The 57,671-nt window shown below is 54.9% G+C and carries 56 protein-coding genes, 1 tRNA gene and 1 pseudogene (1 of these 58 running past the window's edge); 36 read left to right on the top strand and 22 right to left on the bottom strand.

Translation table 11 applies throughout. The features are described from left to right. From APU02_RS14310 to APU02_RS14195, 24 genes are all read left to right on the top strand, one after another. A protein-coding gene (locus APU02_RS14310; protein ID WP_060570371.1) for a DMSO/selenate family reductase complex A subunit crosses the window boundary here: on the top strand, positions 1–2,033 show its 3' portion. Its footprint begins 400 nt before the window's first position; only the last 2,033 of its 2,433 coding nucleotides appear in the window; its start codon lies beyond the left edge, outside the window; it ends in the stop codon at positions 2,031–2,033. Positions 2,034–2,046: 13 nt separating this feature from the next. Continuing rightward, positions 2,047–2,673 carry a DMSO/selenate family reductase complex B subunit gene (locus tag APU02_RS14305; RefSeq protein WP_042291014.1) on the top strand — a complete coding sequence of 209 codons (627 nt, stop codon included), beginning with the start codon at positions 2,047–2,049 and terminating at the stop codon, positions 2,671–2,673. Further along, positions 2,666–3,436 carry a DmsC/YnfH family molybdoenzyme membrane anchor subunit gene (locus APU02_RS14300; RefSeq protein ID WP_042291011.1) on the top strand — a complete coding sequence of 257 codons (771 nt, stop codon included), beginning with the start codon at positions 2,666–2,668 and terminating at the stop codon, positions 3,434–3,436. The genes APU02_RS14305 and APU02_RS14300 overlap by 8 nt, the downstream gene beginning before the upstream one ends. A 90-nt stretch (positions 3,437–3,526) precedes the next feature. Beyond that, positions 3,527–4,123, top strand: coding sequence for a molecular chaperone (locus tag APU02_RS14295; RefSeq protein ID WP_042291009.1), 597 nt, complete (start codon positions 3,527–3,529; stop codon positions 4,121–4,123). Between the two features lie 29 nt (positions 4,124–4,152). Beyond that, positions 4,153–4,656 (top strand): ferredoxin-type protein NapF, encoded by a 504-nt coding sequence (gene napF, locus APU02_RS14290; RefSeq protein WP_239692872.1) that lies wholly within the window; start codon positions 4,153–4,155, stop codon positions 4,654–4,656. A 453-nt stretch (positions 4,657–5,109) separates the two neighbouring features. Next, entirely contained in the window at positions 5,110–5,640 is a 531-nt protein-coding gene (locus APU02_RS14285; RefSeq protein WP_060570369.1) for a fimbrial protein, read from the top strand. A gap of 75 nt (positions 5,641–5,715) precedes the next feature. Next, on the top strand, positions 5,716–6,264 hold the full coding sequence (locus tag APU02_RS14280; protein ID WP_060570368.1) for a fimbrial protein: 549 nt from the start codon (positions 5,716–5,718) through the stop codon (positions 6,262–6,264). A gap of 63 nt (positions 6,265–6,327) precedes the next feature. After that, positions 6,328–8,802 carry a fimbria/pilus outer membrane usher protein gene (locus APU02_RS14275; protein ID WP_060570448.1) on the top strand — a complete coding sequence of 825 codons (2,475 nt, stop codon included), beginning with the start codon at positions 6,328–6,330 and terminating at the stop codon, positions 8,800–8,802. A 43-nt stretch (positions 8,803–8,845) separates the two neighbouring features. Further along, entirely contained in the window at positions 8,846–9,589 is a 744-nt protein-coding gene (locus APU02_RS14270; RefSeq protein ID WP_060570367.1) for a molecular chaperone, read from the top strand. Positions 9,590–9,607: 18 nt separating this feature from the next. Beyond that, entirely contained in the window at positions 9,608–10,231 is a 624-nt protein-coding gene (locus tag APU02_RS14265; RefSeq protein ID WP_060570366.1) for a fimbrial protein, read from the top strand. Between the two features lie 62 nt (positions 10,232–10,293). Further along, positions 10,294–11,292 carry a fimbrial protein gene (locus APU02_RS14260; RefSeq protein WP_229264118.1) on the top strand — a complete coding sequence of 333 codons (999 nt, stop codon included), beginning with the start codon at positions 10,294–10,296 and terminating at the stop codon, positions 11,290–11,292. 9 nt (positions 11,293–11,301) lie between these two features. After that, on the top strand, positions 11,302–11,850 hold the full coding sequence (locus APU02_RS14255) for a fimbrial protein (protein WP_060570364.1): 549 nt from the start codon (positions 11,302–11,304) through the stop codon (positions 11,848–11,850). Between the two features lie 22 nt (positions 11,851–11,872). Continuing rightward, positions 11,873–12,532: a transcriptional regulator gene (locus tag APU02_RS14250; RefSeq protein ID WP_060570363.1), complete on the top strand. Its 660-nt coding sequence runs from the start codon at positions 11,873–11,875 to the stop codon at positions 12,530–12,532. A gap of 88 nt (positions 12,533–12,620) precedes the next feature. Beyond that, positions 12,621–12,821 (top strand): DUF4762 family protein, encoded by a 201-nt coding sequence (locus tag APU02_RS14245; RefSeq protein ID WP_060570362.1) that lies wholly within the window; start codon positions 12,621–12,623, stop codon positions 12,819–12,821. A gap of 60 nt (positions 12,822–12,881) precedes the next feature. Continuing rightward, complete coding sequence (locus APU02_RS14240) at positions 12,882–13,553, top strand: DsbA family protein (RefSeq protein WP_060570361.1); 672 nt, start codon at positions 12,882–12,884, stop codon at positions 13,551–13,553. Between the two features lie 5 nt (positions 13,554–13,558). Further along, positions 13,559–14,509: a hypothetical protein gene (locus APU02_RS14235; RefSeq protein ID WP_060570360.1), complete on the top strand. Its 951-nt coding sequence runs from the start codon at positions 13,559–13,561 to the stop codon at positions 14,507–14,509. Positions 14,510–14,517: 8 nt separating this feature from the next. After that, on the top strand, positions 14,518–16,626 hold the full coding sequence (locus APU02_RS14230; protein ID WP_060570359.1) for an ATP-binding cassette domain-containing protein: 2,109 nt from the start codon (positions 14,518–14,520) through the stop codon (positions 16,624–16,626). After that, the gene (locus tag APU02_RS14225) at positions 16,623–17,774 is read left to right on the top strand and encodes an efflux RND transporter periplasmic adaptor subunit (RefSeq protein ID WP_060570358.1); all 1,152 of its coding nucleotides are present in this window, start codon (positions 16,623–16,625) and stop codon (positions 17,772–17,774) included. Before APU02_RS14230 ends, APU02_RS14225 begins: the two co-directional genes overlap by 4 nt. A 3-nt stretch (positions 17,775–17,777) precedes the next feature. Next, positions 17,778–19,709 (top strand): MacB family efflux pump subunit, encoded by a 1,932-nt coding sequence (locus APU02_RS14220; protein ID WP_042290981.1) that lies wholly within the window; start codon positions 17,778–17,780, stop codon positions 19,707–19,709. A gap of 2 nt (positions 19,710–19,711) precedes the next feature. Further along, positions 19,712–21,136, top strand: coding sequence for a TolC family protein (locus APU02_RS14215; RefSeq protein WP_343285965.1), 1,425 nt, complete (start codon positions 19,712–19,714; stop codon positions 21,134–21,136). After that, positions 21,123–22,376, top strand: a complete 1,254-nt coding sequence (locus tag APU02_RS14210) for a beta-ketoacyl-[acyl-carrier-protein] synthase family protein (protein WP_060570357.1) — start codon at positions 21,123–21,125, stop codon at positions 22,374–22,376. The genes APU02_RS14215 and APU02_RS14210 overlap by 14 nt, the downstream gene beginning before the upstream one ends. Further along, a complete protein-coding gene (locus APU02_RS14205) occupies positions 22,373–23,161 on the top strand; it encodes a hypothetical protein (RefSeq protein WP_060570356.1) in 789 nt (262 codons plus the stop codon). Before APU02_RS14210 ends, APU02_RS14205 begins: the two co-directional genes overlap by 4 nt. A gap of 1 nt (position 23,162) precedes the next feature. Next, positions 23,163–23,414 (top strand): acyl carrier protein, encoded by a 252-nt coding sequence (locus APU02_RS14200; protein ID WP_042290976.1) that lies wholly within the window; start codon positions 23,163–23,165, stop codon positions 23,412–23,414. Position 23,415: 1 nt separating this feature from the next. Beyond that, a complete protein-coding gene (locus APU02_RS14195) occupies positions 23,416–24,153 on the top strand; it encodes an SDR family oxidoreductase (protein WP_042290974.1) in 738 nt (245 codons plus the stop codon). Positions 24,154–24,189: 36 nt separating this feature from the next. Here the strand turns inward: APU02_RS14195 and APU02_RS14190 are convergent, their stop codons facing one another. Genes APU02_RS14190 through APU02_RS14180 form a run of 3 tightly spaced genes read right to left on the bottom strand, consistent with a single transcriptional unit; the run spans position 24,190 to position 26,602 of the window. Beyond that, positions 24,190–25,362, bottom strand: coding sequence for an HD domain-containing protein (locus APU02_RS14190; protein WP_042290973.1), 1,173 nt, complete (start codon positions 25,360–25,362; stop codon positions 24,190–24,192). Between the two features lie 51 nt (positions 25,363–25,413). Continuing rightward, complete coding sequence (locus APU02_RS14185; protein ID WP_060570355.1) at positions 25,414–25,881, bottom strand: FidL-like protein; 468 nt, start codon at positions 25,879–25,881, stop codon at positions 25,414–25,416. Then, entirely contained in the window at positions 25,874–26,602 is a 729-nt protein-coding gene (locus APU02_RS14180) for a helix-turn-helix domain-containing protein (protein ID WP_042290970.1), read from the bottom strand. Before APU02_RS14180 ends, APU02_RS14185 begins: the two co-directional genes overlap by 8 nt. A gap of 171 nt (positions 26,603–26,773) precedes the next feature. On the opposite strand from APU02_RS14180, the gene APU02_RS14175 reads away from it, so the two are divergent. After that, a complete protein-coding gene (locus APU02_RS14175) occupies positions 26,774–27,166 on the top strand; it encodes a FaeA/PapI family transcriptional regulator (protein ID WP_042290968.1) in 393 nt (130 codons plus the stop codon). A 581-nt stretch (positions 27,167–27,747) separates the two neighbouring features. Here APU02_RS14175 and APU02_RS14170 read toward each other — a convergent pair. The 7 genes and pseudogenes from APU02_RS14170 to aspA form a co-directional block, all read right to left on the bottom strand. Then, positions 27,748–27,823, bottom strand: a tRNA-Phe gene (locus tag APU02_RS14170). A 115-nt stretch (positions 27,824–27,938) separates the two neighbouring features. Next, positions 27,939–28,976: pseudogene (locus APU02_RS14165) on the bottom strand (DUF1176 domain-containing protein); the annotation flags it as partial. A 208-nt stretch (positions 28,977–29,184) separates the two neighbouring features. Further along, positions 29,185–29,760 (bottom strand): transcriptional regulator, encoded by a 576-nt coding sequence (locus tag APU02_RS14160; protein ID WP_042289679.1) that lies wholly within the window; start codon positions 29,758–29,760, stop codon positions 29,185–29,187. A gap of 36 nt (positions 29,761–29,796) precedes the next feature. Beyond that, positions 29,797–31,509 (bottom strand): protein-disulfide reductase DsbD, encoded by a 1,713-nt coding sequence (locus tag APU02_RS14155; RefSeq protein ID WP_060570354.1) that lies wholly within the window; start codon positions 31,507–31,509, stop codon positions 29,797–29,799. Next, positions 31,485–31,832 (bottom strand): divalent cation tolerance protein CutA, encoded by a 348-nt coding sequence (gene cutA / locus APU02_RS14150; protein ID WP_060570353.1) that lies wholly within the window; start codon positions 31,830–31,832, stop codon positions 31,485–31,487. The genes APU02_RS14155 and cutA overlap by 25 nt, the downstream gene beginning before the upstream one ends. Before the next feature lie 118 nt (positions 31,833–31,950). Then, positions 31,951–33,252: an anaerobic C4-dicarboxylate transporter DcuA gene (gene dcuA, locus APU02_RS14145; protein WP_042289670.1), complete on the bottom strand. Its 1,302-nt coding sequence runs from the start codon at positions 33,250–33,252 to the stop codon at positions 31,951–31,953. A gap of 114 nt (positions 33,253–33,366) precedes the next feature. Then, positions 33,367–34,803, bottom strand: coding sequence for an aspartate ammonia-lyase (gene aspA / locus APU02_RS14140; RefSeq protein ID WP_042289667.1), 1,437 nt, complete (start codon positions 34,801–34,803; stop codon positions 33,367–33,369). A gap of 339 nt (positions 34,804–35,142) precedes the next feature. On the opposite strand from aspA, the gene APU02_RS14130 reads away from it, so the two are divergent. Then, positions 35,143–35,619 (top strand): FxsA family protein, encoded by a 477-nt coding sequence (locus tag APU02_RS14130; RefSeq protein WP_042289660.1) that lies wholly within the window; start codon positions 35,143–35,145, stop codon positions 35,617–35,619. A gap of 54 nt (positions 35,620–35,673) precedes the next feature. On the opposite strand, the gene yjeH is transcribed toward APU02_RS14130, so the two are convergent. Beyond that, on the bottom strand, positions 35,674–36,924 hold the full coding sequence (gene yjeH / locus APU02_RS14125) for an L-methionine/branched-chain amino acid transporter (RefSeq protein ID WP_060570352.1): 1,251 nt from the start codon (positions 36,922–36,924) through the stop codon (positions 35,674–35,676). A gap of 272 nt (positions 36,925–37,196) precedes the next feature. Between yjeH and APU02_RS14120 the strand changes: the two genes are divergently transcribed. The 3 genes from APU02_RS14120 (at position 37,197) to APU02_RS14110 (ending at position 39,789) form a co-directional block, all read left to right on the top strand. After that, the gene (locus tag APU02_RS14120) at positions 37,197–37,490 is read left to right on the top strand and encodes a co-chaperone GroES (RefSeq protein WP_000027827.1); all 294 of its coding nucleotides are present in this window, start codon (positions 37,197–37,199) and stop codon (positions 37,488–37,490) included. A 39-nt stretch (positions 37,491–37,529) separates the two neighbouring features. Beyond that, a complete protein-coding gene (gene groL / locus APU02_RS14115; RefSeq protein WP_042289655.1) occupies positions 37,530–39,176 on the top strand; it encodes a chaperonin GroEL in 1,647 nt (548 codons plus the stop codon). Between the two features lie 259 nt (positions 39,177–39,435). Further along, positions 39,436–39,789: a DUF4156 domain-containing protein gene (locus APU02_RS14110; RefSeq protein WP_042289653.1), complete on the top strand. Its 354-nt coding sequence runs from the start codon at positions 39,436–39,438 to the stop codon at positions 39,787–39,789. 80 nt (positions 39,790–39,869) lie between these two features. Here the strand turns inward: APU02_RS14110 and yjeJ are convergent, their stop codons facing one another. Together yjeJ and epmB are read right to left on the bottom strand one after the other, a co-directional pair. After that, positions 39,870–40,733 carry a YjeJ family protein gene (yjeJ, locus tag APU02_RS14105; RefSeq protein WP_060570351.1) on the bottom strand — a complete coding sequence of 288 codons (864 nt, stop codon included), beginning with the start codon at positions 40,731–40,733 and terminating at the stop codon, positions 39,870–39,872. 161 nt (positions 40,734–40,894) lie between these two features. Beyond that, positions 40,895–41,923, bottom strand: coding sequence for an EF-P beta-lysylation protein EpmB (gene epmB / locus APU02_RS14100; protein WP_060570350.1), 1,029 nt, complete (start codon positions 41,921–41,923; stop codon positions 40,895–40,897). Between the two features lie 41 nt (positions 41,924–41,964). On the opposite strand from epmB, the gene efp reads away from it, so the two are divergent. The 3 genes from efp (at position 41,965) to ecnB (ending at position 43,003) form a co-directional block, all read left to right on the top strand. Continuing rightward, positions 41,965–42,531 (top strand): elongation factor P, encoded by a 567-nt coding sequence (efp, locus tag APU02_RS14095; RefSeq protein WP_042289645.1) that lies wholly within the window; start codon positions 41,965–41,967, stop codon positions 42,529–42,531. Positions 42,532–42,614: 83 nt separating this feature from the next. Further along, a complete protein-coding gene (locus APU02_RS14090) occupies positions 42,615–42,749 on the top strand; it encodes an entericidin A/B family lipoprotein (protein WP_060570444.1) in 135 nt (44 codons plus the stop codon). A 107-nt stretch (positions 42,750–42,856) separates the two neighbouring features. Continuing rightward, positions 42,857–43,003 carry a lipoprotein toxin entericidin B gene (ecnB, locus tag APU02_RS14085; protein ID WP_042289642.1) on the top strand — a complete coding sequence of 49 codons (147 nt, stop codon included), beginning with the start codon at positions 42,857–42,859 and terminating at the stop codon, positions 43,001–43,003. A 33-nt stretch (positions 43,004–43,036) separates the two neighbouring features. On the opposite strand, the gene APU02_RS14080 is transcribed toward ecnB, so the two are convergent. Continuing rightward, a complete protein-coding gene (locus APU02_RS14080) occupies positions 43,037–43,624 on the bottom strand; it encodes a LuxR C-terminal-related transcriptional regulator (protein ID WP_060570349.1) in 588 nt (195 codons plus the stop codon). 255 nt (positions 43,625–43,879) lie between these two features. Between APU02_RS14080 and sugE the strand changes: the two genes are divergently transcribed. Next, positions 43,880–44,197 (top strand): quaternary ammonium compound efflux SMR transporter SugE, encoded by a 318-nt coding sequence (sugE, locus tag APU02_RS14075; RefSeq protein ID WP_042289637.1) that lies wholly within the window; start codon positions 43,880–43,882, stop codon positions 44,195–44,197. Here the strand turns inward: sugE and APU02_RS14070 are convergent. The 5 genes from APU02_RS14070 to frdA form a co-directional block, all read right to left on the bottom strand. Then, the gene (locus APU02_RS14070; protein WP_042289635.1) at positions 44,194–44,727 is read right to left on the bottom strand and encodes a lipocalin family protein; all 534 of its coding nucleotides are present in this window, start codon (positions 44,725–44,727) and stop codon (positions 44,194–44,196) included. The two genes, sugE and APU02_RS14070, sit on opposite strands and share 4 nt — an antisense overlap. 107 nt (positions 44,728–44,834) lie before the next feature. Further along, positions 44,835–45,194 carry a fumarate reductase subunit FrdD gene (frdD, locus tag APU02_RS14065; protein WP_042289633.1) on the bottom strand — a complete coding sequence of 120 codons (360 nt, stop codon included), beginning with the start codon at positions 45,192–45,194 and terminating at the stop codon, positions 44,835–44,837. Positions 45,195–45,204: 10 nt separating this feature from the next. After that, positions 45,205–45,600, bottom strand: coding sequence for a fumarate reductase subunit FrdC (gene frdC / locus APU02_RS14060; protein WP_042289631.1), 396 nt, complete (start codon positions 45,598–45,600; stop codon positions 45,205–45,207). A gap of 10 nt (positions 45,601–45,610) precedes the next feature. Further along, positions 45,611–46,345: a fumarate reductase iron-sulfur protein gene (frdB, locus tag APU02_RS14055; RefSeq protein WP_042289627.1), complete on the bottom strand. Its 735-nt coding sequence runs from the start codon at positions 46,343–46,345 to the stop codon at positions 45,611–45,613. After that, positions 46,345–48,129, bottom strand: coding sequence for a fumarate reductase (quinol) flavoprotein subunit (gene frdA / locus APU02_RS14050; protein ID WP_042289775.1), 1,785 nt, complete (start codon positions 48,127–48,129; stop codon positions 46,345–46,347). Before frdA ends, frdB begins: the two co-directional genes overlap by 1 nt. Before the next feature lie 324 nt (positions 48,130–48,453). Here frdA and epmA point away from each other — a divergent pair, with 324 nt between their 5' ends. Both epmA and yjeM read left to right on the top strand, forming a co-directional pair. Beyond that, on the top strand, positions 48,454–49,431 hold the full coding sequence (gene epmA, locus APU02_RS14045; protein WP_060570348.1) for an elongation factor P--(R)-beta-lysine ligase: 978 nt from the start codon (positions 48,454–48,456) through the stop codon (positions 49,429–49,431). A gap of 212 nt (positions 49,432–49,643) precedes the next feature. Next, positions 49,644–51,146, top strand: a complete 1,503-nt coding sequence (yjeM, locus tag APU02_RS14040) for a glutamate/gamma-aminobutyrate family transporter YjeM (protein WP_060570347.1) — start codon at positions 49,644–49,646, stop codon at positions 51,144–51,146. A gap of 54 nt (positions 51,147–51,200) precedes the next feature. Here the strand turns inward: yjeM and mscM are convergent, their stop codons facing one another. The 3 genes from mscM to rsgA form a co-directional block, all read right to left on the bottom strand. Beyond that, positions 51,201–54,527: a miniconductance mechanosensitive channel MscM gene (gene mscM / locus APU02_RS14035; RefSeq protein WP_060570346.1), complete on the bottom strand. Its 3,327-nt coding sequence runs from the start codon at positions 54,525–54,527 to the stop codon at positions 51,201–51,203. Between the two features lie 67 nt (positions 54,528–54,594). Next, a complete protein-coding gene (gene asd / locus APU02_RS14030) occupies positions 54,595–55,566 on the bottom strand; it encodes an archaetidylserine decarboxylase (protein WP_042289619.1) in 972 nt (323 codons plus the stop codon). Between the two features lie 91 nt (positions 55,567–55,657). After that, positions 55,658–56,710: a small ribosomal subunit biogenesis GTPase RsgA gene (gene rsgA, locus APU02_RS14025; protein ID WP_072197124.1), complete on the bottom strand. Its 1,053-nt coding sequence runs from the start codon at positions 56,708–56,710 to the stop codon at positions 55,658–55,660. 107 nt (positions 56,711–56,817) lie between these two features. Here rsgA and orn point away from each other — a divergent pair, with 107 nt between their 5' ends. Further along, positions 56,818–57,363 carry an oligoribonuclease gene (orn, locus tag APU02_RS14020; RefSeq protein ID WP_042289614.1) on the top strand — a complete coding sequence of 182 codons (546 nt, stop codon included), beginning with the start codon at positions 56,818–56,820 and terminating at the stop codon, positions 57,361–57,363. Positions 57,364–57,671 lie beyond the last annotated feature (308 nt).

Here is a 57,671-nt window from a genome sequence, read left to right as displayed (position 1 = left end):
AATTCAAACGTATTTCCTGGGACGAAGCGACCGCCTTTATCGCTGCGGAAATGAAGCGCGTGACGGAGAAATATGGCCGCGAAGCGATTTACTATAACTATCAGTCCGGCGCGTACTATCACACCCAGGGATCGCCAGCCTGGAAGCGTCTGCTTAACCTTACCGGCGGCTATCTGAACTATCACAACACCTACTCCACCGCGCAAATCGCCACTGCGACGCCTTACACCCACGGCACCTACGTGGGCAGCCACTTCACCCAAATAGCCCATTCCGATCTGGTGGTGCTGTTTGGCCTTAACCTGTCTGAAACGCGTATGTCCGGCGGCGGGCAGGTGGAAGAACTGCGTCGCGCGCTGGAGACCTCTAAAGCGCGAGTAGTCATTATCGATCCTCGCTATACCGACTCAGTGGTGACGGAACATGCGGAATGGCTGCCGATTCGCCCGACCACCGATGCCGCGCTGGTGGCCGGTATCGCCCATACACTGATTAGCGAGCAGCTTATTGACGAAGCACAGGTCAATAAATACTGCGTCGGCTATGACAGCAGTACGCTACCGGAAGGCGCGGCGCCGAATGCCAGCTATAAAGATTACGTGCTGGGCACTGGCGATGATGGGATAGCGAAAACGCCAGAGTGGGCGGCGGATATCACCGGTATTCCGGCGGCGCGCATCCGCCAACTGGCGCGGGATATCGCCTCGGCGCGCGCCTGCTACATTTGTCAGGGTTGGGGACCGCAGCGTCACGCCAATGGCGAACAGACCGTGCGCGCGATCCAGACGCTGCCCGCGTTAACCGGCCATTTCGGCCTGCCAGGCACCAATAATGGTAACTGGCCATACGGTACACCGTACGGCGTACCGCTGTTGCCAATTCTGACCAACCCGGTAAAAACCTCCATTCCCTGTTATCTGTGGACCGACGCCATTCAAAGTCCGGAGAAAATGACTGCCACCACGATGGGGGTGAAAAACGCCGAGCGGCTAAAAACCGGTATCAAATTATTCTTTAATCAGGCCGGTAATACCCTGCTGAATCAGCACGGTGAAACCAACCGTACGCGTAAAATCCTCGCTGACGAAACGCTGTGCGAAACCATTATCGTCATTGAAAACCATATGACGCCGAGCGCGAAGTACGCCGATATCCTGCTCCCGGAAACCAGCTATCTGGAAGCGGAAGATCTGGTTGACAGTTCTTACGCGGCAGGGTCGCACAACTATATGATCGCCCTCCAAAAAACGGTGACCCCGATGTGGGAAGTGCGCAGCACCTATGACATCTGCGCCGATATTGCCGGACACCTGGGGCTGCGCGAGGAATATACCGAAGGGCGAACCCAGGCGCAGTGGGCGGAAATGCATTATCAGCAGATCCGCGAAAAGCGTCCGTATCTGCCGGAGTGGTCGGTGGCGAAAGAGATGGGCGTGATCGATCAGCGCGTCGCGACAGAAAAACAAAGCCTGGCGTTTGCCGACTTCCGCGCCGATGCCGAGGCGAACCCGCTGACCACACCATCCGGGAAGATCGAGATTTATTCTCAGGCGCTGGCGGATCTGGAGAAAGCCTGGACACTACCGGAAGGCGATCGTATTCCGGCGATTCCGGAGTTCTGCGTGGTAAAAGAGTCGCACCTGAACAAGGCGTTGACGGCAAAATACCCGCTCCAGTTGAGCGGCTTCCATACCAAAGGCCATACCCACTCTACCTATACCAACGTGCTGATGCTGCATGAAGCGGTTCCGGACGAAGTGTGGATCAACCCGATCGACGCTAACGCGCGTCAGCTTAAGTCCGGCGACCTGGTGCATGTGTTTAACGATCGCGGGACCGTGGCGATCCCTTGCAAGGTAACGCAGCGCATTCTGCCGGGCGTAGTGGCGATGCCGCAGGGCGCGTGGACCCGGCTGGACAGCAATGGCGTGGACGTTGGCGGATGCATCAACACTCTGACCAGCCATTTGCCGTCGCCGCTGGCGAAAGGGAATCCACAGCATACCAACCTGGTCGATATCAAACGCGCTTAAGGAGTGAACCACAATGAAACAGTATGGCTTTTACGTTGACTCCTCGCGCTGCTCCGGCTGTAAAACCTGCCAGGTCAGCTGCAAGGATAACAAAGATCTGGACGTCGGCCCGAAATTCCGTCGCGTGTATGAATACGGCGGCGGCAGTTGGGTGAAAGAGGGCGAGAGCTGGCACAACGACACCTTTACCTATTATCTCTCTATTGCCTGCAACCATTGCGACGAGCCGGTGTGCGTCTCTGGTTGTCCGACCGGGGCGATGCACAAGCGTGAAGAGGACGGTCTGGTGCTGGTGGATGATAGCGTCTGCGTGGGCTGCCGATATTGCGAAATGCGTTGCCCGTACGGCGCGCCGCAGTTCGATGCGCAGGCGAAAGTCATGCGCAAGTGCGACGGCTGTCTCGACCGCCTGGAGCGTAATCTGCGCCCGATCTGTGTGGAGTCCTGCCCGCAGCGCGCGCTGGATTTTGGTCCGATCGACGAGCTGCGCGCGAAATATGGCAGTGAAAACGAAATCGCGCCGCTGCCGTCCGCGTCGTTTACCCATCCTAACCTGATTATTAAGCCGCACCCGAAGGCGCGCGCGTCGGGGGACAAGGAAGGGGCAATTGTGAACATGGGGGAGGTGCGCCATGCATGAGTTACCGCTGGTCTTTTTTACCGTCTTTACCCAAAGCGCGGTTGGGGCGTTTATTCTGCTGTTGATCGGCGGCACGCTCGGGCAGATTGACGCCCGACGAATGGCGGTGGGGCTGTTTTCCGTCATGTGTCTGTTTGGTGTTGGCGTCCTGCTGGGGATCTTCCATGTCGGCCAGCCGCTGCGCGCGCTGAATATGCTGTTGCGCGTCGGGCATTCGCCTATGAGCAATGAAATCGTGCTGTCGGCGGTGTTTGCTACGCTGGGCGGGCTGGGGTCCCTCGGGCTTCTGCTCAACCGTGGCGCCGCGCTGTGTAAGGGGCTGGTGTGGCTGGCGGCGATCGTCGGCGTGGTCTTTATTCTGGCGATTCCGCAGATCTACCAGTTGCCAACGGTAGTGACGTGGCGTTCCTCTTATACCACCGTGATGATGGTGCTGACGCCGCTCATTGGCGGCGGTATTCTCGCCGGGCTGTTTGGTTTGCGCCTGGGACTGTTGATCAGCGTGCTGGCGATCCTCGTCAGCTTCTGTCTGCGTCCTGGCTATATGTCGACGCTTATGAGCGCTGACGGCGCCCTGACCGCGGCGCAAGCCAGTTGGTTCACCGCGCAGGCGGTGCTGCTGGCGGCGGGTATCGTGGGCGTGGTTGTCTGGTCGCGACTGAAAACGAACGTAGCGGTGCTCGCGGCGACGGCGCTGGTGGTGATCGCCGCGGAGTTAGTTGGCCGTATCGCGTTCTACAATCTCTGGACGCTGCCGATGTAACCCTACCTGTCAGGCCTGCGGCGCTAACCTGTGGGCCTGACAAGCGTAGCGCCAACAGGCAATACTCAGGCATTTTTCAGGAGCTTTACTATGCCAACCCGTGCCGTATTACCGCGTATCCTCGGCGCACTGTTTTACTGGTCGCCGGAAAAGCCAGACGTCAAGGCGCTTATCGACTGTCTGCCGACGCTGCCGGAGCTGTATCCGTGGCGCGATCTGACGCCGATCTCACGTTTATGCGCCGACTGGCCGCAGCCCGACGCGGACGCGCTGGCCTGGCAGTTTTCGGTCCTGTTTGAAGGGCAGGGCGACATGCCTGTACCGCCCTGGGGATCGGTCTGGCTGGAGCGGGATAACCTGCTGATGGGCGACACAACCGCAGAATACCGTGCGTTTTTACAGTCTCACGGTATGGCCTTTGACGCCCGCCATACCGAACCGGAAGATCAGTTCGGACTGATGCTGCTGGCCTACAGCGCGCTGCTTGAGCAGGGGAATGACGCCGCCGCGAATACGCTGCTGGAAACACATTTACTGCCGTGGGGGTATCGCTATCTCGCGCTGCTGCATGCCAACGCGATCAGTCCGTTCTATTCCCGTCTTGCTGCGGTGGCGGAATGTTATCTGCGGGACGTTGAACAGCAGCAGGCGTTGCAACCGCCAGCGAAACGGCTTTATTTCGGATGAATAAATCGGAGAAATATTATCAGGAACTGATGACTCACCGGCACGTGAGCCGCCGGGGGCTGTTTCGCGCCTTCGTCAGCGCGGCAAAACATACCGCGCCCGAAAATGCCTCTTTTCACCTTTCCCACCCTCTGCCGCCGGGCGCGTTGCCAGACGCGCTTTTTAGCGTGCAATGTACCCGCTGTCATCACTGTATTGATGCCTGCCCGATGGGCATTCTGTCGCCGCACGACGATGGCTTCCCACAGCTGGCAATTGACTACGCCAGCTGCGACGGCTGCGGGTTGTGCATCGCCGCCTGCGCCTCCGGCGCGCTGCGTCCACAAATGCGTCCGGACACTGGTTTGCGTCCCGTGTTTCACGACGCCTGCGTAAACCCGGCGCGCGCCTGTAATCAGTGTGTGGAGGCGTGCCCGGAACAGGCCTGCGCTATCAGCGCCAGCGGTGTCCCCACGGTGGATGCCGAACGCTGTAACGGCTGCGGAGAATGCCGTGTGCAGTGCGGTTACGATGCCGTTAGGCTGGAGCGGTAGGGGTTGAAATAAGCGAGGATGTTCCTGAATTAAACGTTATTCATCGCGTTTCCGCTTATTCACGAGTGTTGTTAGAAAAATTATTTCTGCCGTTTATATGAATTATCCTAAGTCTTTTTTTTATGTCTTAGGAATATTCCCGCCTCAATTCCTCATGTGTTTAGGATTAATCACACAGCTTCGCGAGATATAACATCCTGTTTTTTGTTTTTGCGAGTTATCAATGCGTATCTTTTCCATAGCAAATGTAGTGCTTTGTGGTGAATTTTTGATTTGATATCATTTTGCACAGTTCGAAGGAATGGCGGTAATTAAGATTGAATAATTTCAACTTTAATTATTACCAGAACATTTCCGGAACAAAACCAAGAGTTGTTTTCTACAGAGCGAAATATCGATCGCGACGTGATGACTCTTTATTTCTCAGGATATTGGTACAAACAGGATATTGTTATGAAACTGAATAAAGTTGCTATGGCTGTTGCTTTCACTGCTGCTCTGGGCTCTATGTCGGTATTAGCTGACACGACGAATGGCCAGATCGAATTTCAGGGTGAACTGGTGAATACCGCCTGCGGTCTGGCGCCAGGTTCCAGCCCGGTTGTTGTTGATTTTGGTCAGATCCCTGTTTCTGCACTGGCAAACGGTGCGCGCGCCGGTAACGTGCATCAGAACATCGAACTGCAGCACTGCGACACCACCGTCGCTTCTACCGCTGAAGTGTCTTACAACCCGACCAGCGTGAACCCGACTGATGCCACTCTCGCAGCCTTCACTTCCGGCACCGCGTCTGGCGCAGGTATCGGCCTGCGCGACAGCGCCAGCCAGGACGTGGTCTGGGGCCAGGCGACTACCCCGGTTCAGCTGGTTAACGGCACCAATACCATTCCGTTTGTGGCTTATGTGAAAGCAGAAAGCGCGAGCGCGACCGTGGCGGCTGGTTCCTTCCAGTCAACGGTTAACTTCGAGATTGCTTACCAGTAATCCATTTGCAGGTCTGAGTGCGGGAGCGATTCCCGCACTTATTTCAGCGCGTTATTCGTACCAGGGAGGGACAACATGAAATCAGGCAACGCAAGCGTTATTTCGCTGTATTTGTGTGCTCTGGTGGCATCGGCTTCTGCTTCAGGTGCAACCGTGACGCCGGGAAAATTAGCCATGAGCGGTGAGCTCATTGAAGCCGCTTGCAGTCTGGACCCGACAAGCCGCGATGTGGAAGTCGAATTTGGCAATGTGTCTGCCAGCCAGATTAACCGCAATGATGAAGGCAATATTACGCGGCCATTTCGGGTACGCCTTACCGGTTGCTCGATTGTAAAAAGAGGCAATGACGGTTCGCTGTATCCTTATGCCTCAGTCACTTTTATTGGCAGCGCGGCGGCATCCGATCCGACTACATTATTAATTAGCGGCAAGGCGGACGGTTTTGGCATTCAGCTGCGTGACAGCCACGGTGAAATATTAACGCTTGGGCAGCCTTCCCGGGGATATGAACTGAGCGACAGTGATAACGATTTAAAATTTACCGCATCACTGGTGCCGGTAGAGAAATATATAAAGGCGGGTGAATTTACAGCCGTTGCGCAATTTTTTATGGATTACAACTAACAAAATAACAATAACGTAGCGGGAAGCAGGACGTTTTTTACGGATTTATTCGGGATGAAAATCATGTCGGTAAAATTAAAAACAAAGATAACGATAATAGCCCTTCATGTGATGAGCTGCTGCTATGCGGCACCGGTGTGGGCGGAAGAAAGCGTTGAATTTAATACCGATGTCCTGGATGCTGCAGATCGTACGCGTATCGATCTGTCGCGCTTTGCGACGGACAACTACGTTACCCCTGGCGACTACCTGTTAGATATTCGTATCAATGGCCAGCCGGTGGGGCAGGAGAAGATTCGTTATATTGATGCTCCCGAAGGCAAACGCACGCTGCCGTGCATTAATGGCGACCTGCTGGACAAACTGGCGCTGAAAGAAGACGCGCGTATGCAGGTTACTCAGGTGTATGAAAACTGCTATTCACTGCAAAGCCTGCCGGGGGCGAAATTAAGCAACTATGCCGGCGTACTGGAGATCACAGTGCCGCAGGCGTGGATGAAATATAACGATCCTGACTGGACGCCTCCCGAACGCTGGGATCAGGGCATCGCCGGGCTGATTTTCGACTACAGCCTCAACGGGCAGATTACCCGCCAGTTCAACGATCATGAAAACTACAGTTCGCTTTCCGGCTACGGCCAGGCGGGCGCCAATATTGGCGGCTGGCGTCTGCGCGGCGAGTATCAGACCAGCTACTACAGCCAGAACCATCAGTTCGATTTCGACTGGAATCAGATTTACGCATACCGTCCGTTACCGATGATGGCGGCAAAGCTGACGCTCGGTGAGATCTACCTGAATTCGCAGGTATTTGACACGGTGCGTTTCACCGGGATCAACCTCGCCAGCGATGAGCGGATGTTGCCGCCAGCGCTACAGGGCTATGCCCCCGAAATTCACGGTATCGCCCGTACGAACGCCAAAGTCACCGTCAGCCAGAGCGGGCGCGTTATCTATGAAACCACCGTACCCGCCGGTCCGTTTAATATTCAGGATCTGCGCAGTTCGGTGCGCGGTACGCTCGATGTGCGCGTGGAAGAACAGGACGGATCGGTTTCTACCTTCCAGGTGAACACCGCCAATATTCCGTACCTAACGCGTCCGGGCTATGTACGCTACAACATTTCGGGCGGTACGCCGTCGCGCTACAACCATAAGCTTCAGGGGCCAACCTTCCTCTCCGGCGATTTCTCCTGGGGGGTCAGCAACGCGTGGTCGCTGTACGGCGGCCTGCAATCCTCCGGTGAAGAATACACCGCCGCCTCGCTGGGTATTGGCCGCGACCTCAACCTTTTCGGCGCGATATCGGTCGATGCCACCGAGTCCTGGAGCCGCAAGCCGGACGGCGAACGGCTCAAAGGGACTTCTTATAAGCTCAGCTACGCGAAAACGTTTGATGAGTACCACAGCTCCATCACTTTCGCGGGCTACCGCTTCTCGCAGGAAGATTTCCGCTCAATGGCGCAATACCTCGATGAGCGCTACGAAGGCTATGACCACCTGGGCCGCGAAAAAGAACTTTATACCATTACCGGGAATAAAACGTTCTGGGCTGACGAACCGGGCAAAGCGACCACGGTCTTCCTGACCTGGACGCATCAGAACTACTGGGATAAGCGCAGCCAGGACCGTTACGGCATGTCGGTGGGACGCTCTTTCCGTATTGGAAACATTAACGGTATTACCGCCAATCTCTCTGCTTATCGTACGGACTATAAAGGGCGTAAAGATGACTCTATCTCATTTTCCCTGTCAGTACCGGTGGGCGACAACCGATGGGCGGGGCTGGATGTGCAGACCAACAACGGCAAAACCAGCCCGATGGCCTCCTATTCCGACAACAGCGACTTCAACAATCTGTGGCGTATTCGCGCAGGCGCCAGCCAGCAAGGCAACGCCAGCGTTGACGGTTATTACAACCATCGCTCGCAGGTGGCGGAAATTAATACCAACGCCAGCTATCGCCAGAATGAATACATGGCGCTGAGCACCACGTTACGTGGCGGCTTTACGGCGACCCGACACGGCGCGGCGATGCATAACAGCGGCGCGACGCTGAACACCGCGCGGGTGATGGTCGACACCAACGGTATTGGCGGCGTCCCGCTCAACGGCGAGAAGTCGCGCACCAATCGCTTTGGTATCGCCGTGGTGCCGGACGTGGTGAGTTACAACAGCTTCGACACCCGCGTGGATGTGGATGCAATGGCCAGCGATATCGAACCGTCGAAAGCCATCAGCACCACGACGCTTACCGAAGGGGCGATTGGTTATCAGGCCTTCGGCATGGCGAAAGGGATGAAGATGATGGGCACGCTGCGCCTCGCGGATAACAGCGTCCCGCCGTTCGGCGCGGAAGTGTATAACGCCGACGGCGTCAGCGTCGCGATGGTGCTGGAAGACGGCAAAGCCTGGCTTGCCGGGGTCAATGCCAACGAAACACTGAACGTGATGTGGGGCGGCAAAAAGCAGTGCCAGATCACGATACCGCCGGGAGCGGCAGAGGGACGTGCGGACGCGCTATTGCCGTGCCGCTAACGCCGGAATGAACGAGCTATCTCACTGTAATAAAAGGCCAAAAATGAGCAAAAAAAGACATAACGGATACCTGCTGGCGGCGTTAGCGCTGTGCACAGTCGGCGGCTATGCGCAGGCAGGCGTCTCGCTGGATCGGACCCGCGTGATTATTACGGAGAAAGATGCGTCATCAAGCGCCAATCTGAGCAACACCAGCCCGGACGTCCCGTTCCTCGCCCAGTCATGGGTGGAAGATGAGAAGGGGAACAAGATCACGTCGCCGCTGCTGGTGTTACCTCCGCTACAGCGGATTAACGGTGGGCAGAAAGGGATCGCGCGCGTGACCAAAACCGACGGTATCGAAAAGCTGCCGAAGGACAGAGAGAGCCTGTTCTATCTCAACGTCCGGGAGATCCCGCCGAAGCCGGACAAACCGAACACGCTACAGCTGGCGATGCAGTCGCGCATCAAGCTGTTTTACCGCCCGGCGGCGGTGATCCCGAAGTCAAAAAGTGAAGTCTGGCAGGATCAGGTGGTGTTCCATAAGAACGGCAGCAAGATGACGGCCGAGAACCCGACGCCTTACTACATCACCATTCTTGGCTTGTCGAAAGGCGCCGGACAGAAGATCACCAAATTCCCGGGGATCATGGTCGCGCCGAAATCAAGCAAGCAGTTTGATGTGACAGACGCAAGCGTCAATCAGTTCTCAATGATGTTTGTGAATGACTATGGCGGTCACCCGGAACTGAAATTCCGTTGCGATGGCAACACCTGTAAAGCGTTGCCGCCTGCTCAACAGGGTTAATCAAGAAGGAACCTGACAATGCAAAATCCTTTTCCATGTATTGCCCTCCTGGCGATGGGCGTGACGTTTTCCAGTTCGGCGGACGTACCGGTACAGCCGCAGCACAATGCGCTGGAGCAGGTCGGCGAAGATAGCGGCATTGTCCGGTTTCACGGCTCGGTGTATGCCTCTCCCTGCGTGTTTATGACACAGGGACGTATCCAGGACGTCGAACTGGGTGACATTAGCGCCCAGCGTTTTCATCAGGCGGGCGATCGCAGCCAGCCGGTGCGCTTCAAGCTGTATCTGAAAGATTGCCTGAAAGGGGCGTCGCAGGCGCGGGGAAGCCTGGCTTCCCGTACCACCGGCGAAGACTGGCGCGCGTATAGCACTGGCGAGCAGGCCGTGCAAATGACGTTTGTCGGCGAGGCGGATATCAACAATACGCAACTGCTGCGCACGACCGGTACCACCCGCGGCGCGGGTGTTCGCCTGCTGGATAAAAGCGGCAATGCGCTGGACGTCGGGCAGACCCATGCCCCCTGGCTGATTAAAAACGGCGACAGCGAGCTGAGCTTTATGGCGGCGCTGGAGTCTACCGGCACCCACGTCAGCGCCGGTGAGTTTAGTAGCCTGGTGCGCCTGAAGATGGAGTATCTGTAATGAATGTATCAGGCCTGTTGCGCCGCAAAGCGTCGGCTGTACTGGTGGCTTGCGCACTCGGGATGCCGGGAGCCGCATGGTCGGCGGTGGATGGCGAAATTGAGCCGGTCGGCGGCACTTATGACTATATGGTCAACATTAACAATACGAACATTACCAATAATCAGCCAGGGTCAACCTATACGGATACGTTTGACCTGGCCGGGATGTTCCAGGGCCGCGCTTACTGTTCTGTGCCGATGACGAATCAGGCGGTGTACTACACGGCGCAGGCGACGTTAACCCAGCAGGGGAGCAACCCGGATTATCTGAAGCTCAATGACTATATGGACGTCAAAATTGAGATCTATATCGGCGGAACGGTGCGGGACTATAAAGTGGTTCCGTTTACAGGTCTGTCCAACGGGATTGAGCAAAACTATTGCAACGTGCCGAGTACGATTCTGGATAACGAGTTTGCTTCCGGGGCTAAGGGAAGGGTGACCTTTATGATCACCAAACCCATTATCAACGGCGTGAACTTACAGGGGTCCGAAATCGCTAAGCTGTTTGGGCGTCTCGGGCCAGGGGCCATCGGCGGCACGCCGTTATCGCGCATTACCATCGCCTCCGGGGTGATCACTGTACCGGATAAGTGCGTGGTGAACCAGGGGACGCCGATTGTCGTTGATTTCGGCACGATTCCGGGCACCGGCAGCGCGCTGGACGGCAATAATTTCAGCCAGCACGTGCCGATTCACGTGAAGTGCGAAGGCGGCAGCTTTTCCCAGGGGGCGCTGAATATCAAGCTTGGTATCCAGCAGCCTAACCCGGCCTTCACGGACGGCTCGTACCTGAGCACGCAGGGCACCGGCGGCGTCGATCGTTCGATGCTGGGTATTGCGCTACGCGACGCTCAGCGCAATCTCATTAAGCCGAACACCTTTTATAACGTGCCCGGATTTGCGAATAACGAGGGCGACTGGAATCTGGTTGCCGCACCGATCGCCCAAAGCGCGACGTCGACAGTTCCGGAAGGCGAATTTCACGCGTCGGCCACGGTCGTGGCTGAATTCCAGTAAGGAGGGAATATGCAGCGCATTATGATGATCCTCGCCTGTTTCGTGACGACGCTTATCACCCCCTCCGCATGGGCGCTGGGGCAGCTGATCGGCGGCGATTTGAGCTTTAAGGGTGTGGTGATGGCCTATCCGTGCAGCATCGCGCCTGAGTCAGAGCGGGTGCCGGTCGACTTTGGCAACATATCAACCAAGTCTTTGTACATTAACGGCAAAACGGTCCCCGTGCCCTTCACCATCAAGCTTCAGGGCTGTACCCCGAGCGTTTTTAACAGCGTAACGGTGACGTTCAGCGGGACGGCTAACCCTAATCTCGCGGATCGGTTGGCGATCAGCGCCACCGCGCCAGGTAACGCAAGCGGCGTGGGTATTGGTCTGCTGGAGGCCGACGACACCCCGGTACAGCTGAACGCCGCCACGACTCCGGTGGCCATTAACGACACGATTTTACGGCTGAACTTTCAGGCGTTCGTTGAAGCGGAGCCAGATGCCTTAGCAAACGGAACCCTTACCACCGGGCCATTTACCGCGACGGCGAATTACACATTGAGCTATCAGTAGCGCGTCAACAGGGATTTGAGGCATGGTGTATCAGTGTTTTCTTTATGATAAGAATTTCTTTTATTCGCAAGGCTTAAAAACGGTAATTGCCCGTTTAGTCGGCGAGCAGGCTGAGACGCAATATTCCTTAACCGATGATTACGCCCAGCTGATTTCTGTGCTCCAGACAAAAGTCGATGATCATCATCGACTGCTGATTCTTTGCGATCTTGACAGTTTGCCGCAAGAGCGTTTTCGCGCGCTGCAACTGATGAAAGATTTTTATCAGCAGGAAGATAAAAGTCTGGTGATTTTATTGAGCGAGCATAATTTGCCGCTGTTTTTTGCGCTCTATACCATATTGCCGAGTGCGCACTGGTTATTGAAAAGTGAAAATATCGACAATATCGGTCCCTTTTTTCAGGATCTGTTTGATAAAGGTCATCGGGGATGCTGCTTTAGCCACTCGCTGGTGAACTACACACGGCAAAAACTGCACAACAGGGAAGAAGATTACACCATTTCCGGTAATGAGTGGTGGCTAATGGAAGAAATATTCAAAGGGAAATCATTGTCGCAGATTTCCGATGAAGTGAACGTGGACGTGCGTCGCCTGAGTTATATCAAGCGCCATTTAATGAAGCGGCTGAATATCCGCAACAATATTGCCCTGTTCGCGGCGTTTAAGGGAATTATGCCCTGAGCGTGTGGAAAATTTTTGGCGAACGCTTTCGCCGAATTCCCGGTGCAAATGAATGCACCTTATTAAACCTTAATGAAGGAAAACAGAAATGAAAACATTAACTGCGATCGAAGCTGCAATGGTTGTGGGCGGAACCTGCAAAACCTGCGAAACAACCTATCAGAACGTGACTATCGGTGGCGTAACCTCCTGTAAGGAACTGACGACCTGCACCGACAAACACGGCAGCACCACAACCATGAAAGATGCTGACTCCAGCAAATGTGGCGGTATCCCGAACCGTTTCTAATCGGGCTCAGCCTGGGGGAGGACATGCCCCCAGGCTTTTCTTTTCCGTGGCGAGAATGTTATGGCGACGCATTTTAAACGTATTACCCTTATTGGTTATTCACTGTTTCTCATCGTGATCTCTTCGCTGATGACGGTGCTTTGTTATCATATTTTTGTTTTCAAAACATTTTCAGCGGATGATTCTCAAACGCAGGCGTTTCGTGAAGTCAGCGTTGAGCAGGTGGCGAGCAGCCCGATAAAAGAAGAACGCAGTATTATTGAAGTTATGTCCTACGGTTGCCATTACTGTGCGGCAAATGAAGATAACCTCGCTGAATTTAGCCGGTCGTTACCGCCCGGCAGCACATTTACCTCTATTCACATCGCCGGTGATAATAACGGTCTGGCGGCGTACGCGCCGTTATTTGCCACGCTGGAAGTTATGGGCATTGAAAAGCAGGTGCGCGACAGCGCTTATAATGCGGTGATAACGCGTGGTGTCGATCTGGCGGATAACAATGCGCTGCAAGGCTGGCTGGTAAAAAATAATATCGATACGACGAAATTCAATACAGTCCGTCAGAGCGAGGCTGTAAAAAAACGCCTCAGCGAAATGGCGGCAATTACCGAACATTATGCGATTAACGCCACGCCAATATTTATTATCAATAAACGTTATGTGGTGGCGCAGGATCGGGAGTTTCCGCAATTTGCCCAGCGGATGCAGCAGTTGCTTAAAGAGGATAAATAGTCTCCGTGGTCAGGTTTTTTATTATCTGGAGCGTCTTTAGCATCCGCAACCGTCTGGGACAAGTGCGTCGCCTGCGCCGGGAACTGTCCCGGGCGGCGATGTTTGCGCTGCGGAAAATTCTGCGCTACGGATACCTCCCCGCGGTGCTGGCAGTGGCGAGAGGGCTTTGCGCCCTGCGTCTGGCGGGACGCTCGTTTCGCTGTCAACACGCGGTGGCCAATGAAAACGCACGCTGTCTGACAGGGTATTCGGGGCGCGTGGACGCCGTATGGATAGCTGTCCGCCGTCGTTTGCTGGAAGAAGCCGCTACCTGGGGGCAGAGTCCGGCGCTGCTGCGACAGATTCGCGCCTGCGCGGCGCAGCTCGACGCCGTGGTCGCGCCGCTGCATCAACAAAACACGCCTTATATTCTGGCGCCGCTGCATACGGTCTCGGACGTGCTGGCGGCGATGGTTGGCGCCTGCGTCACGCCGGGAAGCGCCAGTGTGGTGGTCTCTGCAAGCGCGGAACTCTATAACGCCCAGACCCGCGCGCTGGGGGGCGTCGCGCTTTCGTACTGCTCAATTCACCAGGAAAACAAAGCGCTGGCAGGCGATCTGATGACGCTCATTACGGATGTCGCCTGCGGTCGGCAAAACATGATCATATTTCCCGATATCTCGCCCGACTATACCTTGCAGGCCGAAGGTGCGCTGGCGGCGAAATTGCCGTGCCGTTTATTTGACCGCAGCGCGAAGCTGCACAACGGCGTGGTTCGTCTTTCCGCGGTGATCAAGGCCCAGGTGGTGTTTTACCACCTGAGTTACGACAACGGCCTGCGTATCCACATTCATCCTCCGGTCGCCAGCCGCGACGTCGCGCAGACGCTGCCGGGAATTATTGAGTCCACCCTGCGCGACTATCCGCAGGAGTGGCTGCTCTGGCACAGCCATTCTCTCTATTTTATTAATCACTAATTATAAAAATGAAAACCACCATCCCGAATCAGATCTTTCAGGAAGAAACCAACGAATGCGGCCTGGCGTGCGTGGCGATGCTGGCGCAGACGCAGGGGAAAACCGTTTCGCTGGAGACGTTGCGCGACATTTTTCCGGCGTCCGATCACGGCACGTCGCTGGATACGCTGATGACAATTCTGGCGCGGCTGGGCATTGCCACCACGCCGGTCCTGTTTGAGCATCACGAACTGAATGACCTGCCGCTGCCGGCTATTCTGCACTACGGCGCTAGCCATTACGTTCTGCTGGCCTGGCGTAAGGGGAATCAGGTGTGCGTGATGAACCCGGCGATTGGCGAGCAGTGGTTGCCGTTTTCCGCGCTGAAGCAGGAGATCAGCGGCTATGCGTTGATTGTCGAACCGGATCGACCGCTGGAGGCCGATCCTGACCTGTCGTTACCGGATGAGACGCAGACTGCGCCACGCGCCATGAGTATGCAGGAAACCGCGGCGGTGCCGGGGATTTACCGGCTGATGTTATTGACCTTCTTGGTTTCCCTCACTCTGTTCCTGATGCCGACAATGGTCAGCAACGCCATTAATCAGGCGTTTTCCAGCGTCGGGAACAGCGATTTTCCCTACGGCTGGTTTATCCTGGCGTTTATGGTTTCCTCGCTGATGGCGCTGGGCGTACGGGTGATTAGCGAGCGTTTCATTAAACGCTTTGTGTTGATCCACAGCGGGGTCGGATTTTCCCGTCTGCTCAGCAATCCGCTGCGCTTCTTTGAAAAACGCGCGCCGGGGGAGATCTTCAGCCGCTTCACCGCCTGGCAGGTGGGTCTGCTGCAAAAGATTGAACTGGATAACGGTCTGCGTTCCGACTGGGTGATTTGCGTTATTGCGCTGGCGGTGATGTTCTGGATCGCCCCGGTACTGGCGGCGATCTCGGCGGTGGGGGTGACGGTGATGGGGATCATCAGCGTCTGGGCGGTGATCCGCGACCGCTGGTTCACACAGCAGTTGCAGCTTAAAAGCGCCACCCTGAACGACTTCTTTATGGAGACTATCCAGGGCATTTTGACCGTCAAAACCGCCGGGCTGGAAGGCCAGCGGCAAGGGCAGTTTGCAGCATTCAGCCGCGATCTTTTTTCCTGCCTGCAGCGCCAGAAAGTCTATCAGCAGGTTAAAGAGGGGTTGTATCAGCTGACCGGCAGTCTGGAAATGGTGGTGTTTATGCTGGTGGTGCTGCCGATGGTACACAGCAAACTCATCTCGCTGGGCGACTTTTTTGCCTACAGCTTTCTGCGCCAGATCTTTACCTCTTACGTGACGCGGATTTTCTACGGCATTATTCAAAAAACCCAGCTCAACGTTATTGATACCCGCGCCCATAGCCTGTTTGCCCGCAGAGACGAAGCCGAGCCCGTGCCGTTGACCCCGGCGCTGCCGTCAGGCGCGGTGCCCACGCTTCACTTTGATGCTCTGCGCTACGATTACGATCCGGCGAGGCCGATTCTGAACGGAGTATCGTTCACCCTGAACGCCGGAGAGCAGATGGCGATCGTCGGCGAGTCCGGGGCCGGAAAGAGTACCCTGTTGCGGCTGATCGCCGGACTGCTGGCACCTCAGGCGGGCGGCTGTTATGCCGGCGAAACGCGCCTGTCTCCGGAATTGCTCACGCGGCTTGTCTGTCTGCAAAGCCAGGAGGACATCCTGTTTAACGCCTCGGTGCGGGAAAACATCACTTTGTTTGACGCACAGTACCGTGAACGCGACCGCGGACGCATTGAGGCGCTGCTTGATTCCCTCGCGCTGGGTGACGTGGTGCGCGGGCTGCCAGGCGGTGTTGACGCCCTGATTCGGGAAAGCCACGCGGCGCTTTCTCTTGGGCAACGTCAGCGCTTGTTGCTGGCGCGGGCGCTGTACAGTACGCGTCCGGTGTTGCTGCTCGACGAACCGACCGCGAATCTTGACGACGACACGGCGGCGACCGTGATGGAGACGCTCCGCCGTCACTGTCACGAAACCGGTAAATCATTGATTGTTGTAACCCACAGCGAACAGGTACTGTCGCATTTTCCGCGCGTTTATCAGCTTATTGCAGGCCAGTTGCGCCCTCTGGAGGCCGATCTATGACGCGTAAAACCCGCTGGATGTTGGCTGCTTTCGGACTGGCGTTTGTCGTCGCCAGCAGCGTGGCGTGGACGACGCTGGCCTCTGACTCTCCCGATGAACACCTGGCGCTGGAAACCATTGGTACAGGGGATATCGAAAAAGTCGTGCTGGTCACCGGCGTCCTGAAACCGGCGGTGCAGGTCAACGTTGGGGCGCAGGTCAACGGACAGCTTCGCAAGCTGTACGTGCGTCAGGGCGACAAGGTAAAAAAAGGGCAACTGCTGGCGGAGATCGACCCGACCATTCAGGAGTCTGATCTTAACAACGCCCACGCGCAGCTTGCCAGCGCCAAAGCGCAAAAGCTGTCGGCGCAGGCGACCCTGTTACGTTATCGCCAGGAGCTTAACCGTCAGCGGATGATGATGCGCGACGGCTCTGGCGTGCGCAGTGAATTTGAGCAGGCGCAGGCGCAGTACGACGCGCAGGTGCAGCAGATCGCTGTGAGCGATGCGCAGATTGTACAGGCGGAGATGGCGGTGAAATCCGCGCAGGCTAACCTGAGCTATACCCGCATCGTCGCCCCGATCGACGGCGAAGTATTGGGGATTGTGACCCGGGAAGGGCAGACCATCGTCTCCTCGCAAACCGCGCCGACCATCCTGGTGCTGGCGAATCTCGACACCATGCAGGTGCAAACGCGGATTTCAGAGGCGGACGTGCAGAAGATCCGCCCCGGTCAGCCGCTGCGTTTCTACGTCATTGCCAACCCGGAAAAACGCTATAGCAGCACGATGGGCTTTGTTCAGCCCGCGCCGCAGGAGGCGCTGGAGGCGTCCGGGGAAAACAGAATGGGCGGCAATCAGCAGGCGATGGCGGTCTACTACACCGGAACGTTTGAAGTGCCTAACGCGGAGCGCGAGCTCAAAACGTCAATGACGGCGCAGGTGTTTATCCAGATTGCGAAAGCCAAAAACGTTCTGCGCGTACCGGTCGCCGCGCTGGGACAGGCACAGGACACCGAGCGTTACGCCATTACCACTTATGAGAATGGCAAAACGCGCACCCGCATCATCCGTATCGGCATTAATGACAGGCAGTATGCTGAAGTGCTGGAGGGGTTAACGGCGGGTGAACAGGTGGTGCTGGCGCAGGATGCAGGGCGGGGATAGCGGATGGAGCCGATTATCGTTTTACGTCAGGTTTGCCGCGCGTTTAACGCCGGAACGCAGGTGCTTCCGGTTCTTAGCGATATTTCACTGACCCTTCACGCCGGCGAGATGGTGGCGATTGTCGGGGCGTCCGGGTCGGGGAAATCCACGCTAATGAACATTATTGGCTGCCTCGACAAACCCACGTCCGGTGAAGTGCTGATTAACGGCACGCCGGTGCATGAGGCCGACGAACTGCGCCTGGCAGACCTTCGCAGCCGCTATCTGGGCTTTATTTTTCAACGCTACCACCTGATGCCGTATCTGACCGCAGAAGAAAACATCGCGATTCCTGCGCTTTATACCGCCATGCCGGAGCCAGAGCGTAAAGCCCGTATACAGCGACTGGCGCGCCAGCTCGGTCTGGAGAACCGCCTGCAACATCGGCCTGCTCAGCTTTCCGGCGGTCAGCAGCAGCGTGTGAGCGTCTGCAGGGCGCTGATTAACGGCGCCCATATCATTCTGGCCGATGAGCCGACTGGCGCCCTCGACAGCGTGAGCGGTAAGGCGTTGATGGATGTACTGCATCAGCTGCATACCGCCGGGCACACGGTGATTATCGTGACCCATGACCGCGACGTGGCCCGTCAGGCGCAGCGCATTATTGAAATCAGCGACGGGCGGATCATCAGCGATGAACAGCATGTCGCTGTCAGGCAGGCTTCGGCGTTACCGGATCAGGACAACGGACGCGCGTCGTTAGGGCGCAGCCTGCATGAGTCGGTACGCATGGCGTGGCGATCGTTGCTTGGGCACCGGATGCGGGCCTTTCTCTCAATGCTCGGGATTATCATCGGTATTGCGTCAGTCGTGTCGTCGATGGCCGTTGGCGAAGGGGCGCGTCAGGCGATCATGAGCGAAATCGGCAAACTGGGAAGCACCACGCTGGAGATCCGTCCTGGAACGGGATGGGGCAGCAAACGACCGGATATGGAACGCGCGCTGTCGCTGGACGATGTGCGGAGTTTACAAGCGCTGCCGTGGATTATGGGCGTCTCGCCAGTGGTGAGCAGCACCACGCTCGCGGTCCGCAAGGGGCTGGATTCTTCGCTGATGCTTTCCGGCGTGTCGCAGGACTTCTTCTCGCTGCAGGGATTGCGCTTCGTCGAGGGAAATGGCTTTACCGCGCGTGACGTCGCCGAAGGCGAACCGGTGCTCATCCTTGATGAAACCGGACGCGATACGCTGTTTCCCGGCGGTGAAAACGCCCTCGGCGAGATCGTGCAAATTGCCGGTGCGCCGTGGCGGGTCATTGGTGTTGCCACGCGCCCTGGTCCGAAAGTGGTTGGCGGCTTTATGGCGGCCTGGGCGCCGCATACGGCCTTACAGCAGCGACTAACCGGCGAGAAACCGCTGGAGTCGTTGATCGCGCGTTTTCAGCCGACGCTGGAACCGCATGACGCGGCGCAGCGCGCGGAACGGCATCTGCTGCGTGAGCATGGCAGAAAAGACTTCTTTATCCAGACCGACGATCAGCTGGCAAACGCCCTGCAAAAAACCTCCGACTCTATGTCGCTGTTGATCACCGCAATCGCCGCTATTTCGCTGTTGGTGGGCGGCGTGGGGGTGATGAACATCATGTTGGTTTCGGTGACCGAGCGTACCCATGAGATCGGTATTCGCCTGTCCGTGGGCGCAAGGCCGTCAGACATTATGAATCAGTTTCTGATCGAGGCGGTGATGATCTGCGCTCTCGGCGGCCTGCTCGGGGTTATGGGCTCGTGGGTGGCAGGACATATCTTCGCTGTCGCCACCGACGCCTTCACGATGGTCTTTACCGCCTTTCCGGTGCTGATGGCGTGTGGGTTTTCCGCGCTTATAGGCCTGACGTTTGGCTATTTCCCGGCGCGCAGAGCGGCTCGCCTTAACCCGACAGAGGCGCTGGCACGCGAATGACGATGAAGCTATTACCACCACGTAGTACGTCGCCATCCGGCAAAAAATTGCGCTGGGGCGCGGTTTTTCTGACAGCGCTACTGCTTTCCGGCTGTGGGAAACTGACCCGCAGCGACTACCAGCGTCCGCTGCTCTCAATGCCCCGGCAATGGCAAGTGGCGCCGGATACAGTAGCGGTTTTTGGCTGGCAGCGTTTTGGCGACCCACGCCTGACGCGGGTTATCGGGCAGGTACTCGTAAGCAATAACGATCTTGCGGCTGCCGCGATCGCCCTCCAACAGGCGCGCGTGGCTGCAGGGTTGACCAATACCAACCTCACTCCAGACGTCACGGTGAGCGGTTCCGCCAGCAACAGCAAAAATGTGCGGCGCGGTAGCGCGTCGCAGGAGAGTTACAGCAGCGGGATCACTATTGGCTATGAGGTGGATTTATGGGGAAAGCTGGCCCGTATCCGTGAACAGAGCGAATGGGAGGCGGTGGCAAGCGAACAGGATTATCACGCGACGATGCTTTCCACCCAAGGGACGGCCGCCCAGCTTTATTGGCGTATCGCGCTGTATAACCAGCAGATCCGCAACCAGCGCGCAGCATTGACCATTTCTCAGCAGACCTTACAGCAGGTGACGTCGTGGTTTCAGGCCGGGAAAGTGGGACAGCTTGACGTCCTGCAAGCGCAGCAGGCGCTGCTGGAGCGGCAAAACCAACTGCGTACGCTGGAGCAACAGCGCAGCAGCGCGCGTAATGCGCTGGCGCTGCTGCTTAACAGACCGGCGGAACAGCACGCTGACGAGTCGCCTGCGTTGGATGTCAATCAACAGGTGCCGGTTGCGCAAAAAACGCCGCTGTATGTTATCGCTCAGCGTCCGGATATTCAGGCGGCGGAGTCCCGTCTGCGTGCGGCGCTTGCCGGATACGACGCCTCGCGGCTGCGTTTTTACCCTTCGCTCTCCCTTGACGCCTCGTTGAATGCCGGCAGTCAGGTCTTTAACCAGTGGTTCAGCGATCCGATTCGCACCGTGGGCGGCGCGTTGGCCCTGCCGTTTATCCAGTGGAACACCCAGCGCCTTACCGTGCGGCAGGCGGATTTAGCGGTTAAACAGGCGGCGATTACCTTTCGCTCCACTGCCTATGCCGCGCTCGCCGAGGTGGATGAGGCAATGGAAAACCGGCTGAGCGCGAGCGAGCAGCGCGCAAGGCTGCATCAGTCGCTGGCGTTGAGCCAGCAGCGCTTAACGCTGACGGAAAGCCGTTATCGCGCAGGGGCCGTGGACTTTCAGACGCTGCTCAATGCGCAGGACGACATCTTGACGTTAGAGAACGCCCTTGCACAAACCCAATACGACTACCTCTACGCCACGCTGCAGCTCTGGCTGGCGCAAGGGGGTGGCGAAACGCAATACAGGATGATGGAACATGAAGCTGAATAATGACTTTAAGCGGGTTGTCGTTACCGGGTATGGCGCCGTGACCCCGCTTGGCGCAACGGCAGAGGAAAGCTGGCAGGCAATCATGGACAAACGACATGGCTATCGCTACGTCGACAAAACCGCCTTGAATATCAACACCCATTTTCTCGGGCTGGTGGATAACGAGCCGAGTCTGATGGGGGTGCCTGCCGCCATCCGGCGTCGGCTGCCGCGGTTTGCCCGCCTGACCGTTGGCGCGGCGCGTCAGGCGATGAGCATGGCCTTCGGCGATAAGCCGCCCCAGGAATTCTATAACCCGCTGGACTGCGGCGTGATTATGGGCACCGGCTGGGCAGGGCTGGATGAAAGTTACGATGCGCAGAGCGAATTTGCCGCGACGGGCGTCGCCTCGCCGTTCAACTGTTTTTACGCCATGCCAAGCGTGACGACTGCCGCATGCAGTCAGTTCTGGGGGCTGAACGGCTATCAGAATACGGTGATTGCCGCCTGCGCGACGGGTACGATTGCTATTGGCGACGCGTATGAGGTGATTCGCAGCGGCAGGGCGCAGATGATGCTGGCTGGCGCGGGCGAGTCGCTCACCAGTCACTGTGCGGTGTGGAACATTGACGTGCTGGGGGCGCTCAGCAAGGAGCCGTCGGACCCGCAGCGGGCAAGCTGTCCTTTCAGCGCCCATCGCAGCGGGTTTGTGCTTTCTGAAGGGGCGGCGGTGCTGTGTCTGGAGGAACGCGAAGGGGCGCTGGCGCGTGGGGCGACGATCCTCGGCGAAATCACCGGCTACGCCAACTTCTCGGACGCCTGGGATTTCACCTCGCCGGCGGAAGACTGTCTGGCCCGCGTGCAAACCATCACCCATGCCCTGCAGCAGGCTGGGCTGGAGCCTGAACAACTGGACTACATTAATGCGCATGGGACCTCAACGCCGCTGAACGACATTAACGAAACCCAGTCGCTCAAAATGGCGTTGGGCGACGCGGCTTACGCAATCCCGGTCTCCAGCACCAAATCCTATTCCGGACACTTAATCTCCGCAGCAGGGACATTCGAAAGTATCGTCTGCTTACAGGCTATCGCCCACGGCGTGATGCCCGCGACGGCCAACTTCCAACAGGCTGATGAACGCTGCGATCTGGATTATGTGATCGAGGGTCACCGCGCGGGCGACATTCGCCGCACGCTGAATCTGAGCTTTGGCTTTGGCGGAGCGAATGCGGCGCTGATCCTGGAGAAACACGCATGATGCCCCTGCATTATGGTCATCAGGACGCCAGCCGCTGGGCGGCGTTTTCCGGTGATTACAACCCGGTGCATTTTGACGAAGCGTGGGTGAAAGCACGCGGGGGACACGCGCTTAGTGTTCACGGGATGCGCGCGTTACTCGACGTGAAGCGTTTTATCAGCCCACCCGCCGACAGCGCGCCGTTTCTGAAATGCACCGTACGTCTGCGCAGACCACTGTGGCGGGATACGGCGTACTCTCTGATGCGTGAAGCGAGCGAGCGCGTCGTGGTGTCGGTGAAAGAGCGCGCGGGGGGAGAAACCTGTCTGTCCTGTCAGCTTACGCCGGAACAGGGCTTTCCGCGCGACGACGGCCTGAGCCAGCGAGTGCTGGAATCCGCCACGCTTGCCGGGCTGCATCAGTCATTTCAGCCGCTACTGCCCGACGCCCAGCAGTGGCATTTCCTGGACGCGCTGCTGTTCCGCCATCTGCTACAGGACGATGCGCTGCTACATCAACCCTCTGTCGCCGCGATGTTGCCGGACTGCCCTTCTCTGGAGGCGCTTTTTAACCGTTTCCCGGTCATGCAGACCCATCAGGAGGTCATTTTCGACAGTCTGCTTCTTGAGCCGTGGCGGGCGAATGCGTTACCGCCGCGGCTGTTGATCGACACGCTCCCTGCGCTGGCCGTCGGCGACCTCGCTACGGGCGCGGTGGTGCGGATCGCGGCGCGAACCTGTTATCAACAACGTTTCATTTGCAGCGCCGTTACCCTGAAGGTCGGCGCGCTGACAAAAGGAAAATAAAATGAGCCAACAAGAAACGATCTATAAAAAAATCAGCGAAATGATCTGCGACGCAAAAGATATGACGCCAGACGCGTTGACCCCGGAGACGACGCTGCCGGAACTGGAGCTGGATAGCCTGGACTACGTTGAGCTGATGGTGCTGGCGAAACGTGAATTTAATGTGACGGTGAATCCGGAAATGTTCATGAAGAATCCCTTTATGACGCTGCGCGAGCTGAGCCAGCGTATTGAAAAGGCGATGGCGGACTGACATGGCGGAAAAATGGATGCTGATCACCGGCGGTAGCCGGGGGATTGGTCAGGCGCTGGTGAGCCACCTGCTGCCGGACTGGAATATTGTCTTTACCGGACGCAACGAGGCCAGGATCGCGCAGACGCTGGAGGCCGCGCAGCGTCTGCGCACCGCAACCTGGGTGCAGGGGCACTGCTGCGACGGCAGCGATGAAGAACGTGTTTCGCAACTGGCAACGTCGCTGCTGGAAAAATGCGGCGCGCCAGCCGCTATCATCCATAACGCCGGAATGACCCGTGATGGTCTGCACATTCACCAGAACGCGCAGGACTGGCAGGAGGTGCTGAATAACAATCTTGTTTCCGTCGTGAACTGGAACCGGATCCTGTTGCCCGCCATGATGACCCAGGGCAGCGGTGCGATTGTGTTTATGTCGTCGGTATCGGCGGTAAAGGGCAATAGCGGGCAGACGGCTTACGCGGCCAGTAAAGCGGCGATGATCGGGTTGACGCATTCGCTGGCGCGGGAAGTGGGGCGCTTTGGTATTCGGGTTAACTGTCTGGCGCCGGGCTTGATTGAAGGTGAGATGGTACAGGCTATTCCTGCGGCGCATCTGAAAACGATGCAGCAGAATATTCCGCTGCGCCGTCTCGGGCGTACGCAGGACGTTGCGCGTGCAGTGGCGTTTCTGGCGGGGGAGGGAAGCAGTTATCTCACCGGGCAGACGCTGATACTGGACGGCGGTTTGTCTGCCTGATGATCGTAAACCGCGAGAAGTGAGGCTTCTCGCGGTTTACGTTAGACTTAACTGGTTGATTCTTTGCACTAATGCGCGCCTTTCTTTGACCGACTCCTGAAAGATTTGCAACAACACCGTACTGTGCTGTTGCACGATCCCTGCCAGTTCCGGGGCGATTTCCGCCGTTTCTCCTACGCGTGCTTTGAATTCACTCGACAGGGTTACGCCCTGAAGCAATGACGCCAGCCAGATGCTGGCCCGCAGAATCATGGCTTCTGGCGGCGCGGCGGATCTTGCCGTTACCGTCTTATGCGTGTGGCACCAGCCCGCGATATCCCTGATCGCTTCAATGGGGTAAAGCTCATCCCAGACCACATTTTCATCACCGGTATGCGCTGGCGCTGAGCCGCACGTCAGGGACGTCAGATTGTGCAGCAAACCGCCAATTTCAATCTTCAGGCATTGTACTGGCGTAATCCCCATCTCTTTGGCGAGATAACCCGATATGCGTCCCACGACCAGCGAATGCTGAACGCCATGCTGGCTAAACCCATCAATAATAAAAGCCAGCATGCCAGCGATGTCACGAAAATTATGCAAGGAGACGGAGTCGTTATGAATCCGGGGAATATCTTTAATATAATCGTCAAAGTCTGTCGATTTGATTTTTAACCAAAAATGCTCACAATTTGCTATTTTTCTGAAGGCGCAGATATATTCAGGTTTATATAAAAGATTGTCGCCGCCCGCAATAATATTAATAATTTCGTCTTTGACCGATATTATATCGTTAGCGCGGTAGCGCGCGATTAAAACGTCTATCCGATCCGCCAGGTAGATCACATGGCTTTCCTTTGGGACTTTAGACCCGTTGACCATTGCTCCCTGGCCATTATCCCAGCGGGTGTGATGGTAGCGCACAATAGGGCTTAACGGGTTCAATAACGGCACGCTGGCCAGCAGTTCGGCGCCCACCGCGGCATGGTTATTGAGCTCATTGTCATAGTAGCTAAGCGGTTGAAGGCGCGACTCTTCATTCAGACCGCCTATATCGTGCAGTAGCGCCGCCAGCAGGGTCTTACGACACTGCGCGGGGGTAAACTGCGACTCCCTGGCTAAATGCCAGGCGATGTAGGCCGTTCTGACATGATGCAGGTTGAGTCTGGGATTGATCATGTCTATTATTTTTGAAATACAAGCCAGAGATTCGATTAAGTTTATATTCATGATATGTGAAAGTTAACATATGCTGTGCTTCGTGAAAGAAAACCACACAAATTAATCTCGTTTGCAACCATACTGCGGAAATGCGTGGTTACCAAATAATATTACATTGTTATTGAGCTTTTTAAGAAAAATAATTTTTTCGTCCGGCCCTTTGCCAAACAGTAAACTATTAGCTATCTCATCATCAACATTGTCAGTGTTGTCGCGAACTATTTGCACACGGGTTATTTTGTACAAATGCGCACTGGCGTTGTACGGCTGGTATTTCATTTTGAGTGTGCGCGAGATTAAATACTTTTGTTTATTATGGACCAACAAACCGTCAATGCTGACCAGAAACGTGTCACCTGTGAGATTGGCAAAAATCAATCCTTCACTACGGATGGTATCATTGTTGATGTTTTGTACAATCGAAAATTGTGACTTACATGAAAAGGCTGGGGGGCGGGTGAAACCGTAAACTGCGCCGATAAACAACACAACGATACTGATAAAAAGTAAAATAATTCGCTTAGGCATTATTTTTTTCTCTGTAATAAAAACTTACGCAACCACGGTTGTCACACTTAATGAGGAGTAGTTGCATAATATTACCCAGGGTGCCTGTTACCTGCTGTTTGTAAACGTACAATTCTTTGGCCTTCGAACAATCGAGGACTTGCGGCGTTAAGTCAAAGCTGTTTTTAACATCCATCAACGACAAGGACGTAGACGAAAAAATAACACACTGACCTTTAACCATTTTATGTAAGTCGGGTTCAGATTTGTATGCGCCAGGTTTTATGATCAGCAGCAAAAGGGCCATCGCCAGCGCGATAACGCGGGTAATCATCTGATGGAACGAGTGGTGTACTTCAGTCAGTTCTGGTTCAGGTTCTTTTTCTTCAAGAAAGGGCGTTCGATACTCGCGATCGTTATTGATGATTGCATCTTCCGCTATTTTAAAACCTATACGCGGCACCGTGACGATGATTTCCTTTTCAACGCCTAAATCGTTCAGGTTTCTGCGCAGTGTTGAAATATACTGATTCAGATTGCTGTTGGACGCCCGGGCGCCATATTTATCGAAAACAGACTGGAAAATTTCATTACGCGAGAGGATATCGCCGCGATGATTAAGCAACTCCGCCAGAAGCCGTGTCGATGTTTGAGATAATTCAATACAATCACCGGTCAACAGGTTAACGAGAGACGCATCCTCGGTATCAAAAGTGATAAATCCCTCTATATCGAACCTCATGTTCCTCTCCGCGCTAAGCCCTGCTTTTCTCTAACATGCAGGTTTTTTAAAATAAAACAACGTGAATGTTAGATAAAAAACCTTTTTTCATGATCATTTGCAGCTAATGTTGCTAGTTAAACGGGTGTGAATGCATACTGGGCACTCCTTTGTAACCCAGGAGGCTGTGCCATGAAACTCTCGCTGAGTTCTTACCCTTCAGGTGCGTTACCCGTACGGTATAGCGCACCGTGTAACACTCTGCAGATGATAGCGGCGGAAATGGGAATAAGCAGCTTTGCTACGGTCAGGGTTCCCGAGCAAGTTTTTATTCTTGAACTATTAAAAGATCATAGTGCTGAAGGTCTGTCTACACGGGAAATTGCCGATCTTTGCGGCATTTCAATTTATAAAGTTAGACACTTACTTCTTCCGCTGGAAAAATATGGTCAAGTTATACGAGATAAAATGCAAAAGCACCATCAATGGTTTTTATCAAAAGAATCTACAGAAGTTATCGAAGATTCTAGCAAGGGGGGATATCGTTTGCAACAAAGAAGGTTAAATCAACAAGTTAGCCTTTAATTGCCCGTCAGGCATTAATAACATCTCGCGAGGCATTCGGAATATTCCCAATAAAAAATGATTGTTCTCGCGTGATTGTCTAATTGCCTTGGTTTTAGCCATAACGTCCAGCATTCAGTGATTATCACATCTAAATTTATTTCGTCATGTTACTATGGGTGTTTAACAAATTTAACATTAAATAACAAGTCTGTTGATATTTAATTTTGTTACTGCGCTCAGAGCCTGCTTTGTTGATTAACATCACACTTTTCACGTTTGAGAATTCATTTTTATTACGCATAAAAATAAACCTCAGGTAATTTTGAGGTGGCGATCGTGTGAGTAAAAATATTATCGACAAAAGTTTATAAAGAGATTTTTTAAGGAGTTAGGGGGGTATAAATTTGGAAGGGAACGATAGTCAGAAGGGGCACAGGAGAGAATATTAAAATTCCGTTGAGTTGAGTACCTGTTGCTGCTTTGCTTATCAGAGATACGACGTGACGGTAGACTGATGCCAGCGTCTGTGACGCGATCTGGTGATCGTAGATTATTGCCAAAAAGCAAAAACCCGCCTTTTAGGCGGGTTCTTTGAATAGTGGTGCCCGGACTCGGAATCGAACCAAGGACACGGGGATTTTCAATCCCCTGCTCTACCGACTGAGCTATCCGGGCAACGGGGCGCATTAAACCGTAATCACGCCCGCCAGTCAACCAAATTTCCTTAAAAGCAGTTCAACTGCTTAACTTTGCGGCGATTCGGGTACAATTCAGCGATGTTAGCCCACCATCACAGTGCGCCGTTATCGCCTTCCCGAAACTGCCAGTCGCTTTTTATCGACGTTGCCTGGCGCAGGCCGGAGATCGCATAGCCGCCCACAATATCACCTTTCCCAGCGGGCGAGCTAAGGACAACCTCGGCATCCACACCATGGTTATAAAATCCGTGATGGCTGAAGACGGTGCCGATATAACATTTCTCGTTTAGCCACACGGGAATCAGGGCGACGGTTTCTATGGTGTAATGGCCTGCCACGCCGCTGCTGTACCATTCCGCGTCTTCTGCTGAGATGCCTTCAGGAACCGGGCAGATAGCGGTGTCAGGCTGGTCAAGCGGGAGGTCTTTAAGCAGATGGTCCTGCATGACATCCAGCGTCCTGACTAGCCCCGCCTTGTCCTTGTCGCTCAGCGCAGGGGTCAAAGGGCGGCCTTCTTCTGCTGAGTCGATGACATTGAGCGTATAGCGATAGCGGAGGGTTACTACCGGCACCTTATTGTCTGTGCTGAACGGACGCAGCAGATAAATGTTATCTTCGCTAAAGACGCCGTTGAACCAAAGCGCGTACACCTGGCCGTTGATACGTACCCACTGGCTCCACTGGTTAGCACCGCGGCCATTTTCCGAAAATAACGCGCCGGGTACCCCAAAGTCATCGTCGTTAGCGTTTTCATTCACGGTAAAGAATGCGCTATCACCCCGTTTAAGCACGCCGGTATAGCTGAAGAGGCCCGTCCCGCCAATATAACTGTCGATAATGAGATCGCGCTTGCCATCGCCGTCCAGATCAACCAGCGTAAAATTCACCTGACCATTTTCTGCATAAGCGCGAATGTTGGAATGCAAAAATGCCCGCCATTCATCGTCACTGATTTCCAGTGAGGGTTTTGTCGTCGGCTGCGATGAATCTTCCGTGTATGAAAGGGTGAATCTGGTGAGCTGGCCCGTCAGCGGGAACCGTTTGGCGATGTTGCTGAGATCGAGTTCAGGATCGGTTTTTTGTTGATCAATTAAGGCCTGATGAAGTGTTTTCAGGGCGACATTATCGCTATACCCGACCGCCCGGCAGGCGCTCGTGTTATCACAGGCGACTTCCCGGTCTTTATGAGCAAATGAAACGCCGTTTAGCGGTGCGGCGAAGAGGGACGAAGAGAGAAGGCCCGTCAGAAGGGCGCAGGACAAGAGACGCATATAATTCCTTTTATTGGGTCGGTGCTGGCGAAATTATATGCGATTCAACGAGGTAACGAAATGAGAATCAGGTCAGCGCGCCGCCCTGACGGCACTGGGCGAAGCGCAGAATGTCCTCCGCCAGACGGTGCGCCGTCTCCACGTCGGCCTGACTGCGGTTAACCAGCATGCGACTCAGGCAGCCTTCCAGCACCAGTTCCATCTGTTTTGCAACCATTGCCGGGTCGTCAACTTCCAGCGTGGTGAGCAGTTCGTGGGTAAAGTCATGCGCTGCGCGTTTTTGTTGATCCGCAAGTTGATGAATGGGATGCGCGGGATCGGGGTAAAAGGTGCAGGCGGCGATAAACAGGCAGCCGGGATAACGGTTATTGCTGACACATTCGGTTAGCGCCGCGTAGCGCGCCAGTAGCTTTTGTTCAGCGGTTTGAGTGTCGTCCAGCATCAGTTGGCGGCGCCAGATGTCTACCTGCTGACTCAGATAACGCAGGGCGTCATACAGCAGGGCCTCGTCGTCGGGCCAGAAACGCAGCATCTCTTCGAGCGGATAATCAACGCGCTCGGCCACCATCTCCAGCGTGGTATTGGCAATCCCATGGATCTCTAATAACTTTAGGGCTTCTGCCAGAACATCTTCACGTTGCACGGTATATTCCTCCCACTTTGCTGTTGCAAGTGTCGCTCACGGTTGGCGATCGCGCAAATGCGCGCTAAACGTTGCGGCGTCCATAAAGCCTGTTACTCGCGCCTGCGGGTGCTCCTGACCTTCTGCGTCAAAGAACAGAATGGTCGGCAGCCCAAGTACCTGTAAATGCTTCAACAGCGCCACGTCCTGGGCGTTATTGCCCGTGACGTCAGCCTGTAACAGCACCGTGTCGCCCAACGCCTGTTTCACCTGCGGCGCGCTGAAGGTGTATTTCTCGAACTCTTTACAGGCGACACACCAGTCGGCGTACAGGTCGAGCATCACCGGTTTGCCTTTGGCCTGCGCCAGCGCCTGATTAAGTTCGTCGATATTGGATACCTGTTTAAAGCTCAGATGCGATTGCGTCTGCACAGGGGACGCGCCAAACGCCCAGTCCTGTAACGGACGCACGCTGACCAGCGCGGCCGCCAGCAACATTATCTGGACGAGACGTATCCAGCCGCGCGTTGCCTGCAGACTGGTGATAAACGCCCAGCCAAAGAAGGCGACGCCCAGCAGCGACCACAGGCGTAAGCCCCACGTATCGCCAACGATCCGCTCCAGCAAAAAGACCGGTAGCGCGAGGATCACAAAGCCAAACGAGGTTTTGACCTGCTCCATCCACGGTCCGCTTTTTGGCAGCAGGCGATTGCCGAAGACGGTGACCAGCATCAGCGGTAGCCCCATCCCGAGCGCGTACAGGTAAAGCGTGCCGCCGCCAAGCCACATATTTCCGCTTTGCGCGATATACAGCAGAATGGCGCTGAGCGGCGCGGTGGTACATGGCGAGCAAATCAGCCCGGCGATAGCGCCCATTGCAAATACGCCACCCGCAGAGCCGCCCTGCTGGCGGTTGCTCATCAGCGTCAGGCGAGTTTGCAGTGACGACGGTAATTGCAGCGTAAACAAACCGAACATCGACAACGCAAGAAGGGTGAAGACTATCGCGAGACCCACCAATACGTAGGGATGCTGAAGCGCGGCCTGGAACTGCAAACCTGCCGCAGCGACCACCAGGCCCAGCGCGGTATAGGTCAGCGCCATCCCCTGCACGTAGATAAAGGTCAGCAGCAGCGCCCGTCCGGTAGAGAGACGTTGTTTACCGCCCAGCACAATCCCGGAAATGAGTGGATACATCGGCAGTACGCAGGGCGTAAAGGCGATGCCAATGCCAATCAGCAACGCCCACAGCGCCGTGAAGGGAAGCTGCGCAGGCGGCGGTTCTGGCGGTTGAGCCGATTGCGGCGGGGCTGGCGTCGCGGCAGGCTGGGGCGCTGTGCTGGCAACCACTTCGCTTAGAGGGACGGTTTTTGTTTCCGGCGGATAGCAGAAACCAGCATCAGCGCACCCCTGGTAGGTGACCGTCAGCGTCGCGCCAGCCGCAGCCTGTAGAACATTGACCGGAACAGTCAGTCGCTTGCGGTAGATTTCACTTTTACCGTAGAACTCATCTTCATGCCAGACCCCCGCCGGGAGCGTGACGTCGGCAATCTTCGCCTGAGAAGACGTGATGTTAATCTGCTTGCGGTACAGATAATAACCGTCTTTCACCTGCCAGGTGAGGTTCAGGTCGTGTTGGTTTTGCTGAAAGTCAAAGGCAAAGGCCTGGTCAGCAGGAACAAAATTCGAGCGTCCCGGCGCGTCGAACAGTCCCGCGAAAGACGATGTGCTGCAAAGTAGCAGGATCAGCGTAAGGATGCGTTGAGCCATGAGAGGTAATCACTGTCTCCGTGAGTAACGGGTAAAACCAGAAGTTCGGGCGTTTGATAAGGATGATGCGACTTCAGGCAATCGAGTAAGGCTTGCTGGCGCGTCACCGATGTTTTCAGGATCATTTGCACCTCATATTCCTGCTCCAGCTTCCCTTCCCAGTAGTACAGAGAGGTCGCGCCGGGGATCAGCGTGGCGCAGGCGGCCAGTTTTTCAGCCAGCGCTTTAGCGGCCAGATCCTGGGCAGTGGCTTCATCCGGTGCGGTGCAAAGCACGACAACGGCATCGGGGATGGACTCGTCCTGACGGCTAACATCAAGCATAAACACCTCGAATGAGAGAAAGACCTGCAACGAAGGGGTCACTATACAATGGACGGCGGAAGGATGTTAGACAAAGGGAGGGGAAAAACGGGGCGTGAATACGCCCCGTGGGTCATACTTACAGCATGAAGCTGCCCAGCAGGAAGCCGAAGCAGACCGCCAGAACCACACCCAGCGTACCAGGAATGAAGAACGGGTGGTTGAAGACAAACTTACCGATACGCGTGGTGCCGGTGTCGTCCATTTGTACCGCCGCGACCAGCGTCGGATAGGTCGGCAGAATGAACAGACCAGAAACCGCCGCAAACGATGCGACCGCCGTCAGCGGAGAAACGTTCAGCGCCAGCGCCATCGGCATCAGTGCTTTTGCGGTTGCCGCCTGAGAGTAAAGCAGCGCAGAAGCAAAGAAGAAGATCACCGCCAGCAGCCACGGATGGCCCTGAATCACTTCACCCGCAGTATCTTTGATCCAGTCGATGTTGTGAGACACGAAAGTGTCACCCAGCCATGCCACGCCCAGGATACAAATACAGGCGCTCATACCGGCTTTGAAAGTACTGGAGTTGAGGATAGCGTCGGTTTCCACTTTGCACAGAATGGTGGTCAGCGTCGCGACGCTCAGCATGATGATCAGGATAGCATTAGTGGTGTTCATCAGCGGCTTCTCAACCAGGCCGAGGCTTGGGCTGTTGATAATCGCGTAAACCACCACGCACACCACGCCCAGCAGGAACAGCCAGACGGAGCTTTTCGCCATTGGTTTGATGTCAATCTGCTTCTCACCGCGCAGTTCAATCAGACCTTCTTCCAGACGTTTACGGTATACCGGATCGTCAGAGAGTTTTGAGTTGAACAGCATGGTGACCAGGAAGGACATCACCAGAACCGCCAGCAGCGTGGACGGAATGACCACGGACAGCAGGTGGATGTAGCTAATGCCATGACCTTCCATCACAGAAGACATATACACCACCGCTGCGGAGATGGGCGATGCGGTAATCGCAATCTGTGCGGAAACCACTGCGGTGGACAGAGGACGGCAAGGCTTGATGCCTTGTTCCTTCGCCACTTCAGCGATAACCGGCAGCGTTGCCAGAGAGATGTTCCCGGTGCCTGCGAAAATAGTCAAAAAGTAAGTGACGATCGGTGCGAGGATCGTGATGTATTTTGGATTACGGCGCAGCAGCTTTTCCGTCTGGTTAACCAGATAGTCAAGACCGCCCGCGACCTGCATTGCGGAGATGGCAGCGATAACCGCCATGATGATGGAAATGACATCGAACGGGATATTACCGGGTTTCACGCCGATAGCGGCAAGAACCAGAACACCCAGCCCACCTGCAAATCCAATACCGATGCCCCCTAGTCTGGCGCCCAAAAAGATTGCCAGCAAAACAATGATAAGTTCGACAACTATCATATTAGCCTTCCTTGTTGTTTAACAAGTTGATATTAAATTGTTGTTATTTGGTAACTTCTTATATGAAAAAGGGCACGTCATCTGACGTGCCCTCTTTGGTACTACCCTGTATGATTACTGTTCGCTTTCATCAGTATAGCGTTTTGCTTTGTAAGCAGGGTGCATCAGGTTTTGTGCGGAGAAAATATCGTCTAGCTCTGCTTCAGTCAACAGACCACGCTCCAGCACCACTTCACGGACGCTCTTACCGGTTTCGGCGCAAATCTTACCAACGATGTCGCCGTTGTGGTGGCCGATGAACGGGTTGAGGTAGGTGACGATACCGATAGAGTTGAAGACGTACCCTTCGCACACGTCTTTGTTAGCGGTGATACCGTTAACGCATTTTTCCAGCAGGTTATAGCAAGCGTTGCTCAGAATGTGGATAGATTCGAACATCGCCTGACCAATAACGGGTTCCATCACGTTCAACTGCAACTGACCCGCTTCAGACGCCATGGTAACAGTGGTGTCGTTACCAATAACTTTGAAGCACACCTGGTTTACGACTTCTGGCACAACCGGGTTCACTTTGGCTGGCATGATGGAAGAGCCCGCTTGCAGTTCCGGCAGGTTGATCTCGTTCAGGCCGGCACGTGGGCCAGAGGAGAGCAGACGCAGGTCGTTACAGATTTTGGACATCTTCACGGCAAGGCGTTTCAGCGCGCTGTGCACCATGACATAAGCGCCGCAGTCAGAGGTCGCTTCGATCAGGTCTTCAGCCGGAACGCAGGCGAAACCTGTTACTTCCGCCAGTTTCTGGACAGCCAGCGGGGAGTATTCTTTCGGGGTATTCAGACCGGTACCGATAGCCGTTGCGCCAAGGTTAACTTCCAGCAGCAGCTCGGCGGTACGCTCGATGTTTTTCACTTCTTCTTTCAGCAGGACGCTGAACGCGCGGAATTCCTGACCCAGCGTCATTGGCACCGCATCCTGCAACTGGGTACGACCCATTTTCAGGATGTCCTGGAATTCGACAGCTTTACGTTCAAAGCCTTCACGCAGCTGGTTAATGGCGTCGATCAGTTTAACGATAGAGGCGTAAACCGCGATGCGGAAACCGGTTGGGTAGGCGTCGTTAGTAGACTGACATTTGTTCACGTGGTCGTTCGGGTTCAGGTACTGATATTCACCTTTCTGGTGACCCATCAGCTCCAGCCCGATATTGGCCAGCACTTCGTTGGTGTTCATGTTAACGGAAGTGCCCGCACCGCCCTGGTAGACATCTACCGGGAACTGGTCCATGCATTTGCCGTTATTCAGGACTTCATCACATGCGGCGATGATTGCATTCGCCACACTCTTAGGAATGGTTTGCAGCTCTTTGTTCGCCAGAGCCGCGGCCTTCTTCACCATTACCATTCCGCGCACAAACTCAGGGATATCGCTGATTTTGCTGTTGCTAATGTAGAAGTTTTCAATCGCTCTCAGAGTGTGAACACCATAGTAGGCTTCAGCTGGAACTTCCCTGGTACCCAACAGATCTTCTTCGATACGAATGTTGTTTAACATGTGAACCTTCTTTTTTAAAGCTGCCAATGAATGCACTAAACACACAGAACATATGTGGTTTCGATTGTTTCTTGACCGACGATTATCCCCTCCGTCAGTCTGGTATACGAGATCATATGCTGCTGCAGGAATTGTGCCGTAATCTGGATCACTTTAAGTGGTACTAATTACCCCTTAATTATTATTTTGTGAAATATGTCACCGCTTCAGGATTAACTCCAAAAATAAGTGTACAAACAGCTTGAAATTTTGCGAACTACCCCAACAACTGACTAATGCGAATCGCAACCAATTTCAGGCCGACGTGGGTGAAACGGCGGTCTGCCACAGGAGAACCCCTTGCGCTGGATACCGTTACTTGCTGTCTTTCTCTATGTTTATATTGAGATTTCTATCTTTATTCAGGTCGCCCATGTGTTGGGCGTGCTGATGACCCTGATCCTCGTCATCTTCACGTCGGTGATTGGGATGTCGCTGGTGCGTAACCAGGGATTTAAGAATTTTATGCTGATGCAGCAGAAAATGGCGGCGGGTGAGAGCCCGGCGGCGGAGATGATCAAGAGCGTGTCGCTGATCATTGCCGGTCTGCTGCTGTTGTTGCCTGGCTTTTTTACCGACTTCCTCGGCCTGCTTCTTTTATTACCCCCAGTGCAAAAGCATCTGACGATGAAGCTGCTGCCGCATTTGCGTTTTTCCCGAATGCCGGGCGGTGGATTTAGCGCCGGAACGGGCGGCGGCGAGACGTTTGACGGCGAGTTTCAGCGTAAAGATGAAGAGCGTGACCGGATCGAACATAAAGACGATCGCCGCGATTGATTGCTTTGCGACCGTGCAGGCCCGGAACGCTGTGCGTCGGCCGGGCCACTCGAACTACAACCGACTTTCCACTTTTTTCCGTTTCGGCAAACACAGCCATAATCCGGCCAGCATCACCAGCGCGTACAGGCTTTTCCAGCCCACCATCGCCAGCAACAGCAAACATAATGCCCCGCCAACCACCGCCAGCGCGCGGTAGCGACCTTTCAGCAGGCGGCATCCGGCCAGCATGCACAGCAGATAAATCATGATAAAGATGCCGTTGGCGTAGACGATCAGCGCATCAAGATTGATCTCCAGCGCGTAAATACACAGTGTGCTGACTACACAACAACCCAACACGGCATTCAATGCATTACGCGGAATATGACGTGGCGAGAGGCGGGCCAGATAATGATCGGACTTATATTGCGCCTGGGACCACACCAGGCGGGCAAAGCTCTGGATATAAATATTGAGGCTGGCAAAGCAGGCCAGATATCCAATGACGCAAGCCACCCACAGCGCCTGCACGCCAAACAGCCGCACCACGATGTCAGGCAGCGATGCTGCGGCCGCCATCGTCTCGCCATAGGCGCCAAAATGCAGTACCACAACGGTGCAGCCCCAGTAGACGGAGCCCGCCAGCAGCAGGCCAATCATCAGCGCGCGGGGGAAATCGCGTTCCGGTTTTTTAAATTCAGAGGCGAGATGAGCGAACGCTTCCAGACCCACAAAACACCAGAACATCACCGACAGCGCGGAAAACAATCCTGACATCTCTATTTCGCCAGGGGCAGGGAAGGGGATTTCCGCCGGTTTCAGGTCGCCTGCCCACCAGATAGCGACAATCAGCGCGACGATAAGCCCGGCAATTACCGATTGCAGATTGGCGCTGGAGCTGGCGCCGCGCGAACCGATGTACCATACCAACGCCAGCGTGCCCAGTTCCGCGAGCAAAAGCTGCCAGCCGTGCCAGCCAAACATCGCCTGGCCAAATCCGGCGGCGATATGCAGGGCGGCGGGGAGCCCCACGGGGATCACGGATAAAAACAGCCAACCGGTGACGCGTTCCAGATGTGGACCAAACGCCATGCCGACGAAATGAGCGACGCCGCCCGCGCTGGGGTAGTGGCGGCCCAACAGTGCAAAGACAATCGCGATGGGAAACACTAAAACGATCAAAATTGGCCAGGCCCACAGGCTATTGTTGCCTGCAACCAGCGCCGCCAGCGCCGGAACGGCGAAGACGCCGGTGCCTAATAACGATGTCGACAACAGGCCGATGCCCTGAGCCAGTCCCAGCTCTTGTTTCAGTCCACTCATGAGAAGTTATCCGGTTGCGCCTGGTGTCAGGCAACTGCGCAGATTTTCGATGGTATCACAATCGGATTTGCTTATGACGCAGGCGATTAAATAGACGAGAAATGTGAGGTAAGCCGTGTTTTTACAGGATTTTTCGCTGAAGATAATTTTTTTTTGCGTTACCCCTTGAAGGGGTAAAACCCCATCCCCATCTCTCTGGTCACTAGCCGGGGAACCTTTACGGGCCGGCGTCACCCATAACTGATAAAGACCTTCTCAAAGGAGAGCTATCAATGAGTATTCGTCCGTTACATGATCGTGTGATCGTCAAGCGTAAAGAAGTTGAATCCAAATCAGCTGGCGGCATCGTACTTACCGGTTCTGCAGCGGGTAAATCAACACGTGGCGAGATCATCGCTGTCGGTAAGGGCCGCATCCTGGATAACGGTACCGTGCAACCGCTGGACGTGAAAGTCGGCGACATCGTGATTTTCAACGATGGCTACGGTGTGAAGTCTGAGAAGATCGACAATGAAGAAGTGTTGATCATGTCTGAAAGCGACATTCTGGCAATTGTTGAAGCGTAATTAACGCACGAAACTGTACGAATTTGAGGAAATAAGAACATGGCAGCTAAAGACGTAAAATTCGGTAACGACGCTCGTGTGAAAATGCTGCGCGGCGTAAACGTACTGGCAGACGCAGTGAAAGTGACCCTCGGACCGAAAGGCCGCAACGTTGTCCTGGACAAATCCTTCGGTGCCCCGACCATCACTAAAGATGGCGTATCCGTAGCACGTGAAATCGAACTGGAAGACAAGTTCGAAAACATGGGCGCGCAGATGGTAAAAGAAGTGGCCTCTAAAGCGAACGACGCTGCGGGCGACGGTACGACCACTGCAACCGTACTGGCTCAGTCCATCATTACTGAAGGTCTGAAAGCCGTTGCTGCGGGCATGAACCCGATGGATCTGAAACGTGGTATCGACAAAGCTGTCGCTGCGGCGGTTGAAGAACTGAAAGCGCTGTCCGTACCGTGCTCTGACTCCAAAGCGATTGCTCAGGTAGGGACCATCTCCGCGAACTCCGACGAAACCGTGGGTAAACTGATCGCGGAAGCGATGGACAAAGTCGGCAAAGAAGGCGTGATCACCGTTGAAGACGGTACCGGTCTGCAGGACGAACTGGACGTGGTTGAAGGTATGCAGTTCGACCGCGGCTACCTGTCTCCATACTTCATCAACAAGCCGGAAACGGGCGCAGTAGAACTGGAAAGCCCGTTCATCCTGCTGGCTGATAAGAAAATCTCCAACATCCGTGAAATGCTGCCGGTTCTGGAAGCCGTTGCGAAAGCAGGCAAACCGCTGCTGATCATTGCGGAAGATGTGGAAGGCGAAGCGCTGGCGACCCTGGTGGTTAACACCATGCGCGGTATCGTGAAAGTGGCTGCGGTTAAAGCGCCTGGCTTCGGCGACCGTCGTAAAGCGATGCTGCAGGATATCGCAACCCTGACCGGCGGTACCGTTATCTCTGAAGAGATCGGTATGGAACTGGAAAAAGCCACCCTGGAAGACCTGGGCCAGGCAAAACGCGTTGTGATCAATAAAGACACCACCACCATCATCGATGGCGTGGGTGAAGAAGCGGCAATCCAGGGTCGTGTGACGCAGATTCGTCAGCAGATCGAAGAAGCCACTTCTGACTACGATCGTGAAAAACTGCAGGAGCGCGTAGCGAAACTGGCAGGCGGCGTGGCAGTGATCAAAGTTGGCGCGGCGACCGAAGTTGAAATGAAAGAGAAAAAAGCGCGCGTTGAAGATGCCCTGCACGCGACCCGTGCAGCGGTAGAAGAAGGCGTGGTTGCCGGTGGTGGCGTTGCGCTGATTCGCGTGGCAAGCAAAATCGCCGAGCTGAAAGGTCAGAACGAAGATCAGAACGTCGGTATTAAAGTTGCGCTGCGCGCAATGGAAGCGCCTCTGCGTCAGATCGTGCTGAACTGCGGCGAAGAACCGTCTGTTGTGGCTAACACCGTGAAGAGCGGCGACGGCAACTACGGTTACAACGCGGCAACTGAAGAATACGGCAACATGATCGACATGGGTATCCTGGATCCGACCAAAGTAACCCGTTCTGCACTGCAGTACGCGGCTTCTGTGGCTGGCCTGATGATCACCACCGAGTGCATGGTGACTGACCTGCCGAAAAGCGATGCGCCTGACTTAGGTGCTGCTGGCGGCATGGGCGGCATGGGTGGTATGGGCGGCATGATGTAATTTAATCCTCATACTTCCCGCCGCAGGTACGTTGGCAGCGTTTCTCTGCCCAGGAGCTTACTGATGTAAGCTCCTGGAGATAAAAGAACTTGCCGCCTGCCAGCGACGTGAAATATCGATTAAATACACATAACGAACATATTGCGAAAAATGAGAAACCCCCGGGCAGAAATGTCCGGGGGTTTTTCTTTTAGTCATCTTTTTAGTATAAGATTCAACTACGGACAACGAGTCCAGCTCATTGATTATGGGGAATAACATGCACGTGAAATATTTAGCAGGGATCGTCGGTGCCGCGCTACTGATGGCGGGTTGTAGCTCCAGCAACGAACTGAGCGCTGCCGGTCAAAGCGTTCGCTTCATGGAAGAAAAGCCAGGCGCGGAGTGCCAACTGATTGGTACTGCAACCGGTAAGCAAAGCAACTGGCTTTCTGGTCAGCATGGCGAGGAAGGCGGTTCTATGCGCGGCGCGGCAAACGATCTGCGTAACCAGGCTGCGGCAATGGGCGGCAATGTGCTTTACGGCGTAAGCAGCCCATCACAGGGGATGTTATCCAGTTTTGTCCCGACCGCCAGTGAAATGACGGGACAAGTTTATAAGTGCCCTAATTAATCGCACTCTCCTTGCCGGATGGCGACGTGACGCGACTTATCCGGCCTACGGCTCCTGTAGGCCTGATAATCGCAGCGCCATCAGGCATTCTGCGGGGCCTTAACCGACTGCACGCGTAAGTGGTGCAACGCGCGCAGGCACTGTTCCTGAGTGAGCTTCTGCGTTTTCCCTGCGGCCAGCGTTCTGGCGAATACCTGACACGGCTTTCCTGCCAGCTTTTTCAGTCTCGGACTAAATTCGAGCAGCCGACGAGAAATCGACTCCACCTCTTTATTACCGGAAGGCGAGCGGGTTTTTACCACAACGCCGCTGTGCTGCTCTTTTCCGGTTTCATCGGTATAACGGTAAAGCACCGCGACATAGTGGCTGAAAAGCGCGTGTTTCCAGTCCGGTTGCGCGTAGGCGTCATATTCCAGATTATCATTGCTCTTGCAGTCGGCGTCATATAACGGCAGGAAGTCGAGAAGAGAAGAAATCCGCAGCGCCAGTTCACGCATACCGGCATTACTCAACGCCCGAACTATCGCCTGGACCAGCATTTCAATCTGCAGCTCGTTAATTATCAATTCACAGCGGCTGCCGTCGTGAAGTTGGCAGACGAACAGTAAGTCCTCGCTATTTGCCTCGGATAAGGTGACAGAAACAATGCGCCGGTTGACATCGGCGTGTTTAAGTTCGTCTTCCACCATGGACGGGGTGTTATCCAACAGCTTTTTACTGACCTTATCGCGCGCTTTCTCATAGTACTGCCGCTGTTCCGCATTTAATTGCTGCTTTTCATGGAGGCGGCTTTCCAGCGCGATCAGCAGATCCCTTAACTCCAGCGCAGTCAAAAAGAACAGTGATTCTTTATTTCTTGGCTCTTTTATTTTCAGCGCCAGCGCCATAAATTCATTCGATTTGCGAATAACACCTGTATTAATGCCTTTGATACTCATAGCCATCAAGGTTCTCCCTAACCAATTATTAATTAAATCATTAGTTACGAGCTATATATATGTTTTTTAAATATATAATGCGACAGTTATCGTTAAAGTAACATAATGTAGAGCGGGAAAGCGGGTAATTTAAATGGAGGTGTCCGGAACCGGACACCTTTTGTGGCTTATTGCTGACGTAGCTGTAAGTCGAGGGGCGTTTTACTGGGCTCGCCGCCAATTTCCCGCGCCAGTTTAGGCACCAGATAACCCGACACCAGCGTTAACAGTTCGCGCATAATCTGGCGCGCTTCGTCATCGGTGACCATGAAATGCGCTGCGCCCTGCACTTTATCCAGTACGTGCAGGTAATAGGGCATCACGCCCGCGTCGAACAGGGCGTTGCTGAGAGCGGCAAGCGTCCGGGCGTTGTCATTTACGCCGCGCAGCAGGACGCTCTGGTTAAGCAGCGTGACGCCAGCCGTGCGCAATTTCGCCATAGCGTCCCGAAAACTGGCGTCGATTTCATTGGCGTGGTTGATATGGTTCACCAGCAGGATCTGGAGAGAAGAGTGCGCGAAGCGGGCCACCAATCCCTCCGTGATGCGCGCTGGAATAACAATCGGCAAGCGACTGTGTATGCGCAGACGCTTTACGTGTCGGATGGCCTCCAGTTGGGTGAGCAGCCAGTCCAGCTCGTGGTCTTTTGCCATCAGCGGATCGCCGCCGGAAAAAATGATCTCATCCAGCTCCGGATGGGCGCTGATATAGTCCAGCGCGGCCTGCCAGTTGCGTTTATTGCCCTGATTTTCCGCATAAGGAAAGTGACGGCGGAAGCAATAACGACAATTTACCGCGCAGCCGCCTTTCACTAAAAGCAGCGCCCGGTTGTGGTATTTATGCAGCAGTCCGGGCACCACGCTGTGCTGCTCATCGAGCGGATCGGTGGAAAAACCGGGCGCGGCGATAAACTCCTCTTGCGAAGTAAGTACCTGACGTAAAAGCGGATCGTCAGGGGTACCTTTCTCCATGCGCGCGATAAACGCCCGCGGCACGCGAAGGGCGAACAGACGTCTGGCGTCACGCCCGGCTAACAGGTTTTCGTCTGCCTCTATGTTTAAAAGACGCAGGAGCTCATCGGGATCGGTCACAACATCGGCAAGTTGCGATAACCAATCTTCTCTGGATGGGGTATTTAGGGTTACAATATGCGCCATTTTGTGGCTTAGCTACCAGTTAACAATTTTCAGAGGGCCTTATGGCAACGTACTATAGCAACGATTTTCGCGCTGGTCTTAAAATCATGTTGGACGGCGAACCTTATGCGGTTGAAGCCAGCGAATTCGTTAAACCAGGTAAAGGTCAGGCTTTTGCTCGCGTTAAGCTGCGCCGCCTGCTGACCGGTACTCGCGTAGAGAAAACCTTCAAATCTACTGACTCCGCAGAAGGCGCTGACGTAGTCGATATGAACCTGACTTACCTGTACACCGACGGTGAGTTCTGGCACTTCATGAACAACGAAACCTTTGAGCAACTGTCTGCTGATGCGAAAGCGATCGGCGACAACGCGAAATGGCTGCTGGACCAGGCTGAGTGCATCGTAACCCTGTGGAACGGCCAGCCGATCTCCGTCACGCCGCCGAACTTCGTTGAGCTGGAAATCGTTGATACCGACCCGGGTCTGAAAGGCGATACCGCAGGGACTGGCGGCAAGCCGGCAACGCTGTCCACTGGCGCAGTGGTTAAAGTTCCGCTGTTCGTTCAGATTGGCGAAGTGATCAAAGTGGATACGCGTTCAGGCGAATACGTTTCCCGCGTTAAATAATCCATCTCATCCTGAAGGATGGTGTGGATCAGCATAAATTTGGTGCAGCCCTTTCGCTGCACCACTGTTTTTCCAGGGCAGGAATGATGAAACGTCTTCTCGGTCTTGTAACACTGATTCTTCTCACCACATCGTTGCTGGCGGGCTGCAATACCGCACGGGGCTTTGGTGAGGACATGAAACATCTCGGCAACTCCATTTCGAACGCCGCCAGCTAATTTTTTCTCGTCTTCCTAAAAATTGTCTCTGTTCCGTCATTTTTCCGGATCTTGTCTATGATTAAGTAGCAATACTCAAATAACATTGGCTAGAAAAGGAAGACGTTATGGTTAAGAAAACAATTGCAGCGATCTTTTCAGTGTTAGTGCTTTCCTCCGTGTTGACTGCCTGTAATACCACGCGAGGCGTTGGTCAGGATATTTCTGACGGCGGCGATGCTATTTCCGGCGCGGCGACAAGAGCTCAGCAGTAACAGCGTAAACGGTACGGCAACTCTGTCGTGCCGTTAACTTTTCATTTCGGAAAGCGCCAGAAAAGGTGAAAAGCGATTGTCCATGTGTAGCTTCATACGGATATTGCGCTTATAGGTATAGACCGTCTTTGCGTGAATGCTGAGCGCACAGGCGATGGCGTTATTACTTGCCCCTTCCATCCACATCGTCAGTACCTTTTCTTCCTGCGGCGTCAGTAAGGGCGAAGCATTGCCAGGCGCTTCTGCGACGGAACCGCTGAGCAACGCATTGTGAATATTTTCCGCCAGTTCCGGCAGAGCAACCTGCTTCGACAACGCGGCATAAACCGGGTAGCGCTGGGTTTTCGCCAGACCGCCAGACTCCAGCAAAATGAGTGGGCTGCTACCGCAGGCGAGAACAAACGGCGCAATGTACTGAACAGAACGCGCATCATTCAGAAAGCCATAAAGATCGGCGATCACCAGGTGCGGTTTCCACTGCTGGATATGCTCCTTCACCAACAGCAGGTTGTTAAGCCCGGAGACCAGAAATGAATGATTAAAGAGTTCAGAACGATTAAGCCACGCCTCGATCCCGGAACGGGTAAAGTGGCAACGGTCAATCACGAGTATTTTCAACATAACGTTTTCGCATTCAGAAGTAAGGCTAGTGGCTTCCTGACTTCAGAAAGCGTCCCATCATAGAGAAGTCCGATCAGTGCTGAATGCGTAAAATGCGCTTCGAAATGCGCCTAATTCGACGCTTTAGCGGGCAAAAGAGAAAAAAGTTGAAATTTATCCCCGCTCAGGCAAAATTATTTTTCTACTCATCGCGTTGCAGGACGACCTGCAAACGCGTCTTTCATCGGGGACGGCCCCATTTCTACGGAGCCTGATATGTCCTGGATAATCTTGTTAATTGCGGGTCTGCTTGAAGTGGTTTGGGCGGTTGGCCTGAAATACACTCACGGATTCAGTCGCCTGACGCCGAGCGTCATCACCATCGCCGCGATGATTGTCAGTATGGCGCTTCTCGCCTGGGCGATGAAAACGCTGCCCGTCGGTACCGCCTATGCCGTGTGGACCGGAATCGGCGCCGTCGGGGCCGCCATTACCGGTATTGTGCTGCTGGGAGAGTCAGCCAACCCGATGCGTCTCGCCAGCCTGGCGCTGATAGTCGTTGGGATTATTGGCCTGAAGCTGAGCACCCATTAAGCGCCGGGTTGCTTCACCCAAATTAATTTACTGACATCAAAACCTTGCCGGGTCGCGACGGCCAGCATCTGCTGCTTCATTTCATCGGAAATAGTCGGGGTGCGTGAGAGTATCCACAGGTAGTCGCGATCCGGACCGCAAACCAGCGCGTGGCGATACTCTCTGTCGAGCGCGATAACGTTATACCCGCCGTAGAACGGTCCGAAGAAAGAGACTTTCAGCGCCGCACGGCTGGGATCGCCAGTAAAATAGGCTTTTCCTTCCGTCTGCTGCCATCGGCCTCTGTCCGGGTTATAGCCTTTATTGACGACATTAAGACCGCCGTCGTCGCGCTGACTGTAGGTTGCCGTCACTTTTTCCAGCCCACGTTCAAAGCGGTGATCGAAACGAGCTATCTCATACCAACTGCCGAGGTAACGTTTCGCGTCGAAGTTTGTGACCACCGTGACGCCGCGTGGTGGTGTTGGATTACTGCAGGAGACGACCAGGAAAGCCGCGGTGACAGCGGCAACGACGGGGAGCAGGCGCATAGGTCTTCCTTAAGCGGTTTTTACTTAAGTGTAGAACCTGGCGGGAAAATAGCGGCAGAAGGGCGAAAAAATTGCCCTCTTATCAGGCTGACAAGAGGGCAGAGGATTTAGATGCTGACAATCCCGATAGCGGTGACAACCGTCAGAATAGCCGCCAGACCGTAGAAGACCCACTTGCCAGCCGGCACGTGGATTTTCAGATCATGCATTGCATGGTGCATGCGGTGTAAACCACACCACAGCGGCAGGACGATCATCAGGAACAGAAACGCACGACCAATGAAGCTCTGGGCAAACGCCAGTACGCGCTCAAAGCTCAGGGCATCGCCCGGGAACAGACCCAGCGGCAGCAAAATACCCACCAGCAGAACCATTACCGGCGCGATGATCGCGCTCCACATACCGCCTGCGCCAAACAGACCCCAGAATACCGGTTCGTCAGAACGTTTTGGGTTTGGATTAATCATCCCGGACTCCTTACCAGAACAGGGCAACAAACAGTATGACTACGGTCACGACCGCAGTAACCACCCAGAGACCTTTAATGATCGGCTCTGGCCCCATTTTTTCATCTTTTACGATAATGTTGGCGGCTTTCGGCGCCAGCTCAAACCAGGTTTTGGTGTGCAGCAGCGCTGCCGCCAGGGCGATCAGGTTGAGGATCACCACCACCGGGTTTTGCAGGAAGCCTACGAAGCCTGCCCAGGATTCCACGCCATGCTTGAGCGCGAACAGACCGAAAATCAGCTCAATACTGAACCACACTGCCGGAACGGCGGTGCCTTCGCGCAGCATGTAAAAGCGATAAAACGGCAGTTTTTTCCACCAGGTGGACGTCATCGGCCGCACATAGGGTTTGCGTTTAGTCGTCATGTTGCACTCCTTAGCGTGGTTTCAGGGTGGCGATAAGAAAGTCTTTCGAGCTTTCCACTTTACCCTGTTGAATGGCCGCAGCCGGATCGACGTGTTTCGGGCAGACTTCAGAGCAATAGCCCACAAAAGTACAGCTCCATACGCCATTCTGACTGTTCAACTGCGCCATACGCTCCTTCTTACCGTGGTCGCGGCTGTCTTCGTTGTAACGATGCGCCAGCGTAATCGCCGCCGGACCGATGAACTCAGGGTTCAGGCCGAACTGCGGGCAGGCGGCATAGCACAGACCACAGTTGATGCAACCAGAGAACTGGTGATACTTCGCCATCTGTGCCGGGGTCTGGACGTTCGGTCCTTGATCCGTGGTGCGCGGATTGCCGATGATGTACGGCTTGATCGCCTCCAGACTTTCAATAAAGTGCGTCATGTCGACGACCAGATCGCGTTCGATCGGGAAGTTGCCCAGCGCTTCCACCTTGATGCCGTTGGTGTAATCACGCAGGAAGGTTTTGCACGCCAGTTTCGGTACGTTGTTCACCATCATGCCGCAGGAACCGCAGATCGCCATACGGCAGGACCAGCGGTAGCTCAGGTCCGGCGCCAGGTTATCTTTGATATAGCCCAGCGCATCCAGCAGTGAGGTGGTTTCATCATAGGGCACTTCGTAGAAAGCACTGTGCGGCGCGGTGTCGGTTTCAGGGTTGTAGCGCACCACCTCAACTTTCAGGTTTTTCATCTCAGCCATTACGCCTTCTCCTTCTTATCGGCTGCTTCCGCTTCCGCACCGTAAACGCGTTTCGCAGGCGGCAGCGTGGTGATTTTCACGTCGCTATAATCAAGGCGAGTCGTGCCATCAGCATCGCGGAAGGCGAGAGTATGTTTGAGGAAGTTGACGTCGTCACGCTCGGTGCAGCCTTCATCCAGACGCTGGTGCGCGCCGCGTGATTCCTTACGTGCCAGCGCGGAGTGCGCCATACATTCTGCCACGTTCAGACCGTGACCCAGTTCGATCGTGTAAAGCAGGTCGGTGTTGAACACGCTGGAGTTGTCGGTAATGCGCACGCGTTTGAAGCGTTCCTGCAACTCGGCCAGCTTGTCCACGGTTTTCTGCATCAGTTCCGGCGTACGGTAGATGCCGCAACCTTCTTCCATAGACAGACCCATTTCGTCGCGGATCTTCGCCCAGTTTTCATTACCTTCCTGGTTAACCAGGTCTTTCAGGCGTTTTTCAACGTCCGCAACCTGTGCGTTCAGCGCGGCGTCATTAGCGGTGTCTGCGGTCGACGCGCGCTCCATCGCCTGCTCGCCCGCCAGACGACCAAAGACCACCAGCTCGGCCAGCGAGTTAGAGCCCAGGCGGTTAGCGCCGTGCAGACCAACGGAAGAACATTCACCGACGGCAAACAGACCTTTAATGCGGGTTTCGCAGTTCTGATCGGTTTCGATACCGCCCATGGTGTAGTGCGCGGTTGGACGAACCGGAATCGGCTCTTTCACTGGATCGACGCCCACGTAGGCTTTCGCCAGTTCGCAGATAAACGGCAGACGTTCGAGCAGTTTCTTCTCGCCCAGATGACGCAGGTCGAGGTGAACCACATCGCCGCGCGGGGTTGAAATAGTGTTGCCTTTACGCCATTCGTGCCAGAAGGCCTGAGAAACTTTGTCGCGCGGGCCCAGTTCCATGTATTTGTTTTTCGGCTCGCCCAGCGGGGTTTCCGGACCCATACCGTAGTCCTGCAGATAGCGGTAGCCGTTTTTGTTGACCAGGATACCGCCTTCACCACGGCAACCTTCGGTCATCAGAATACCGGAACCTGGCAGACCGGTCGGGTGATACTGAACGAATTCCATATCACGCAGCGGAACGCCGTGGCTCAGCGCCATGCCCATGCCGTCGCCGGTCACGATGCCGCCGTTGGTGTTGTAACGATACACACGGCCTGCGCCGCCGGTCGCCATCACCACCGCGTTCGCGCGGATCTGCACTAATGTGCCTTCCATCATGTTCATCGCGACCAGGCCGCGAGCGTGTCCCTCATCAACCAGGATATCCAGAACAAAATGTTCGTCAAAACGTTGGATTTGTGGGAACTGCAGGGAGGTCTGGAACAGGGTGTGCAGCATATGGAAGCCGGTTTTATCCGCGGCAAACCAGGTACGCTCGATTTTCATCCCGCCGAAGCGACGGACGTTGACGCTACCGTCCGGACGACGGCTCCATGGGCAGCCCCATTGCTCCAGTTGGGTCATTTCGGTCGGACAGTGATGGACAAAGTAGTCCACGACATCCTGTTCACACAGCCAGTCTCCGCCCGCTACGGTATCATGAAAATGATAGTCGAAGCTGTCATGATCCTGGGCGACTGCGGCTGAGCCCCCTTCGGCAGCAACGGTGTGGCTGCGCATGGGGTACACTTTTGAGATCAGTGCGATTTTTGCGTTAGGATTTGCCTGCGCGGCAGCAATTGCAGCACGTAATCCCGCGCCACCGGCGCCTATAATGGCAAGATCGGCTTGAAAGGTTTGCACGACATTCCTCCAGATTGTTGTAATTTCACGACCTCGCATTTTCAGATAAAGACCCTGAATCATACGGGACGTGAATGCGTTTCCACTGCTCCTTTATAGGTACAACAGTATAGTCATTGCGATGTGCACGAAATTTGACGTGTTCGATTTTTTTAGCGCGTCAGAGGGGGGAATTATCATTGAATTTGATTAATTTAATTACTAAACCATCGTTGTACGCTTTTTTAACCCGGTAGCCCCGCTTTATTATTCCTGCGCAAAATTTGTTTCATTGGCGCGTTACGAGTAGACTTCGTGCCCTTGTCTTAAACTGGAGAAAGAACCATGAGCGAAACGGCAACCTGGCAGCCGAGCGCGTCCATACCTAACCTGTTAAAACGCGCGGCAATTATGACGGAAATTCGTCGTTTTTTCGCCGATCGCGGCGTGCTGGAGGTAGAGACGCCCTGCATGAGCCAGGCGACGGTCACAGACATTCATCTGTTCCCGTTCGAGACGCGTTTCGTCGGCCCCGGTCACTCCCAGGGGATGAACCTCTATTTAATGACCAGTCCGGAATACCACATGAAACGTCTGCTGGTGGCAGGCTGTGGTCCGGTCTTTCAGCTTTGTCGTAGCTTCCGTAATGAAGAGATGGGGCGCCATCACAACCCGGAATTCACCATGCTGGAGTGGTACCGTCCCCATTACGACATGTACCGGCTGATGAACGAAGTGGACGATCTGCTGCAACAGGTGCTGGAATGCCCGGCGGCGGAGAGCCTTTCTTATCAGCAGGCATTCCTGCGTCATCTGGAGATCGATCCGCTCTCCGCGGATAAGACGCAACTGCGAGAAGTCGCAGCGAAGCTGGACCTGAGCAATATTGCCGATACCGAAGAGGATCGCGATACGCTGTTGCAACTGTTGTTCGCAATGGGCGTCGAGCCGCACATCGGTAAGGAAAAGCCGACGTTTGTGTACCATTTTCCGGCAAGCCAGGCATCGCTGGCGCAAATCAGCACGGAAGATCACCGCGTGGCGGAACGCTTTGAGGTCTACTACAAAGGTATTGAACTGGCGAATGGTTTCCACGAACTGACGGACGCGCGCGAACAGCAGCAGCGTTTTGAACAGGATAACCGTAAGCGTGCCGCCCGTGGCTTACCACAGCAGCCGATCGACAATAACCTGCTCGACGCGCTCAAAGTTGGGATGCCGGACTGTTCCGGCGTCGCGTTGGGCGTGGATCGCCTGGTGATGCTGGCGCTGGGGGCAGAAAGCCTTGCAGAAGTGATTGCCTTTACCGTCGACCGCGCATAGTGTTCTCGTTTTCCCTACAAAATGGTGTTATGCGCGCCATTTTGTAGCACAAATTTTCAATTTCCCTCTAAAAGCCACATTTAAATGCTGGTCATTTGTTACCATTCAGGTATCAATCCTGTGTTGATTTCACTTGCCGCTCTCCGCAATAGAGAGCGGTGCGATTCAGTGAGCGCGGTTTACTCAACGCGCTCAGAGTGAGGGATGGTTTCATGAGCCAGACAATAAAAAAGATGAGCCTGACAGGCCTCATCCTGATGATTTTTACTTCCGTTTTTGGATTTGCAAATAGCCCTTCCGCTTTTTACTTAATGGGTTATAGCGCAATCCCATGGTATATATTTTCTGCATTATTATTCTTTATTCCATTTGCATTAATGATGGCTGAAATGGGTTCCGCTTACCGAAAAGAGGAGGGCGGAATCTATTCCTGGATGAATAACAGCGTTGGCCCGCGCTATGCTTTTATTGGCACGTTCATGTGGTTTTCATCTTACGTCATCTGGATGGTGAGTACTGCGGCGAAGGTGTGGGTGCCATTTTCCACCTTTGTGTTCGGCGCGGATATGACCCAACACTGGCGCATCGGCGGGCTTGAACCCACGCAGGTCGTAGGGCTGCTTGCCGTGGCGTGGATGATTATGGTCACCGGCGTGGCCGCGCGGGGGATTAATAAAATTGCTCGCGTTACGGCGGTTGGCGGCATTGCGGTGATGTGCCTGAATGCGGTTCTGCTGCTGGTGAGCATCGCCATTCTGTTATTAAACGGCGGACATTTCGCCGAGGGGATTAATTTCACCACCTCGCCGAACACGGGCTATCAGTCTGGCCTGGCAATGCTGTCATTTGTGGTGTTCGCGATATTTGCCTATGGCGGTATTGAAGCGGTCGGCGGGCTGGTGGATAAAACCGAAAAACCGGAAAAGAACTTTGCGAAAGGCATCGTATTTGCGGCGATGGTTATTTCCGTCGGCTATTCGCTGGCGATATTTTTATGGGGTGTTAGCACCAACTGGCAGCAGGTACTCAGTAATAGCGCCGTGAACCTCGGAAATATTACCTATATCCTGATGAAAAGCCTTGGGATGACGCTGGGCAATGCGTTACATCTGTCGCCGGAAGCAGCGATAACCCTGGGCGTCTGGTTTGCGCGCATTACCGGTCTGTCGATGTTCCTCGCCTACACCGGCGCGTTCTTCACGCTGAGTTATTCACCGTTGAAAGCGATCATTCAGGGAACGCCGAAAGCGTTATGGCCTGCGCCAATGACAAGACTCAACGCCGTCGGGATGCCGGCAACGGCGATGTGGATGCAGTGTCTGCTGGTGTGCCTGTTTATTCTGTTGGTTTCGTTTGGCGGCGACACCGCCTCGGCGTTTTATAACAAGCTGACGCTAATGGCGAATGTCTCAATGACCCTGCCGTACCTGTTCCTCGCGCTGGCGTTCCCGTTCTTTAAGGCGCGAACTGAGCTGGAAAGACCGTTTGTGATTTTCAAAACCAGAACATCGACGCTGGCCGCGACGGGTGTGGTGGTGCTGGTGGTGACGTTTGCCAACGTTTTCACGATCGTCCAGCCAGTGATCGAGGCCGGAGACTGGAACAGCGCGCTGTGGATGACCGGCGGACCGGTATTCTTTTCACTGCTGGCAATAACGATTTATCAGAACTATAGCCGCCGGTTGGCAAATCAGCCGCAGTGGGCGTTGGAATAAACAGAACGGCTGTAGACCTGATGGCGGCTTCGCCTTATCAGGCCTACACCTGCTTTACAAACTTCCTGCCGGGCGGCTACCGCGTCCGGCTGAGGTTAACGTTCTGGCCGTTTTCTTGCCGTTAAGACTTTCCAGACGCATCTGGAACGGTGGGAACGGCATATCTATACCGTGCTCCTGGAAGCCCGCCAGAATCAACTGGTGGATTTCATGGCGTAGCGGCATTCTGTGGCCCATTTCCGCAGCATAGATGCGCAATTCAAAGATCTGAATCCCCTGTTGCAGGTCAACCAGAAAGACTTCCGGCGGCGGGTTATCAATCACCAGCGAACAACGCTCCGCCGCCGTGTAGAGGATCTGGGTGACCTCTTCGCTGTTAGCGTCAGAAGGGGCCGGAACGGTGAGCACCACGCGGGTTACCGAGTCGGACAGCGACCAGTTGATAAACTGCTCAGTAATAAACGCTTTGTTCGGCACGATAATCTCTTTACGATCCCAGTCGCTGATGGTGGTCGCGCGGGTGTTAATCTTCGTTACGCTGCCAGTCAGATCGCGGATCGTCACCGTATCGCCAATACGAATCGGCTTTTCAAACAGGATAATCAGACCCGAGATAAAGTTTGCGAAGATCTCCTGCAAACCAAAGCCAAGACCCACACCGAGCGCCGCGACCAGCCATTGCAGTTTTGACCATTCGATACCAATCATCGAGAAGCCGACCAGCCCGCCGATCAGCATCAGCAGGTATTTGGTTATGGTGGTAATGGCGTAGCCGGTGCCTGGCGTCAGATCGAGATGCTGTAACAGCGCCAGCTCCAGCAGTGCGGGAAGATTACGCACCAACTGCGTGGTGATGATAAATACCAGAATCGCAATCAGCACCGCGCCCAGCGTGATCGGCTCGAGGCTTTCGACGCCCTGCACCGTGGAGGTGACATCCCAGAGCGAGATATTTTCCAGGAAGCCGAACGCGGAATGGATCTCCGACCACAATACAATCACCGACAGCAGGGCGATCAGCATCAGGATAGAACGCACCAGACGTAATGACTGGGTACTGATGGCATCGAGATCGACTTCGCTTTCATCGATGTCAACGGTGCCTTCAAGGCTGGTGGAATGGGCCGGTTCTTCTTCGCCACGGGCACGCTGCGCCAGCATTTCCGCCCGACGGTGCTTCGCGCGGTCAAAGGCCAGCCTCCGCCGCTGGATCAGCATCCAGCGGCGAATGACGTGATAAATCACCAGCAGCAGGAACCAGATAGCGACGGAGGTTTCCAGCCGCGCCAGCAGCGCCTGTGCGGTGGCGAGATAGCCCACCGCCGCCGCCAGAATCGCCAGCAGCGGCGCGCCGATCATCATGTTCCACAGCATACTGTTAACCATATTGTCGCCGTTGCCTTCTTTATCGAGATAAAGCGGGATCCCGGCCTTTTTCAGACTTAACGTCACCAGCGCCAGCGCGCCGCAAATCAATATAAAGCACAGGCGCCCCAACGAGCCGGAAAATTCCCGGTCATTCAGGTTATCAAACATGATCAGCGCCATAATCAGCGGCACAATCAGACCGATACTCATCAGGTAATACCGCATCGCCCGCGTGACGCGCTGGCGTGGCCAGCCAAAGTGGGCGATAAACAGACCATTCGGGCGGGCAAAGGTCGCGCAGATCATCACGACCCACAGCAGCGGCACCGTCGCCGTGACGCCGTCGCCTATCGCGACCGCCAGCGGATACGGCCAGGCTTCGCGCAGACCGTAGCCTAGCGTCATCCACAGCACCGGCAACGGCGAGGCCACCAGGATCGACCAGAACACGGTGCGCAGCGTCAGCCAGAAGTGGTCCTGGGTCACTTTGCCGACTTTGGCGGCGGAACGTTCGAGAAAACGGGTAAAGTGGCGACGCGAATAAATGCTAAAGCCCACCAGAATCAGCGCGCCGAACAGCGGTAACAGTGTTTCCCGGCTGGTTAACATCATCAGGCTGGCTTTGCCCAGTTGGCTGACGGTGTCGAGCGATATCAGACGGCGCAGATCCTGGACAATATCGATTGGCCAGGAGAACGACAGAGGGCGCACGTCGGAGGTCCAGAAAAGATAGCGGTGGGTCGCCTCGTTGACCTCTTTCAGGGCGTCTTCAAGCTGGCTATTGGACACCTTCAGCTTAGTCAGTTCGAGTATCAGCGTGTCGCCGCCCTGGAGCAGCGAATTCAGCAGCTCGCGCTGGGTTCGCAGTTGGGCTTCCAGAATGCGATTTTGTTCGGCGGTAAGCGGCTGTCCGTCTGCCTGATGCAGTTGGCGAAGCTGGGGCTGTTTATTGAGCTGATCTTCGTAGCGCAGACGCTGAACGCGCAGCTGCGCCATTTCGGTATCCAACTGCTGCGGCTTTGGCATCTCCGGCAGCCGCGCCACCTGCGCGCGCAGGGCTTCGCCCAGCAGGTTGGAAGAGCCGAGCCACTGCGACTGTTCCCGTAGCGTCGTCAACGCCTGGCGAACCTGTTGGGTCTGACTGGCGGCCTGACGCTGCTGAGAGGCGACCAGATCCATCCGATGCGCCTGCTGGTTCAGCGCCGCAGACAGCTCACGGTTCACCTTAAATTGCGCAACGATATCCGGCGGCAGATCCGCGCTGTTTTCCGCCAGCAGTTCGGTGCTCTCCAGCGCGCGTTCTGCTTCACGCTGGCGCTGGCTGTTAAGTTGATTTCGTAATGCCTGCAGATAAGCATCAAGCTGCTGGCTCTGCTTTTGCGCCAGTTCCGCGCGCAACCGCGCCAGCTCCTGACGATTATTGGCGGAAAGCTGCGCCAGCTCCAGTTCGTCGACCAGCGCCTTCAGCCGCGCTGAGTCGGCCTGCATACTGTAATTTTGCGCCTGGCTGACGGGCGTATTACCCGTTGCTGTGCCAATGCGGCGTTCGATCTCGTTAAGCTGGCGGCGGGCATCGGTTTGCTGCTGCGGAAGCTGGCTCAATGAGTCAGCGATTTCGCGCGCGCGTTCCTGTTCCTGCTGGGCCTGGCGGCTTTTCTCCAGCAACTGGCTGCTGACCTGGAGGATCTCCTGGTTTAGCGCATCGGTGGACAAGCCAGGCGGAACGGTGCGGGGTTCATCGCGCAGGTTGGTGAGTTGTGCCCGCAGCGAGGCGGACATTTTGGGGAAATTATCAATGACTTGTTGATACTGCTGAGCGCGCTCGAGAGAGCCTTTACGCTCCTCAAGCGCATTCAACGCCGCCTGCAGCGCCTCAACGGCTTCCGGTTGGGCGGGTTTTGCCGCTTTCGCCTGCTCCAGTTCCTGGGCAATGTGTTTGGCGTCGGGGGCTGTCGCGGCGTATGCCCCCAGGCTGAGGCACCAGGCCATCAGAAATGTGATTATCAGGCGCACAGCAGCGTTTCCTCTCCACGCCATCATTCAGGTTGCGTCAATGCTCCTGAATGATGGGGTGTCAGTTTCAGGTTTCGTCTTTTTTGTCGTCTACCAGCGGGCTGGCATCATGTTCGGCTTTGATTTCTTCTTCCGGCAGTGGGGCAGGTTCAGCATCAACGGGCGCCACGAACGTCTCGGTTGAGATCGCCAGCGGCTGACCAATTTTAGTCACTGACAGGCTTTCCAGCGACTCAACCAGATTCACTTTACCTGGCGCAAACAGGTTGATGACGGTGGAGCCGAGCTTGAAGCGGCCCATCTCCTGGCCTTTCAGCAATGCCACGGAACCTTCGCTCTCTCCGGCAGGCCAGGTCCAGCGTTTAATCACGCCTTCACGCGGCGGAGTGATCGTTCCGGCCCAGACGGTTTCGATGCTGCCGACGATCGTAGCCCCCACCAGAATTTGCGCCATTGGACCAAATTCGGTGTCGAACAGGCAGATAACACGTTCATTTCGGGCGAACAGATTCGGCACGTTTTGCGCGGTCAGGTGATTTACCGAGAACAGATCGCCCGGCACGTAGATCATCTCGCGCAGGATCCCGTTACAGGGCATGTGCACACGGTGGTAATCGCGCGGCGACAGGTAGGTGGTGACAAACGAACCGTTGCGGAACAGATCCGCCATCAGATAGTTGCCCGCCAGTAAGGCTTCCAGGCTGTAGTTATGGCCTTTGGCCTGCAGGATTTTATCTTCTTCAATCTTGCCTAACTGGCTGATCACCCCGTCTGCTGGCATGACCAGTACGTTCGGGTCAGTATTCAGCGGACGCACCTCGTCCCGCAGCGGACGCACGAAGAAATCATTAAACGTGCGATAGCTTGCGGTATCCGGCTTCTGCGCCTCTTTCATATCGACCTTGTAGACCTTTACGAACAGATCGATAGCCAGCTTCGTTAGCCATCCCGCTCGTTTGCTCGCGCCCCAGCCCGCCAGGCGAGTGAGCCATAGTTTCGGCAGAATGTATTGTAGCGAAAGTTTAAATGAGTTTAGCAAGGTAGCCTCCAGGCTATTGTTTTACCTGAACCGGCATTCACGCCAGTATCCTGAAAAAAGGGGACGATTCTAACGACGCTTAGGGTATCTGTCAGTCGTCCGTATCAGAAAAGTTTTTACGCGTTTTTACCTGCGCCATGCTTTCAAGAATGCGGTGATAGTTCTCGAAACGGGTTTCCGCAATCTTACCGTCCTCTACTGCTTCACGGATGGCGCAACCGGGGTCGCTATCATGCTTACAGTCGCGGTATTTGCATAATCCCAGGAAATCGTGAAATTCGACAAAACCGTTGAAAATTTGTTCCGGCTCCAGGTGCCACAAACCAAATTCCCGTACGCCAGGGGAGTCAATGACATCGCCGCCATGTGGGAAGTGATACAGGCGCGCCGCCGTGGTGGTGTGCTGCCCAAGCCCCGAGTTGTCGGAAACATCGTTTGTGAGGATCTCTTCCTGCAGACCCAGCAGCGCATTCAGCAGACTGGATTTACCGACGCCGGACTGCCCGGCAAATATACTGACTCGCCCGGTCAGCGCATCCTCCAACGGCTTCAGGCCATCCTGAGTATGACTGGAAACCATCAGTACGCGATAACCGATGTTGCGATAGGTATCCATCTGCTCGTTCACAAACGCCATGCCGTCGTCATCCAGCAAATCGATCTTATTGAGCACGATAATCGGTTCAACCTGAAGCGTCTCGCACGCCACGAGATAACGGTCGATAATATTCAGCGACAGCTCCGGTAATATGGCAGAAACAATGACGATTTGGTCAATGTTGGCGGCAATCGGTTTGACGCCATCGTAAAAATCCGGGCGCGTGAGCACCGAGGTGCGTTCATGTACCGCTTCCACGATACCTTTCACATTGACGCCTTCGGCGGCGGCTTTACCCGGACGCCAGACCACGCGGTCGCCAGTGACCAGCGAGCGGATTGTACGGCGAATATTGCAGCGGTGAATTTCACCGTCGGCGGATTCGACGTCGGCATGCATGCCGAAGCGGCTAATGACAATACCTTCAGCGGTCTCGCCGAACAGGTTGTCATCGTAGTCTGGCTTCTCCTTAGACGTTTTGAGACGACGCTGGTGATTAGCGTTCACACGGCGCTGCTGGCCTTTGGAGAGTTTATTTTTACTCAATCGTACTGACTCCTGGTCGCCCATGATGGGCAAAACATTTATGATACACGCAATTCTAAATGAATATAGTCACACGAAAACGTGACCACTGAAGGGTGGAAAATAGCATGAGTGCCAATGAAAACAACCTGATTTGGATTGATCTTGAGATGACCGGTCTGGATCCCGAGCGCGATCGCATAATTGAAATCGCCACGCTGGTCACCGACGCAAATCTTACGATTCTGGCCGAAGGGCCGACCATCGCGGTGCATCAGTCTGATGAACAACTGGCGCTGATGGACGACTGGAACGTGCGCACACATACCGCCAGTGGGTTGGTGGAGCGGGTGAAGGCGAGCACGATGGGCGATCGCGAAGCGGAACTGGCGACCCTTGAATTTCTGAAAGAGTGGGTTCCACAGGGCAAATCGCCAATCTGCGGGAACAGTATCGGACAAGACCGCCGGTTTTTGTTTAAGTATATGCCGGAGCTGGAAGCGTATTTCCACTACCGTTATCTCGACGTGAGCACGCTTAAAGAGCTGGCGCGTCGCTGGAAGCCGGAAATTCTTGAGGGTTTTACCAAGCAGGGCACGCATCAGGCGATGGACGATATCCGCGAGTCGGTGGCGGAACTGGCTTACTATCGCGAGCATTTTATTCAGCTTTAACCGCCTGCTGTGCCGGGTGTGGCGACGCCGTGCCCGGCCTGATCGCTGGTCGTCTCACTTGCACAGGGGGATGATTGCCGCTAAATTATACGCTTTGCTGATAAAATCAGCATTCAAACGAATTTCATAAAAAATTGCGTTTGAAGGGGTTGCAGGAGAAAGGATTTCTCGTATAATGCGCCTCCCGTAACGACGCAGAAATGCGAATTACGACAGCAACAAACGGCAGTAAATTAATCGCAGGATTTCGATTTTTCGGAAGACGAAGATTAAGCGGGAATAGCTCAGTTGGTAGAGCACGACCTTGC

The sequence above is a fragment of the Citrobacter sp. 50677481 genome (assembly GCF_001463265.1).
Lineage (GTDB): Bacteria > Pseudomonadota > Gammaproteobacteria > Enterobacterales > Enterobacteriaceae > Citrobacter_A > Citrobacter_A sedlakii.
The sequence above is the reverse complement of the archived record's forward strand: the minus strand, read 5'-3'. Positions and strand labels throughout refer to the sequence as shown.

Coding starts and splice junctions, on each gene's coding strand:
- APU02_RS14305 (WP_042291014.1), top strand. CDS start 2,047: ATGAAACAGTATGGCTTTTACGTTGACTCCTCGCGCTGCTCCGGCTGT.
- APU02_RS14300 (WP_042291011.1), top strand. CDS start 2,666: ATGCATGAGTTACCGCTGGTCTTTTTTACCGTCTTTACCCAAAGCGCG.
- APU02_RS14295 (WP_042291009.1), top strand. CDS start 3,527: ATGCCAACCCGTGCCGTATTACCGCGTATCCTCGGCGCACTGTTTTAC.
- napF (WP_239692872.1), top strand. CDS start 4,153: ATGACTCACCGGCACGTGAGCCGCCGGGGGCTGTTTCGCGCCTTCGTC.
- APU02_RS14285 (WP_060570369.1), top strand. CDS start 5,110: ATGAAACTGAATAAAGTTGCTATGGCTGTTGCTTTCACTGCTGCTCTG.
- APU02_RS14280 (WP_060570368.1), top strand. CDS start 5,716: ATGAAATCAGGCAACGCAAGCGTTATTTCGCTGTATTTGTGTGCTCTG.
- APU02_RS14275 (WP_060570448.1), top strand. CDS start 6,328: ATGTCGGTAAAATTAAAAACAAAGATAACGATAATAGCCCTTCATGTG.
- APU02_RS14270 (WP_060570367.1), top strand. CDS start 8,846: ATGAGCAAAAAAAGACATAACGGATACCTGCTGGCGGCGTTAGCGCTG.
- APU02_RS14265 (WP_060570366.1), top strand. CDS start 9,608: ATGCAAAATCCTTTTCCATGTATTGCCCTCCTGGCGATGGGCGTGACG.
- APU02_RS14260 (WP_229264118.1), top strand. CDS start 10,294: ATGCCGGGAGCCGCATGGTCGGCGGTGGATGGCGAAATTGAGCCGGTC.
- APU02_RS14255 (WP_060570364.1), top strand. CDS start 11,302: ATGCAGCGCATTATGATGATCCTCGCCTGTTTCGTGACGACGCTTATC.
- APU02_RS14250 (WP_060570363.1), top strand. CDS start 11,873: ATGGTGTATCAGTGTTTTCTTTATGATAAGAATTTCTTTTATTCGCAA.
- APU02_RS14245 (WP_060570362.1), top strand. CDS start 12,621: ATGAAAACATTAACTGCGATCGAAGCTGCAATGGTTGTGGGCGGAACC.
- APU02_RS14240 (WP_060570361.1), top strand. CDS start 12,882: ATGGCGACGCATTTTAAACGTATTACCCTTATTGGTTATTCACTGTTT.
- APU02_RS14230 (WP_060570359.1), top strand. CDS start 14,518: ATGAAAACCACCATCCCGAATCAGATCTTTCAGGAAGAAACCAACGAA.
- APU02_RS14225 (WP_060570358.1), top strand. CDS start 16,623: ATGACGCGTAAAACCCGCTGGATGTTGGCTGCTTTCGGACTGGCGTTT.
- APU02_RS14220 (WP_042290981.1), top strand. CDS start 17,778: ATGGAGCCGATTATCGTTTTACGTCAGGTTTGCCGCGCGTTTAACGCC.
- APU02_RS14215 (WP_343285965.1), top strand. CDS start 19,712: ATGAAGCTATTACCACCACGTAGTACGTCGCCATCCGGCAAAAAATTG.
- APU02_RS14210 (WP_060570357.1), top strand. CDS start 21,123: ATGAAGCTGAATAATGACTTTAAGCGGGTTGTCGTTACCGGGTATGGC.
- APU02_RS14205 (WP_060570356.1), top strand. CDS start 22,373: ATGATGCCCCTGCATTATGGTCATCAGGACGCCAGCCGCTGGGCGGCG.
- APU02_RS14200 (WP_042290976.1), top strand. CDS start 23,163: ATGAGCCAACAAGAAACGATCTATAAAAAAATCAGCGAAATGATCTGC.
- APU02_RS14195 (WP_042290974.1), top strand. CDS start 23,416: ATGGCGGAAAAATGGATGCTGATCACCGGCGGTAGCCGGGGGATTGGT.
- APU02_RS14190 (WP_042290973.1), bottom strand. CDS start 25,362: ATGAATATAAACTTAATCGAATCTCTGGCTTGTATTTCAAAAATAATA.
- APU02_RS14185 (WP_060570355.1), bottom strand. CDS start 25,881: ATGCCTAAGCGAATTATTTTACTTTTTATCAGTATCGTTGTGTTGTTT.
- APU02_RS14180 (WP_042290970.1), bottom strand. CDS start 26,602: ATGAGGTTCGATATAGAGGGATTTATCACTTTTGATACCGAGGATGCG.
- APU02_RS14175 (WP_042290968.1), top strand. CDS start 26,774: ATGAAACTCTCGCTGAGTTCTTACCCTTCAGGTGCGTTACCCGTACGG.
- APU02_RS14155 (WP_060570354.1), bottom strand. CDS start 31,509: ATGGCTCAACGCATCCTTACGCTGATCCTGCTACTTTGCAGCACATCG.
- cutA (WP_060570353.1), bottom strand. CDS start 31,832: ATGCTTGATGTTAGCCGTCAGGACGAGTCCATCCCCGATGCCGTTGTC.
- dcuA (WP_042289670.1), bottom strand. CDS start 33,252: ATGATAGTTGTCGAACTTATCATTGTTTTGCTGGCAATCTTTTTGGGC.
- aspA (WP_042289667.1), bottom strand. CDS start 34,803: ATGTTAAACAACATTCGTATCGAAGAAGATCTGTTGGGTACCAGGGAA.
- yjeH (WP_060570352.1), bottom strand. CDS start 36,924: ATGAGTGGACTGAAACAAGAGCTGGGACTGGCTCAGGGCATCGGCCTG.
- APU02_RS14120 (WP_000027827.1), top strand. CDS start 37,197: ATGAGTATTCGTCCGTTACATGATCGTGTGATCGTCAAGCGTAAAGAA.
- groL (WP_042289655.1), top strand. CDS start 37,530: ATGGCAGCTAAAGACGTAAAATTCGGTAACGACGCTCGTGTGAAAATG.
- APU02_RS14110 (WP_042289653.1), top strand. CDS start 39,436: ATGCACGTGAAATATTTAGCAGGGATCGTCGGTGCCGCGCTACTGATG.
- yjeJ (WP_060570351.1), bottom strand. CDS start 40,733: ATGGCTATGAGTATCAAAGGCATTAATACAGGTGTTATTCGCAAATCG.
- epmB (WP_060570350.1), bottom strand. CDS start 41,923: ATGGCGCATATTGTAACCCTAAATACCCCATCCAGAGAAGATTGGTTA.
- efp (WP_042289645.1), top strand. CDS start 41,965: ATGGCAACGTACTATAGCAACGATTTTCGCGCTGGTCTTAAAATCATG.
- APU02_RS14090 (WP_060570444.1), top strand. CDS start 42,615: ATGATGAAACGTCTTCTCGGTCTTGTAACACTGATTCTTCTCACCACA.
- ecnB (WP_042289642.1), top strand. CDS start 42,857: ATGGTTAAGAAAACAATTGCAGCGATCTTTTCAGTGTTAGTGCTTTCC.
- APU02_RS14080 (WP_060570349.1), bottom strand. CDS start 43,624: ATGTTGAAAATACTCGTGATTGACCGTTGCCACTTTACCCGTTCCGGG.
- sugE (WP_042289637.1), top strand. CDS start 43,880: ATGTCCTGGATAATCTTGTTAATTGCGGGTCTGCTTGAAGTGGTTTGG.
- APU02_RS14070 (WP_042289635.1), bottom strand. CDS start 44,727: ATGCGCCTGCTCCCCGTCGTTGCCGCTGTCACCGCGGCTTTCCTGGTC.
- frdD (WP_042289633.1), bottom strand. CDS start 45,194: ATGATTAATCCAAACCCAAAACGTTCTGACGAACCGGTATTCTGGGGT.
- frdC (WP_042289631.1), bottom strand. CDS start 45,600: ATGACGACTAAACGCAAACCCTATGTGCGGCCGATGACGTCCACCTGG.
- frdB (WP_042289627.1), bottom strand. CDS start 46,345: ATGGCTGAGATGAAAAACCTGAAAGTTGAGGTGGTGCGCTACAACCCT.
- epmA (WP_060570348.1), top strand. CDS start 48,454: ATGAGCGAAACGGCAACCTGGCAGCCGAGCGCGTCCATACCTAACCTG.
- yjeM (WP_060570347.1), top strand. CDS start 49,644: ATGAGCCAGACAATAAAAAAGATGAGCCTGACAGGCCTCATCCTGATG.
- orn (WP_042289614.1), top strand. CDS start 56,818: ATGAGTGCCAATGAAAACAACCTGATTTGGATTGATCTTGAGATGACC.